Source organism: Kribbella amoyensis (genome assembly GCF_007828865.1).
GTDB classification, from domain to species: Bacteria; Actinomycetota; Actinomycetes; order Propionibacteriales; family Kribbellaceae; genus Kribbella; species Kribbella amoyensis.
Genome location: NZ_VIVK01000001.1, coordinates 5,968,011 through 6,025,391, shown reverse-complemented (window position 1 = coordinate 6,025,391; position 57,381 = coordinate 5,968,011). Strand labels below are relative to the sequence as shown.

51 protein-coding genes, 1 tRNA gene and 1 riboswitch (1 of these 53 cut by a window edge) are annotated in these 57,381 nt (G+C 70.0%); of the genes, 36 read left to right on the top strand and 16 right to left on the bottom strand.

All coding sequences use genetic code 11. From position 1 onward, the window contains the following. Positions 1 to 20 precede the first annotated feature (20 nt). Positions 21 to 995 carry a magnesium/cobalt transporter CorA gene (gene corA, locus FB561_RS28140; RefSeq protein ID WP_145811842.1) on the bottom strand — a complete coding sequence of 325 codons (975 nt, stop codon included), beginning with the start codon at positions 993 to 995 and terminating at the stop codon, positions 21 to 23. 48 nt (positions 996 to 1,043) lie between these two features. Here corA and FB561_RS28135 point away from each other — a divergent pair, with 48 nt between their 5' ends. The 3 genes from FB561_RS28135 to FB561_RS28125 all read left to right on the top strand — a co-directional run bounded on the left by FB561_RS28135 (position 1,044) and on the right by FB561_RS28125 (position 3,186). Next, positions 1,044 to 1,754 (top strand): histidine phosphatase family protein, encoded by a 711-nt coding sequence (locus tag FB561_RS28135; protein ID WP_145811840.1) that lies wholly within the window; start codon positions 1,044 to 1,046, stop codon positions 1,752 to 1,754. A 68-nt stretch (positions 1,755 to 1,822) separates the two neighbouring features. Next, positions 1,823 to 2,398, top strand: a complete 576-nt coding sequence (locus tag FB561_RS28130) for a DUF3090 family protein (RefSeq protein ID WP_145811838.1) — start codon at positions 1,823 to 1,825, stop codon at positions 2,396 to 2,398. After that, positions 2,395 to 3,186 (top strand): SCO1664 family protein, encoded by a 792-nt coding sequence (locus tag FB561_RS28125; protein WP_145811836.1) that lies wholly within the window; start codon positions 2,395 to 2,397, stop codon positions 3,184 to 3,186. The genes FB561_RS28130 and FB561_RS28125 overlap by 4 nt, the downstream gene beginning before the upstream one ends. A 9-nt stretch (positions 3,187 to 3,195) precedes the next feature. On the opposite strand, the gene FB561_RS28120 is transcribed toward FB561_RS28125, so the two are convergent. Beyond that, on the bottom strand, positions 3,196 to 4,080 hold the full coding sequence (locus FB561_RS28120; RefSeq protein WP_145811834.1) for an AraC family transcriptional regulator: 885 nt from the start codon (positions 4,078 to 4,080) through the stop codon (positions 3,196 to 3,198). An 88-nt stretch (positions 4,081 to 4,168) separates the two neighbouring features. Between FB561_RS28120 and FB561_RS28115 the strand changes: the two genes are divergently transcribed. Then, positions 4,169 to 4,993: an NmrA family NAD(P)-binding protein gene (locus tag FB561_RS28115; RefSeq protein WP_238335102.1), complete on the top strand. Its 825-nt coding sequence runs from the start codon at positions 4,169 to 4,171 to the stop codon at positions 4,991 to 4,993. Between the two features lie 68 nt (positions 4,994 to 5,061). Further along, on the top strand, positions 5,062 to 6,282 hold the full coding sequence (gene mshC / locus FB561_RS28110) for a cysteine--1-D-myo-inosityl 2-amino-2-deoxy-alpha-D-glucopyranoside ligase (RefSeq protein ID WP_145811831.1): 1,221 nt from the start codon (positions 5,062 to 5,064) through the stop codon (positions 6,280 to 6,282). A gap of 395 nt (positions 6,283 to 6,677) precedes the next feature. Here the strand turns inward: mshC and FB561_RS28105 are convergent, their stop codons facing one another. Further along, on the bottom strand, positions 6,678 to 7,526 hold the full coding sequence (locus FB561_RS28105) for a PAC2 family protein (RefSeq protein ID WP_145811829.1): 849 nt from the start codon (positions 7,524 to 7,526) through the stop codon (positions 6,678 to 6,680). Between the two features lie 291 nt (positions 7,527 to 7,817). On the opposite strand from FB561_RS28105, the gene FB561_RS28100 reads away from it, so the two are divergent. From FB561_RS28100 to FB561_RS28070, 7 genes are all read left to right on the top strand, one after another. Then, positions 7,818 to 8,468, top strand: coding sequence for an HAD family hydrolase (locus FB561_RS28100; RefSeq protein WP_145811827.1), 651 nt, complete (start codon positions 7,818 to 7,820; stop codon positions 8,466 to 8,468). Between the two features lie 118 nt (positions 8,469 to 8,586). Then, entirely contained in the window at positions 8,587 to 10,092 is a 1,506-nt protein-coding gene (locus FB561_RS28095) for an ABC transporter substrate-binding protein (protein ID WP_238335101.1), read from the top strand. 202 nt (positions 10,093 to 10,294) lie between these two features. Then, positions 10,295 to 11,287, top strand: coding sequence for an ABC transporter permease (locus FB561_RS28090; RefSeq protein WP_145811823.1), 993 nt, complete (start codon positions 10,295 to 10,297; stop codon positions 11,285 to 11,287). 53 nt (positions 11,288 to 11,340) lie between these two features. Beyond that, a complete protein-coding gene (locus tag FB561_RS28085; RefSeq protein WP_145811821.1) occupies positions 11,341 to 13,119 on the top strand; it encodes an ABC transporter substrate-binding protein in 1,779 nt (592 codons plus the stop codon). Between the two features lie 108 nt (positions 13,120 to 13,227). Then, positions 13,228 to 14,241 carry an ABC transporter permease gene (locus FB561_RS28080; protein WP_145811819.1) on the top strand — a complete coding sequence of 338 codons (1,014 nt, stop codon included), beginning with the start codon at positions 13,228 to 13,230 and terminating at the stop codon, positions 14,239 to 14,241. Next, on the top strand, positions 14,238 to 15,311 hold the full coding sequence (locus FB561_RS28075; protein WP_145811816.1) for an ABC transporter ATP-binding protein: 1,074 nt from the start codon (positions 14,238 to 14,240) through the stop codon (positions 15,309 to 15,311). The genes FB561_RS28080 and FB561_RS28075 overlap by 4 nt, the downstream gene beginning before the upstream one ends. Positions 15,312 to 15,388: 77 nt before the next feature. Further along, positions 15,389 to 16,420: an ABC transporter ATP-binding protein gene (locus tag FB561_RS28070; protein ID WP_145813440.1), complete on the top strand. Its 1,032-nt coding sequence runs from the start codon at positions 15,389 to 15,391 to the stop codon at positions 16,418 to 16,420. A 67-nt stretch (positions 16,421 to 16,487) separates the two neighbouring features. Here FB561_RS28070 and FB561_RS28065 read toward each other — a convergent pair whose 3' ends face one another. Further along, on the bottom strand, positions 16,488 to 18,908 hold the full coding sequence (locus FB561_RS28065) for a helix-turn-helix domain-containing protein (RefSeq protein WP_145811814.1): 2,421 nt from the start codon (positions 18,906 to 18,908) through the stop codon (positions 16,488 to 16,490). A gap of 24 nt (positions 18,909 to 18,932) precedes the next feature. Then, positions 18,933 to 19,448, bottom strand: coding sequence for a sigma factor-like helix-turn-helix DNA-binding protein (locus FB561_RS28060; RefSeq protein WP_145811812.1), 516 nt, complete (start codon positions 19,446 to 19,448; stop codon positions 18,933 to 18,935). Positions 19,449 to 19,698: 250 nt separating this feature from the next. Between FB561_RS28060 and FB561_RS28055 the strand changes: the two genes are divergently transcribed. Genes FB561_RS28055 through FB561_RS28045 form a run of 3 tightly spaced genes read left to right on the top strand, consistent with a single transcriptional unit; the run spans position 19,699 to position 23,860 of the window. Continuing rightward, positions 19,699 to 20,538, top strand: coding sequence for an MIP/aquaporin family protein (locus FB561_RS28055; RefSeq protein ID WP_145811810.1), 840 nt, complete (start codon positions 19,699 to 19,701; stop codon positions 20,536 to 20,538). A gap of 39 nt (positions 20,539 to 20,577) precedes the next feature. Then, positions 20,578 to 22,095, top strand: coding sequence for a glycerol kinase GlpK (glpK, locus tag FB561_RS28050; RefSeq protein WP_145811808.1), 1,518 nt, complete (start codon positions 20,578 to 20,580; stop codon positions 22,093 to 22,095). A gap of 52 nt (positions 22,096 to 22,147) precedes the next feature. Then, a complete protein-coding gene (locus tag FB561_RS28045; RefSeq protein ID WP_238335099.1) occupies positions 22,148 to 23,860 on the top strand; it encodes a glycerol-3-phosphate dehydrogenase/oxidase in 1,713 nt (570 codons plus the stop codon). A 52-nt stretch (positions 23,861 to 23,912) separates the two neighbouring features. Here FB561_RS28045 and glpK (FB561_RS28040) read toward each other — a convergent pair whose 3' ends face one another. The 6 genes from glpK (FB561_RS28040) to FB561_RS28015 form a co-directional block, all read right to left on the bottom strand. Next, on the bottom strand, positions 23,913 to 25,421 hold the full coding sequence (gene glpK / locus FB561_RS28040) for a glycerol kinase GlpK (RefSeq protein ID WP_145811806.1): 1,509 nt from the start codon (positions 25,419 to 25,421) through the stop codon (positions 23,913 to 23,915). A 73-nt stretch (positions 25,422 to 25,494) separates the two neighbouring features. Then, positions 25,495 to 26,253 (bottom strand): IclR family transcriptional regulator, encoded by a 759-nt coding sequence (locus tag FB561_RS28035; RefSeq protein ID WP_145811804.1) that lies wholly within the window; start codon positions 26,251 to 26,253, stop codon positions 25,495 to 25,497. 117 nt (positions 26,254 to 26,370) lie between these two features. Continuing rightward, positions 26,371 to 28,902 (bottom strand): ABC transporter permease, encoded by a 2,532-nt coding sequence (locus FB561_RS28030; protein WP_145811802.1) that lies wholly within the window; start codon positions 28,900 to 28,902, stop codon positions 26,371 to 26,373. Then, complete coding sequence (locus FB561_RS28025) at positions 28,902 to 29,684, bottom strand: ABC transporter ATP-binding protein (protein WP_145811800.1); 783 nt, start codon at positions 29,682 to 29,684, stop codon at positions 28,902 to 28,904. The genes FB561_RS28030 and FB561_RS28025 overlap by 1 nt, the downstream gene beginning before the upstream one ends. Before the next feature lie 100 nt (positions 29,685 to 29,784). After that, on the bottom strand, positions 29,785 to 31,470 hold the full coding sequence (locus tag FB561_RS28020; protein ID WP_145811798.1) for a ribonuclease J: 1,686 nt from the start codon (positions 31,468 to 31,470) through the stop codon (positions 29,785 to 29,787). Positions 31,471 to 31,578: 108 nt separating this feature from the next. Next, a complete protein-coding gene (locus FB561_RS28015) occupies positions 31,579 to 32,466 on the bottom strand; it encodes a RecB family exonuclease (protein WP_145811796.1) in 888 nt (295 codons plus the stop codon). Between the two features lie 161 nt (positions 32,467 to 32,627). Here FB561_RS28015 and FB561_RS28010 point away from each other — a divergent pair, with 161 nt between their 5' ends. The 5 genes from FB561_RS28010 (at position 32,628) to FB561_RS27990 (ending at position 38,018) form a co-directional block, all read left to right on the top strand. Beyond that, positions 32,628 to 33,467, top strand: coding sequence for an intradiol ring-cleavage dioxygenase (locus tag FB561_RS28010; protein WP_145811794.1), 840 nt, complete (start codon positions 32,628 to 32,630; stop codon positions 33,465 to 33,467). Positions 33,468 to 33,599: 132 nt separating this feature from the next. After that, the gene (locus tag FB561_RS28005; RefSeq protein ID WP_145811791.1) at positions 33,600 to 34,658 is read left to right on the top strand and encodes a site-2 protease family protein; all 1,059 of its coding nucleotides are present in this window, start codon (positions 33,600 to 33,602) and stop codon (positions 34,656 to 34,658) included. A 78-nt stretch (positions 34,659 to 34,736) separates the two neighbouring features. Next, positions 34,737 to 35,693 (top strand): tRNA (adenine-N1)-methyltransferase, encoded by a 957-nt coding sequence (locus FB561_RS28000; protein ID WP_145811788.1) that lies wholly within the window; start codon positions 34,737 to 34,739, stop codon positions 35,691 to 35,693. Between the two features lie 69 nt (positions 35,694 to 35,762). Then, positions 35,763 to 37,508, top strand: coding sequence for a proteasome ATPase (gene arc / locus FB561_RS27995; protein ID WP_145811786.1), 1,746 nt, complete (start codon positions 35,763 to 35,765; stop codon positions 37,506 to 37,508). A 150-nt stretch (positions 37,509 to 37,658) separates the two neighbouring features. Continuing rightward, entirely contained in the window at positions 37,659 to 38,018 is a 360-nt protein-coding gene (locus FB561_RS27990) for a hypothetical protein (protein ID WP_145811784.1), read from the top strand. A gap of 87 nt (positions 38,019 to 38,105) precedes the next feature. On the opposite strand, the gene FB561_RS27985 is transcribed toward FB561_RS27990, so the two are convergent. Genes FB561_RS27985 through FB561_RS27970 form a run of 4 tightly spaced genes read right to left on the bottom strand, consistent with a single transcriptional unit; the run spans position 38,106 to position 40,827 of the window. Beyond that, on the bottom strand, positions 38,106 to 38,942 hold the full coding sequence (locus tag FB561_RS27985; protein ID WP_145811783.1) for a hypothetical protein: 837 nt from the start codon (positions 38,940 to 38,942) through the stop codon (positions 38,106 to 38,108). Beyond that, positions 38,939 to 39,538, bottom strand: a complete 600-nt coding sequence (locus FB561_RS27980; RefSeq protein ID WP_145811781.1) for an RNA polymerase sigma factor — start codon at positions 39,536 to 39,538, stop codon at positions 38,939 to 38,941. Before FB561_RS27980 ends, FB561_RS27985 begins: the two co-directional genes overlap by 4 nt. 48 nt (positions 39,539 to 39,586) lie before the next feature. Further along, positions 39,587 to 40,330, bottom strand: a complete 744-nt coding sequence (locus FB561_RS27975) for a phosphotransferase (protein WP_145811779.1) — start codon at positions 40,328 to 40,330, stop codon at positions 39,587 to 39,589. Beyond that, entirely contained in the window at positions 40,327 to 40,827 is a 501-nt protein-coding gene (locus FB561_RS27970) for an NUDIX hydrolase (protein WP_145811777.1), read from the bottom strand. The genes FB561_RS27975 and FB561_RS27970 overlap by 4 nt, the downstream gene beginning before the upstream one ends. 73 nt (positions 40,828 to 40,900) lie before the next feature. Here FB561_RS27970 and dop point away from each other — a divergent pair, with 73 nt between their 5' ends. The 15 genes from dop to FB561_RS27895 all read left to right on the top strand — a co-directional run bounded on the left by dop (position 40,901) and on the right by FB561_RS27895 (position 55,436). Then, entirely contained in the window at positions 40,901 to 42,421 is a 1,521-nt protein-coding gene (gene dop / locus FB561_RS27965) for a depupylase/deamidase Dop (RefSeq protein WP_145811774.1), read from the top strand. 58 nt (positions 42,422 to 42,479) lie between these two features. Further along, a complete protein-coding gene (locus tag FB561_RS27960; protein ID WP_145811772.1) occupies positions 42,480 to 42,689 on the top strand; it encodes a ubiquitin-like protein Pup in 210 nt (69 codons plus the stop codon). A gap of 8 nt (positions 42,690 to 42,697) precedes the next feature. Then, entirely contained in the window at positions 42,698 to 43,537 is an 840-nt protein-coding gene (gene prcB / locus FB561_RS27955) for a proteasome subunit beta (RefSeq protein WP_145811769.1), read from the top strand. 30 nt (positions 43,538 to 43,567) lie between these two features. Continuing rightward, a complete protein-coding gene (gene prcA / locus FB561_RS27950) occupies positions 43,568 to 44,431 on the top strand; it encodes a proteasome subunit alpha (protein WP_145811767.1) in 864 nt (287 codons plus the stop codon). Next, positions 44,428 to 45,087: an NUDIX hydrolase gene (locus FB561_RS27945; RefSeq protein ID WP_145811765.1), complete on the top strand. Its 660-nt coding sequence runs from the start codon at positions 44,428 to 44,430 to the stop codon at positions 45,085 to 45,087. The genes prcA and FB561_RS27945 overlap by 4 nt, the downstream gene beginning before the upstream one ends. A gap of 250 nt (positions 45,088 to 45,337) precedes the next feature. Continuing rightward, positions 45,338 to 45,429, top strand: a riboswitch (ZMP/ZTP riboswitch). Between the two features lie 31 nt (positions 45,430 to 45,460). Continuing rightward, on the top strand, positions 45,461 to 46,369 hold the full coding sequence (locus FB561_RS27940; protein WP_145811763.1) for a bifunctional 5,10-methylenetetrahydrofolate dehydrogenase/5,10-methenyltetrahydrofolate cyclohydrolase: 909 nt from the start codon (positions 45,461 to 45,463) through the stop codon (positions 46,367 to 46,369). Between the two features lie 104 nt (positions 46,370 to 46,473). Beyond that, positions 46,474 to 46,842, top strand: a complete 369-nt coding sequence (gene aroH / locus FB561_RS27935) for a chorismate mutase (RefSeq protein ID WP_145811761.1) — start codon at positions 46,474 to 46,476, stop codon at positions 46,840 to 46,842. Continuing rightward, entirely contained in the window at positions 46,839 to 47,915 is a 1,077-nt protein-coding gene (locus FB561_RS27930; protein ID WP_145811759.1) for a prephenate dehydrogenase, read from the top strand. Before aroH ends, FB561_RS27930 begins: the two co-directional genes overlap by 4 nt. 10 nt (positions 47,916 to 47,925) lie before the next feature. Continuing rightward, a complete protein-coding gene (gene cmk / locus FB561_RS27925) occupies positions 47,926 to 48,609 on the top strand; it encodes a (d)CMP kinase (protein ID WP_145811757.1) in 684 nt (227 codons plus the stop codon). Then, positions 48,606 to 49,334 (top strand): lysophospholipid acyltransferase family protein, encoded by a 729-nt coding sequence (locus FB561_RS27920; RefSeq protein ID WP_145811754.1) that lies wholly within the window; start codon positions 48,606 to 48,608, stop codon positions 49,332 to 49,334. Before cmk ends, FB561_RS27920 begins: the two co-directional genes overlap by 4 nt. Then, positions 49,327 to 50,709, top strand: a complete 1,383-nt coding sequence (gene der / locus FB561_RS27915) for a ribosome biogenesis GTPase Der (protein ID WP_238335098.1) — start codon at positions 49,327 to 49,329, stop codon at positions 50,707 to 50,709. The genes FB561_RS27920 and der overlap by 8 nt, the downstream gene beginning before the upstream one ends. 73 nt (positions 50,710 to 50,782) lie before the next feature. After that, positions 50,783 to 50,855 (top strand) — tRNA-Pro (locus tag FB561_RS27910). A gap of 111 nt (positions 50,856 to 50,966) precedes the next feature. Then, positions 50,967 to 51,899, top strand: coding sequence for a S1C family serine protease (locus tag FB561_RS27905; protein WP_145811751.1), 933 nt, complete (start codon positions 50,967 to 50,969; stop codon positions 51,897 to 51,899). Positions 51,900 to 52,001: 102 nt separating this feature from the next. Further along, entirely contained in the window at positions 52,002 to 52,670 is a 669-nt protein-coding gene (locus tag FB561_RS27900) for a tetratricopeptide repeat protein (RefSeq protein WP_202880755.1), read from the top strand. A 135-nt stretch (positions 52,671 to 52,805) separates the two neighbouring features. Then, positions 52,806 to 55,436: a PKD domain-containing protein gene (locus tag FB561_RS27895; protein WP_145811749.1), complete on the top strand. Its 2,631-nt coding sequence runs from the start codon at positions 52,806 to 52,808 to the stop codon at positions 55,434 to 55,436. Here FB561_RS27895 and FB561_RS27890 read toward each other — a convergent pair whose 3' ends face one another. Then, positions 55,437 to 56,096, bottom strand: a complete 660-nt coding sequence (locus FB561_RS27890; protein ID WP_145811747.1) for an MBL fold metallo-hydrolase — start codon at positions 56,094 to 56,096, stop codon at positions 55,437 to 55,439. 344 nt (positions 56,097 to 56,440) lie between these two features. Between FB561_RS27890 and uvrA the strand changes: the two genes are divergently transcribed. Then, on the top strand, positions 56,441 to 57,381 hold the 5' end (the start) of the coding sequence (uvrA, locus tag FB561_RS27885; protein ID WP_145811745.1) for an excinuclease ABC subunit UvrA. 2,062 nt of this gene lie beyond the right edge of the window; only the first 941 of its 3,003 coding nucleotides appear in the window; the start codon lies at positions 56,441 to 56,443; the stop codon falls past the right edge of the window.

Genomic DNA, 57,381 nt, shown 5'->3' with positions numbered 1-57,381 from the left:
GCCGCGCCGGACCGGGGTGGTCAGAGCCAGCCGACCCGGCGGAAGAAGACGTACAGGGTCGCGCAGATCGCGGCCATGCCGCCGACGCAGACGAAGTAGCCGTAGTACCAGCGCAGCTCGGGCATGTTGTCGAAGTTCATCCCGTAGATCGCGGCCACGGTGGTCGGGACCGCAGCGATGCAGACCCACGCGGAGATCTTCCGCATGTCGTCGTTCTGCTGGACCGAGACGCGGGCCAGGTGGGCGTTCAGCGCCGAGCTGAGCAACGTGTCGATGCCCTCGGTCTGCTCGGCGACGCGGGCGACGTGGTCCGCGACGTCGCGGAAGAACGGGGCCGCCTCCGGGCTGACCAGCGGGACCGAGCCGTGCGCGAACCCCTCCATCGGCTCCCGGAGCGGGACGATCGCGCGGCGCATCTCGAGCACCTCGCGCTTGAGCAGGTAGATCCGCTCGGCGTCGCTGGTCCGGTCGGGGGAGAAGACCGAGGCCTCCACCTCGTCGACGTCGATCTCGACCTGCTCGGCGACCGTCTCGTACCCGTCGACCACCGAGTCGCAGATCGCCCACAGCACCGCGGGCGGGCCGTGGCCGAGGACGGACGCGCGCTCCTCCAGCTCTTTGCGGGCCGTCGTCAGCGGAGCTCCCTCGCCGTGCCGCACGGTCACGACGTACCGGCGTCCGACGAAGACGCTGACCTGGCCGGTCTCGACCGCGTCGCCCTCGTCGACGTACCAGAGGGTGCGCAGGACGACCACGATCGAGTCGCCGTACCGCTCGACCTTGGGCCGCTGGTGAGCTTTCAGCGCGTCCTCGACAGCGAGCTCGTGCAGCCCGAAGAGGTCCTGGACCCGGCGCAGTTCGGCCGGCGACGGCTCGTACAGGCCGACCCAGCCGAAGCACTCCCCGTCGTCGTCGAGGGCCTGGGCCACGGTCTCCGGGTCCTTGGGCAGGTCCTGCCGCTCTCCGCCGGCGTAGACCCCGCAGTCGACGATCACCCCACCATGATGGCACCGGGACTTGCCTGGACCGGATAACGTGCGGGCATGCCCACGGTGATTCTGGTCCGGCACGGTCGCAGCAGTGCCAACTCCTCCGGTGTCCTGGCCGGGCGGACGCCGGGGGTGAAGCTCGACGAGACCGGGGTCCAGCAGGCCGCCGCGGTCGCCGAGCGGCTCGCCGGTCTGCCGCTGGCCGCGATCGTCACCTCCCCGCTCGACCGGTGCAAGCAGACCGCGGCCGCGATCGCCCGGTTGCACGACGGACTGCGGCCGGCCACCGACCGGCGGCTGACCGAGTGCGGGTACGGCGACTGGACCGGGCAGAAGCTGAGCACGCTGATGAAGGACCCGCTCTGGCCGGTGGTCCAGCAGCACCCGTCGGCCGCGGTGTTCCCGAACGGCGAGTCGATGCGCGGCATGCAGCAACGCGGAGTGGACGCGGTCCGCGACCACGACGCCGCCCTCGCCGCGAGCCACGGCCCCGACGCGCTCTGGGTGGCGGTGTCGCACGGCGACGTGATCAAGGCGATCGTGGCCGACGCGCTCGGTCAGCACCTGGACACGTTCCAGCGGATCGTGGTGGACACCGCCTCGACGACGATCATCAGCTACACCCCGACCCGCCCGTTCCTGGTCCGGCTGAACGACACCGGCAGCGAGCTGGCGTCGCTGATTCCCAAGCCTGCCGCGAAGTCGAAGAGCACCCGCAAGAAGCCGGCCGCGCCGTCCTCGGACGCGGTCGTCGGCGGGCGGTAGCAGGGCGTACCGGTGCGGTCCTGCTCGCGGCTGCGGATGATTACCGGACATGCCCTAGGGTGCTTTTTATGGCGCGCGTAGTGCATTCGTATGACGATCCGGACCGGTTCGTCGCCGGCACCGTCGGAGAACCCGGTGCCCGGACCTTCTTCCTGCAGGCCCGGGACGGCTCCCGGCTGACCTCGGTGGCCTGTGAGAAGGAACAGGTGATGGCGCTCGCCGAGCGGCTCGACGTGATGCTGGACGAGGTGGCCCGGCGGTTCGACCGGGAGCCGGCCACCCCGGCCGGAGCGGACGACACCGATCCGCTGGAGCAGCCGATCGAGGAGGAGTTCCGGGCCGGCACCATGACGCTGGCCTGGGAGGCCGACGCCGAACGGGTGGTGATCGAGGTGTTCGCGGTCGTCACCGGCGAGCAGGTCGAGCTGGAGGAGACCGACCCGGTCGCCGCGGCGCTGGAGTCGGAGGAGTCCGAGGTCTTCATCGTCCGGATCAGCGAGGAGCAGGCCCGCGCGTTCGCCCGCCGGGCCGTCGCCCTGGTCGCGTCCGGCCGGCCGAGCTGCCCGTTCTGCGGCCGCCCGATCGACGCCGACGGGCACATCTGCCCACGCGCCAACGGCTACCGCCGGCACGTCCGCGAATGACCGATCCCGACCTGCTGCGGCGGGGTGAACTGTCCCTGCACGGCCGTCTGGTCGCCGCGTCGAACGGCACCTTCCAGGGTTCCGTCAGCCTCGACGGCGAGAGCGCGACCGTGGTGTACAAGCCGGTCCAGGGCGAGCGTCCGTTGTGGGACTTCCCGGACGGCACGCTGGCCGAGCGCGAGTACGCGGCGTACGTCGTGTCCGAGGCGCTCGGCTGGTCCGTCGTCCCGCCGACGTTGTTGCGCGACGGGCCACTCGGCGAGGGGATGGTCCAGCTGTGGATCGACGAGGCCGAATTGCCCGCGGGCGAGACCGAGCTGGTCGACATCGTTCCGCAGGGCCGGGTACCGAAGGGCTGGGTCGGCGTGCTGGACGCGCTCGACGGCCGGCACAATCCGGTGACCCTGGTGCACGCCGAGATCGACGCGTTGCGGCGGATGGCCGTGTTCGATGCCGTCGTCAACAATGCGGACCGCAAGGGCGGCCACGTGCTGAACCCGGGGGACGGGCGCGTCTTCGGTGTGGACCACGGGGTCACCTTCAACGCCGACGACAAGCTGCGCACGGTGTTGTGGGGCTGGGCCGGAGAGCCGATCCCGGGCGAGCTGCTCGACGACGTCCGGAAGCTGGCCGACCAGTTGGCGGGTCAGCTCGGGGCCGACCTGTGCGAGCTGATCACGACGGTCGAACTGACCGCGACCCGGGAGCGGTGCGCCGCGTTGCTCAAGACGGGGATCTTCCCGTACCCGAGCGACGACTGGCCGGCGATCCCGTGGCCCGCGTTCTGACCGGCCAGGTCAGGCCGGTCTCGCGTACGCCGCGGGGCTGACGCCACGTTCGCGCTTGAAGGCCGAGCTGAAGCCGAACGCGTCGGCGTACCCGACCTGACGCGCGACCGCCGCGACCGTGGCTCCCGGTTCGGCGAGCAGATCGGCGGCCAGGGTCATCCGCACGTCGGTCAGGTACGCGAGCGGCGGTTCGCCGACGAGCTCGGTGAACCGGCGGGCGAACGTGGTCCGCGAGACACCCGCAATTCCGGCGAGGGTCTGCAGCGTCCAGGGCGCGGCCGGGGACGTGTGCAGTGCTTGCAGGACGGGACCGATCGCGTCGTCGCCGAGTGCCTGGTACCAGGGTGGCGAGTTGACCTCGAACCAGTCGCGCAACGTGCACACCATCAACCAGTCGATCAGCCGATCGAGGCCCACGTGCCGACCGAGGGCGCCGGCCGCGATCCGCTCCTCGAGGTAGTCCCGAAGCGGTGAGCAGTCGTGGTCCGAGACCACCACGGCGACCGTGGGCAACTCCTCCCGAAGTCGCTGGGGGAGTTGCTGCCGGCCGTGGTACGCCCCGGCCAGCAGGACCGTCCCCTTTGTTGCCCCGGGCATCGGGTGCGCGCCGATCGAGCCGTCGCAGGTCGTGTCGATCGGCGCCCGCGGCGGACCGTCCGGGGAGTCGGTGACGACGAACGGCTTCGGACCGCTCACCACCGCCACATCGCCTGGCCGGATCCGCTGCGGCTCGGCGTCGTCCGCGACGATCCACGCCTCGCCACGGAGTGGGGCGAGCAGGGTCAGGGCCGCCTCGTCCGTGAAGCGCAGGGCGTACGGCGAGGGCAGGGCCGGGGTACCGAGGACGGCGCCGTTGGCACGGAGGCCGCGGAGGAGGTCGTCGAGCGGGTCCATGGAATCAGGGTAAGGAGCCGGACCAACGGACATGCGGCCCGGACGATCGGCCATGGGGAATCGCGGCCGGATCGGGCTGGATGGTGGCATGACGATTCTGGTGCTGGCGGCAACGGGGAAGACCGGGCGACGGGTGGTCCGGGGACTGCGGGAGCGGGGCGTGGAGGTCCGCGCGGGATCGCGGAAGGCGGACCCGCCGTTCGACTGGTCCGATCCGGGCAGTTGGGCCGACGTGGTCCGTGGGGTCTCCGCGGTGTACCTGGTCGCGCCCGAGGAGGTGGAGCCGGTCGCGCCGTTCGTGGCGCAGGCGGTCGCCGCTGGGGTCTCGCGGTTCGTGGTGTTGTCGGGGCGTGGTGCGGACACCTACGCCGGGCGATTCGGGCAGAGCATGGTCGAGGCCGAGCGCGTGGTCCAGGCTTCGGGTGCCGAGTGGTCGGTGATCCGCGCGAACAACTTCAGCCAGAACTTCGACGAGGACCTCTGGTACGCCCCGGTGCTCGCGGGCCGGCTCGCCCTGCCCGCGGGGACGGTGCCCGAGCCGTTCGTGGACGTCGAGGACGTGGCCGCGGTCGCGGTCGCGCTGCTCACCGAGGACGGTCACTCCGGCCGGGTGTACGACGTGACCGGGCCGGAGGGGCTGACGTTCGCGGACGCGGTCGCGCGGATCTCCGCCGCGACCGGGCGGCCGATCTCGTACAGCGAGATCACGGGAGCCGACTACGCCGCGGACCTGCGGGCGGAGGGTCTGCCCGAGGAGGTGGTGGCGTCGCTCGTCGGGATGTTCGAGGTGATCGCCGACGGGACCCTGGCGCGCCCGGCGACCGGCGTACGCGAGGTGCTTGGGCGGGAGCCGGTGCCGTTCGCGGAGTACGTTGCGCGGGTGTGGGGGCCACATACACCGGAAGAGGGCTGAGCGTGGCGGTGCTCGGGAAGTGGAACCTGTTCGTGTCGCGAACTTGCTGACTGGATAGGCTCCGTTCCATGCAGGCGTGGACGAACCCAGAAATCCCGGTCGTACCGGGGCCGGCCCGGCGTCTTCGCCTCTACGACACCGCGTCGGGCGACCTGGTCGAGGTACCGCCGACGGACGCCGGGACCGCCCGGATGTACGTCTGCGGGATCACGCCGTACGACGCGACCCACATGGGCCACGCGGCGACGTACGTCACGTTCGACCTGATCAACCGGCTCTGGCGCGACGCCGGGTACCAGGTGCACTACACGCAGAACATCACCGACGTGGACGACCCGCTGCTCGAGCGCGCGACCGCGACCGGCGTGGAGTGGACCGACCTGGCCGAGCGCGAGATCCAGCTCTTCCGCGACGACATGACCGCGCTCCGGGTGATCCCGCCGCAGGAGTACGTGGGCGTCGTCGAGTCGCTCCCGCTGGTGATCGAGCGCATCGCCGACCTGCAGCGCGCGGGTGCGGTGTACGACGTGGACGGCGACCTGTACTTCGCGGTGAAGGCGGACCCGGCGTTCGGCAGCATCTCGTCGTACGACGCGGAGACGATGCGCACGCTCTTCGCCGAGCGCGGCGGCGACCCGGACCGGGAGGGCAAGCGCGACCCGCTCGACTGCCTGGTCTGGCAGCGCGAGAGGCCGGGCGAGCCGGCGTGGGACTCGCAGTTCGGTCGTGGGCGACCCGGGTGGCACATCGAGTGCTCGGCGATCGCACTGCACTACCTGGGCATGACGATCGACGTCCAGGGCGGCGGCTCCGACCTGATCTTCCCGCACCACGAGATGTCGGCGAGCGAGGCGCAGTGCGCGACGGGGGAGCACCCGTTCGCCCGGGCGTACGTGCACCAGGCGATGGTCGGCCTGGACGGCGAGAAGATGTCGAAGTCCAAGGGGAACCTGGTCCTGGTGTCGAAGGAACGCCAGGGCGGTGCGGACCCGATGGCGATCCGGCTGGCGCTGCTGGCGCATCACTACCGGACCGACTGGTTCTGGATGGACTCCGATTTGCTGGACGCCCAGGAGCGCTTGGATCTGTGGCGCGGCGCGGTGGGCCGGGGAAGCGGTCCCGACGGCGCTGCCGCGGTGGAGGCGATCCGCGCGGCGCTGACGAACGACCTCGACACCGCGGCGGCGTTGGCAGCGGTGGACCAGTGGGCGGAATCGAACGGCGAAGACACCGAAGCCCCGGCGGTCGTGGCGACGGCAATCGACGCCCTGCTTGGCGTGAAGCTGTAGTCCGCACGAAGGTCCGGCCCCTGACGGTCAGCACTTGGCTGTCGGGGTGCTGGGGAGTTCTGATTGAGGGGGTCGGATTGGCAGCGAGCATTCGAACAGGAGGTAGCAGCCAAGTCCACAGTTCGTGAGCCGACGCCAGCCACTCGAACAGCCCACAACACCAACGACCTCCTGTCGAAGCGCACGCACCTCCACCACACCCTGCTGACGTTCGACCGCCAGCAGTTGCCGGGCCGGGGACGCGAGCAAGCTCACAGTTCTGGTTGGGCGGTCATGTCTCGGCCGGGTGGCGCCCGCTCGCGTGAGGTTGGTCGCCCGCATCAACTACACCTGCGAGCCTGCTCGCGTGCTCAGCCAGCTTCGGAGTGACACCACCGACTCACCGCAGGACTTGATCAGCTTTCTGGGTGGTTGTTGTTTCTGCGTCTCAGGTAGCGCTCGAATTCGGCTGCTATCGCGTCGCCTGTTGCTTCGGGGAGGTCGGCCGTGTCGCGCTGCTCCTCCAGGGTCGCCACGTACTCCGCGACCTCCGGGTCCTCTTCGCTCAGCTCGTCCGCGCCTCGCTGCCAGGCTCGCGCCAGCTCCGGCAGATCGCCCTCGGGGATCGGTAGATCCAGCAGTTCCTCGATCTTCCCGAGCAGCGCCAGCGACGCCTTCGGGCAGGGAGTACCGGCGATGTAGTGGGGGATCGCGGACCAGATCGACACAGCTGGTACGCCGAGGGTGCCGCACTGGTCGGCGAAGACTCCGGTGATCCCCGTCGGCCCTTCGTACGTCGACGGTTCGAGGCTCCAGGCCGCCGTCAGCTCCGGGTCGGACGACGAGGCGCTCACCGGGATCGGGCGGGTGTGCGGGGAGTCCGCGAGCAGGGCGCCGAGGACGACCACGAGCTGGGCGTTGGACTCGTCGACCAGGGCGAGCAGTTCCTGGCTGAAGCTGCGCCAGCGCATGTTCGGTTCGATGCCGCGGATCAGCAGGATGTCGCGGTCGGTGTCGGTGGGACGGGCGACGAAGATCCGGGTGGTCGGCCAGGTCAGCCGGCGGACGCCGTCGGCGTCGAAGCCGACCGTCGGCCGGGTCACCTGGAAGTCGTAGTACTCCTCGGGATCGATGGCGGTGACGAGCTCGGCGTCCCACTCCTCGATCAGGTGGTCCACTGCGCCGGTGGCCGCCTCGGCGGCGTCGTTCCAGCCCGCGAACGCGGCGATCACGACCGGGTCCCTCAGGCTCGCGAGATCTACCACTCGCCACCCCCTGTCCTAGTCGTCTCTTCGGTCACTCCGGCACTGGCAGCACCGGGACTGCCAGCCTACGTCTCAGGGGCTGCCGACGCGCCGGGTTTCACGCCCAGCGGAATGTCCCGGAAGGGCAACAACCGGGCGGAGTACCGGGACCCGGCGTCGGGCGATCGGGAGGCTCAGGCGAGACTGGTGGGGCTGTCCGAGCCCGTTCCGCCGAACCGAGGAGCCGCAGTTGCACCCCGAACAGTCCACCGAGGCGCTGCTGGCGCACCCCGGCGAGACGAAGGATCCCCGATGACCTTGCAAGCGGTGCTGTGGGACATGGACGGCACGTTGGTCGACTCCGAGACGGTCTGGGCACGGGTGCAGATCGACCTGATGGCGTCACTCGGCGCCGAGTGGACCCTCGAGGACTGCATGACCCTGGTCGGCAGCGATCTGCGGGACGCGCTGAAGGTCTGGATGGCGCGGATCCCGGCCGGCACGATCACGCCGGACGAGCTGGCCGAGCGGATGTTCTCGCAGGTCATCGAGTCGCTCCGGCAGGAGGTCGAGTTCCGGCCGGGCGCGCTGGAGTTGCTGCAGGCGCTGAACAAGGAAGAGATCCCGTGCGCGCTGGTGTCGGCGTCGTTCCGGTTGATGATCGAGGCCGTTCTGACGCACGTGCCGGCCGGTCTGTTCGACGTGGTCGTCGCCGGTGACGAGGTGGTCAACGGCAAGCCGCACCCGGAGCCGTACCTGACCGCGGCGAAGGCGCTCGGCGTCGACCCGGCGAACTGCGTGGTGATCGAGGACTCGCTGACCGGGACCGAGGCCGGCACAGCGGCCGGGGCGTACGTGGTGTCGGTGCCGCAGTGGGTCGCCATTCCAGAGGCACCGCGCCGGCTGATCGTCAAGTCACTGGAACCGATCACCCCGGAGGCGCTGCGTCACCTGCTCCGCTGAGGCGCTACCTTTCTTGAGTGCCCGCGGGGGCGTGTCTGGGGACGAGAGGGTGGAAGTGGTGATGGTGGTGGGGCGTCGTCTGGTGGCGCTTGCCACGGCCGGCGTAGTGGCCGGTTCGATGGCGGCATGCGGAAAGTCCGGTAATCAGCCGGGGCAGGGGAACGAGACACCGAAGCAGTTGGTGATCCGGGCGGCGAGCACCGACAAGGTGACGTCGCTGGACCCGGCGGGCCCGTACGACGTGGGCTCGCGCACTCTGCTGTCGAACCTCTACCAGACCCTGCTGACGATGGCGCCGGGCAAACCGACCCCGGTCCCGGACGCCGCCGACTGCCAGTACGACGCACCGACGACGTACACCTGCAGCCTGAAGAGCGGGCTCACGTTCCCGAACGGCGACAAGCTGACCTCGTCGGACGTGAAGTTCAGCTTCGAGCGGATGCTGCGGCTGAAGGTGCCGGGCGGTGGGGCCGCGTTGTTCACGTCGGTCGCCTCGATCACCACGCCGGACGAGCTGACGGCCGTGTTCACGTTGAAGAAGCCGGACGCGCGGCTGCCGTACCTGCTCACCACCACGGCCGGTTCGATCGTGGACGAGCAGTTCTACCCGGCGGCGGAACTCCTGCCGGACAAGGCGATGGGCAGCGGGCCGTACCAGCTCGCCGCGTACCAGCCGGGCGCGTCCGCGAGCCTGACCAAGTTCAAGGGGTACCGCGGTCCGCGGGCGGCGCAGAACGACCGGGTCGAGCTGAGCATGCTCGCGGACCCGGCCGCGCTGAACCAGGCGATCAGTACCGGCAAGGTGGATCTCGCCTTCCACGGTCTCGGCGCGAGCGACCTGGAGAAGCTGCGCGAGGGCGACAAGTACCAGGTGGTCCAGGCGGCGTCGGCGGAGACCCGGTTCTTCTCGTTCCACTTCAAGTCCGCGAACGCGCGCAAACCCGCGGTCCGCCGGGCCGTCGCGCAGTTGCTGGACCGGCAGGCGATCGCCAAGAAGGTGTACGGCGACCAGGTGACCCCGCTGTACTCGCCGGTGCCGCCCGGGTTCGGCGGGCAGGCGGACGCGTTCCGGACGGAGTACAAGGATCCCAGCAAGGCCGCGGCGACCACGATCCTGCGCGGCGCGGGGATCACGACGCCGGTGCCGTTGACGCTCGGCTGGACCCCCACGCACTACGGCGCCGGCGCCAAGGCCGAGGTGGCCGAGGTGAAGCGGCAGCTGGACGCGTCCGGGCTGTTCCGGGTGACGTTGCGCAGCGTCGAGTGGCCCCGGTACCAGCAGCTGGCCAGGGCCGGCGCCTTTGACATTTATCACTCCGGCTGGATGCCGGACTACCCCGACTCCGACGCGTATCTGGTGCCGATCGTCCGCGAGGGCGGCGCCCTGCAGAACGGGTACCGCTCGCAGACGGCGAACAAGCTCGTCGACCAGGAGATCGCGGCGCAGAACCAGCTGGACCGCGAGCGGATCGTCGAGAACCTGCAGGCCGTGATCGCGCGGGACGCACCCCTGGTCCCGAGCTGGCAGAACCGGTTCACCGTGGTCGCCGGCCAGGACGTGGAGAACCTCGAGACGGCGCTCAGCCCGCTGTCGTTCGTGACCTTCTCGACCCTGAAGAAGTGACACTCGGCGAGGCGCCCACGACGGGTTGTGCGAGGACATGGTTTACTGCCGACTGTCCACGATACGGGACGATTTCCACAGCATCACGATCGGGCAACGCAGTACTTTCCGCGTTTGACTCCGGCCGGTTTCGGCGGCAGTTTTAGGCGGCAGCCATGCCGGTTTCGGCCGGTGACCACAACAAGTCAGGGGAACGCAGCGCGTGAGCACGCCACTCGAGGTCGAGCCCGGATCGTCGTCGGCGCAGCCGGAGGCTCTGCTCGAGGGCGCCGGCAAGATCGAGGGCCGGTCACTCTGGCAGATCTCGTGGACCCGGCTGAAGCGCGACAAGGTCGCCCTGGCCGGTGGCTTCGTCGTCGTCTTCCTGATCCTGGTCGCGGTCTTCGCCCCGCTGATCTGCAAGATCTTCGGGGTCACGCCGAACGAGTTCCACCAGGACCTCGTCGATCCGTCGCTGCAGACCTCGATCGCCAAGTGGAACGGGATCAGCTGGGACCACCCGTTCGGGATCGAGCCGGTGAACGGCCGCGACATCTTCGCCCGGATCGTCTACGGGGCCCGGATCTCGCTGCTGATCGCCTTCCTCGCCACCATCGTCTCGGTCGTGATCGGCACCGTGATGGGGATCGTCGCCGGCTACTTCGGCGGCTGGATCGACACCATCATCAGCCGGCTGATGGACATCTTCCTCGCCTTCCCGCTGGTGCTGTTCGCGCTGGCCCTGGTCGGTGCCATCCCGGACAAGCTGCTCGGCCTGCAGGGCGACTCACTGCGGGTCGCGCTGATCGTCTTCATCATCGGGTTCTTCAGCTGGCCCTACATCGGCCGGATCATCCGCGGCCAGACGCTGTCGCTGCGGGAGCGGGAGTTCGTCGACGCGGCCCGGAGTCTCGGCGCGCGACGTCCGTACATCCTCTTCACCGAGCTGCTGCCGAACCTGATCGCGCCGATCCTGGTGTACTCCACCCTGCTGATCCCCACGAACGTGTTGTTCGAGGCGGCGCTGTCCTACCTCGGTGTCGGTGTCCGGCCGCCGACGGCCAGCTGGGGCGACATGCTGTCGACCGCCGCGAACTGGTACCAGGTCGTTCCGCTGTACATGATCCCGCCCGGGTTGGCCATCTTCGTCACGGTGCTGGCCTTCAACCTGTTCGGTGACGGGCTGCGGGACGCCCTCGACCCCCGCTCGCGATAGGACTTCTCTCCAACCAGGGAGCCTGGCTCTCACGAATAAAGGGGTGCAACAAGATGAGATGGAATCGCATTACGACGGCTACCGCCGTCAGTGCGGCCGTCGCACTGAGCCTCGTGGCTTGCGGGGGCAACAGTGGCTCCGGCGGGTCCGGTGGCTCCGGCGGTGGCGGGAACACGGCCAAGGCGGAGTACGACGCGGCCGTCAAGGGGACGTACAACCCGAGCGACAAAAAGGGTGGCACGCTCCGGATGGCCATCACCGAGAACTGGGACTCCACCGACCCCGGTGACACCTACTACGGCCTGTCCTGGAACCTGGTCCGCAACTACGTGCGGCCGCTGATGGTCTTCAAGTCGGCCCCCGGCAAGGAGGGTGCGGAGGTCGTTCCGGACCTCGCCGAGGCCGCCGGTGTGCCGAGCGACGGCGCCAAGACGTGGACCTACAAGATCCGCAAGGGCGTCAAGTTCGAGGACGGCACCGAGGTCAAGGCCAAGGACGTCAAGTACGCGGTCGCCCGGTCGCTGGACAAGGCCACGCTGCCGAACGGCCCGACGTACTTCAACGACTTCCTGCTGGACGTGCCGAAGGGCTACAGCGTCTACAAGGACCCGACGATGGCCGGGATCGCCAAGGCCATCGAGACCCCGGACGATTACACCATCGTCTTCCACCTGAACAAGCCGTTCTCCGGTTTCGACTACTTCGCCCAGCTGCCGGCCACCGCACCGGTGCCGCAGGCGAAGGACAACGGGGCCAAGTACAAGCTGCACCCGATCTCGACCGGCCCGTACAAGTTCGAGAGCAACGACCCGAACAAGGGTCTGGCGCTGGTCCGCAATGACCAGTACGACCCGGCGTCCGACCCGAACTCGGGCCGCAAGGCGCTGCCGGACAAGATCACCGTCGCCTTCAACGTGAACGGCGCCGACATCGACAACCGGCTGCAGGCCGGTGACCTCGACGTCGACATCGCCGGTACCGGTGTGCTCGCGGAGACCCAGGCGAAGATCCTGGCGAACCCGCAGCTGAAGGCGAACGCGGACAACGTGCCCGCGCCGCGGCTGAACTTCACCGTCTTCAACGGCGAGGTCAAGCCGCTGGACAACATCGACTGCCGCAAGGCGATCCTGTACGCCGCCGACCACGAGGGCTACCAGCGTGCGTACGGTGGCCCGATCGGTGGTGACATCGCCACGAACATGATGCCGCCGCTGGTGACCGGGTCGCAGAAGTTCGACGACTACGGCTTCGAGCAGGACAAGAACGGCAACGTCGACAAGGCCAAGGCGGCGCTGGCCAAGTGCGGGATGCCGCAGGGCTTCAGCACCAATATCGCCTACCGGGCCGACCGGCCGAAGGAGAAGGCGGTCGCGGAGTCGCTGCAGCAGTCGCTGAAGCGGGTCGGCATCAACCTCACCCCGAAGGGCTTCCCGACGGGTGACTACACCAAGCTGTACGCCGGCAAGCCGGACTACGCCAAGGCGAACAGCCTCGGCCTGATCGTCTACAGCTGGGGTGCGGACTGGCCGGACGGCTTCGGCTTCATGAGCCAGATCGTCGACAGCCGGGTCATCCGCGCCACCGGTGGTAACACCAACCTCGGTGTCCGGATCCCCGAGGTCGACAAGATGATCGACCAGGCGCTGTCGGAGACCGACAAGGCCAAGCGTGAGCAGATCTGGGTCGACATCGACAAGAAGGTCATGGAGCAGGCCGCGGTGCTGCCGGGGATCTGGGCCAAGGGCCTGCTGTACCGCCCGGACACGCTGGCCAACGTGTACGTCAGCGACAGCCAGAACATGTACGACTACGCCGGCATCGGCCTGAAGTAGGCGGCAACTTCCTGAGTTGCCCTGACCACTCATGATTCGCCAGCAGAGGTAGGTGAAGGCTGAGGTGGCCGGGGGTCCCGAGGGACCGCCGGCCACCGTGCCGCGCAGGTGTTCGCATACATAGTCCGGCGGGTGATCGGAGCAGTGATCCTGCTCTTCATCGTCACCGCCGTCACGTTCTCGATCTTCTTCCTGGTACCGAAGCTCGGTGGTGCTTCGGCCGACGACCTCGCGTCGCGGTACGTGGGCAAGAGCGCCGGCCAGGAGCAGATTCACGAGACAGCGGTACGGCTCGGCTTCACCGATCCCATCTACGTGCAGTACGGGCGCTTCGTGAAGGGCCTGTTCGTCGGGCAGGAGTACAACTACGGCCCGGCGACGGAGCACTGCCCGGCGCCGTGCTTCGGCTACTCCTTCCTCACCCAGCAACCGGTCTGGCCCGACCTGGTCAGCCGAATACCGGTGACCGCCTCGCTGGCCTTCGGCGCCGCCTGTATCTGGCTGCTGGCCGGGGTCGGGACGGGCGTCATCTCCGCACTCAAACGGGGGTCGGTGCTGGACCGATCGATGATGTCGGTGGCGCTGGCGGGTGTCTCGCTGCCGATCTTCTTCACCGGTCTGCTCTCGCTGTCGATCTTCAGCTACGGCCTGGGCTGGACCGCCCAAGGTGGGACGAACCCGATGGACGCGTCGAACCCGGCGTGGTGGGCGTACGACCTGATCCTGCCGTGGGTGACGCTCGCCTTCCTGTACGCCGCGGCGTACGCGCGGCTCACCCGGGCGGGCATGCTCGAAACCATGAACGAGGACTTCGTCCGGACGGCCCGCGCGAAGGGCCTGACCGAACGGACCGTGGTGACGCGGCACGGCCTGCGAGCCGCGCTGACCCCGATCCTCACCATCTTCGGTCTGGACCTCGGGCTCCTGCTCGGTGGCGCGATCCTGACCGAGACGACCTTCTCGCTGCCCGGCATCGGGCAGTACGCCGTGATCGCGCTGCGGGCGAACGACCTGCCCAAGGTGCTCGGCGTGACGCTGGTCGCCGCGTTCTTCATCGTGATGGCGAACCTGATCGTCGATCTCCTGTACGCCGTCGTCGACCCGAGGGTGCGGATCCAGTGACCGAAGCAGCGAACGAGACCGTGCAGGACCAGCCACTGCGGATCGACCGCGGCGACGCGTTCCTCGACGTCCGCGACCTCCGCGTGCACTTCCCGACCGACGACGGCATCGTCAAGTCGGTGGACGGGCTGTCCTTCCAGCTCGAGCGCGGCAAGACGCTCGGCATCGTGGGGGAGTCCGGCTCCGGCAAGAGCGTGACCAGCCTGTCGATCATGGGGCTGCACCAGCGCGGCGCGGCCACCATCAGCGGCGAGATCCTGCTCGACGGCCAGGACCTGGTCTCGGCGACGCCGGAGGAGGTCCGCAAACTCCGCGGCAAGCGGATGGCGATGATCTTCCAGGACCCGCTGTCGGCGATGCACCCCTTCTACACGGTCGGCCGGCAGATCGTCGAGGCGTACCAGGTCCACAACGACGTCTCCAAGTCGGTCGCCCGCAAGCACGCGATCGAGATGCTCGACCGGGTCGGGATCCCGCAGCCGGACAAGCGCGTCGACGCGTACCCGCACGAGTTCTCCGGCGGGATGCGGCAGCGCGCGATGATCGCGATGGCGCTGTCCTGCGACCCGGACCTGCTGATCGCCGACGAGCCGACCACGGCGCTCGACGTGACCGTGCAGGCGCAGATCCTGGACCTGATCCGGGACCTGCAGAAGGAGTTCAACTCCGCGGTCATCATCATCACCCACGACCTCGGCGTGGTGGCCGAGCTGGCCGACGACATCCAGGTGATGTACGCCGGCCGCGCGATCGAGTACGGCACCGCCGAGGATATCTTCGACCGGCCGCAGCACCCGTACACCTGGGGGCTGCTCGGGTCGATGCCGCGGATCGACCGGGAACGCAGCGAGCGGCTGATCCCGATCAAGGGCACGCCGCCGAGCCTGATCAACGTGCCGAAGGGCTGCCCGTTCAACCCGCGCTGCAACTACGCCCACCTCAACAACGGCGCCAGCGAGACCGATCGGCCGGAACTGCTGGACATCGGCGGCGGCCACCGGGTCGCCTGCCACCTCTCCCCGCAGGAGCGTAAGAAAGCCTGGGAGACCGACATCTTGCCGAAGCTGTGAACGGGATCGACGGAGCGACGACTGTGACGACTGCCAATACCGAGGCCGGCCCGACCCGGGGCGCCACCGTGCCCGCGATGGGCGAGGAGCTGCTGTCGGTCCAGGGCCTGGTGAAGCACTTCCCGATCCGCAAGGGCCTGTTGCAGCGTCAGACCGGCGCGGTCCAGGCCGTCGACGGTCTCGACTTCAGCGTCAACCGCGGCGAGACCCTGTCGCTGGTCGGTGAGTCCGGCTGTGGCAAGACGACCACGGGCCGGCTGCTGACCCGGTTGCTGGAGCCGACCGCGGGCAAGATCGTCTTCGAGGGCCGGGACATCACCCACCTGTCCGAGGGCCGGATGCGGCCGATGCGGCGCGACGTCCAGATGATCTTCCAGGACCCGTACGGCTCGCTGAACCCGCGGCACACGGTCGGCAAGATCGTCGGCGCGCCGTTCAAGCTGCAGAACGTGAAGACCGAGCACGGCGTGAAGAAGGCCGTCCAGGGCCTGCTCGAGCTGGTCGGCCTGAGCCCTGAGCACTACAACCGGTACCCGCACGAGTTCTCCGGCGGTCAGCGGCAGCGGATCGGGATCGCCCGCACCCTGGCGCTGCGGCCGAAGCTGATCGTGGCCGACGAGCCGGTCTCCGCGCTGGACGTGTCGATCCAGGCCCAGGTGGTGAACCTGCTGGAGGATCTGCAGGAGGAGTTCGACCTCACCTACGTGATGATCGCGCACGACCTGTCCGTGGTCCGGCACGTCTCGGACCGGGTCGCGGTGATGTACCTCGGCAAGATCGTCGAGCTGGCCGACCGGGTCAGTCTGTACGAGAAGCCGATGCACCCGTACACGCTGGCGCTGCTCTCGGCCGTCCCGATCCCGGACACGGCCCGCAAGACCAAGCGCGAGCGGATCCGGCTCCAGGGCGACGTCCCGAGCCCGATCAACCCGCCGCCGGCCTGCCGCTTCCACACCCGCTGCTGGAAGGCGCAGGACCTCTGCAAGAAGGTCGAGCCGCCGCTGATCCAGCTCGCCCCGGGCCACCAGACCGCCTGCCACTTCCCGGAGAACGCCACCGAGGAGCAGGCCGCCGACGCCCTCAAGGCGGCGGAGACCGCCGGCAAGTAGGGCACCTGAGACGGCTCCGAGCACCGCCCGGACGAGTTTCTCCCGGGCGGTGCTGTGGTTCCCGGCGTCAGATGATGGTGGAGCGTGCCGCGAAGGCTGCGGCCGCCGGCGGTCCACCGGTCAGGATCGCCTCGATGTCGTCGGCGACCTCGGGCCGGTGCTCCCGGTAGAAGCCGAGCGCGAAGTCGAGGTTGAGGTCCGCCTCCGGCCGGTCGCCGAGCGCGAGCTGACTCACCCCGAGCCGGAAGCGGGCGTTGGCCTCCCGGCGGCGATCCGCGAGCTCCACCGCGATACTCAGGCCTTCCTCGTAGCTGCCGACCGCCTCCCGGTGCCGTCCGGCCAGGGCGAGGATCCAGCCGATCCAGACCTGCCCGTCCGAACAGTTGCCCACCTGTCCCAGCGCCTCCAGTTGCCGCAGGCCCTGCCGGGCTTCGTCGACGCCGAGTTCGGTCCGGCCGAGGCGGGCATGGGCCACGCCGAGATCGATCAACGTGTTGGCGACGTGGCGCGTGCTGCCGGACCGCTCGAGGTACTCGAGGGATTCTTTGGTGTACTCGACCTCTTCGTGATGGCGGCCCAGTTCGCCGTAGATCTCGGCGAGGCCGGCCAGCGAGAAGCTGATGCCACGGTCGTTGTCGAGCTTGCGGTTGATCGCGAGACCACGCTCGACGTAGGGGAGGGCTTCGTCGTACAGACGACGCCGCGTGAAGAGGCGGGCATGGTTGTTCGCGACCATGGACTGGCCGCGCAGGTCGCCGACCGCCTCGAAGCCGGCGGCCGCGGCCTCGAAGCGTTCGGACGCCTCGTCGTAGCGCGCCAACTCGGTCGCGGCGATGGCAGCGTCGGCCTGCAACTGCGCGCGGCTCCACGGCGCGATCGGCCGGTGGACCATCTGGTCGATCGCGTCGAGCCACTCGCCGAGGTGGCCGCGGGCGGTGAAATAGCCGAACAGGCCGATCAGCAGACCGGCGGTCGTCTCGGCGGTGTCCTCCCGCTGACCTGTCCGGTCGATCACCGCCAGGATGTTCGCCAGTTCGCGGTCGATCCAGTCCAGGCCGGCACCCGCTTCGGTGAAGGCGGGTCCGGTACTGCGCCAGTCCGGACCGGACCAGGCGAACCGGGCGCTCCCGGCGTCGGACAGTTCGCAGGCGCGCCAGCCGGCGGCCAGGTAGTAGGTCAGATAGCGGGCGAACGCGCTGTCCCGGCGCGCCGGATCGAGGTCGTCGGCGAGCTCGCGGGCGTACGTGCGGACGAGGTCGTGAAAGCGGTACCGGCCCGGATGCGGCGACTGCAGCAGGTGCAGGTCGACCAGGTACTCGAGGACGCGGTCGGCCGCTGCGTCGGAGGAGCCCAGCAGGGGAGCGGCTGTCTGGGCAGTGAGGTCGGGGCCGTCAGGGAGCGAGAGCAACGCGAAGGCATCGGCGGCAGCGAGGTCCTCCGGCCTCTCGCCGGCGGTGAGCTGGTCGATGGAGAAGGTGACGCTGGCGCGGACGTCGAGGTCGTCGGTGCCGAGAAGATCCAGGCGGCGGGACTCGTCGGCGAGGCGTAGGGCGAGGTCGTCGGCGGACCAGGCCGGGCGGCGCACCAGCCAGGCCGCGGCGATCGTGATGGCCAGCGGGAGGTGGCCGCACAGCTCCGCGATGCGCCGTACGGCGGGATCGTGGTCGTCCCGGCCGGTGATCGACGTGAACAACTCGACCGAGTCGTCGGGGGTCAGCGGATCGAGGTGGACATGCCGGCCGGCCTGCAGGGCGGTCAGCGTCCTGCGGCTGGTGACCAGGACGCCGCAGCCGGCACTGGCCGGAATCAGCGGCGTGACCTGACCGAGCTCGGCCGCGTTGTCGAGGACCAACAGCACCCGCCGGTCGGCGAAGCGGGTACGGAAGGTGGTCACCAGGTCTTCGAACCGAGCGGGTAGCTCGTCGGCGGGGAGCCCGGTCGACTCCAGGACGCGGGCCAGTGCGGTCGACGGCGCCAGCGGTTCGCCCGGTCCGAACCCGCGGAGGTCGAGGTGGACGACTCCGTCGGGATACCGGGCCGCCACCGCGTGGGCCACGACCAGCGCGAGCGAGGTCTTGCCGACACCGGGCATGCCCTGGATCGTGGCGATCGCCGGACTGCCCGGGGGACCTGACCGGTTCGTCAGCAACCCGGTCAGCTGGTCGAGGTGCTCGTCCCGGCCGACGAAGTTCGGCGTCGCCCCAGGCAACTGCAGCGGCGCGGTCCACAGCGGTCCGGGTGTCTCGGTGCTGTCGGTCGGGACCCTGCCCCGGGAGGCGATCTGCTCGAACGCCGTCCGTTCCGCCGGAGTCAGTTCGAAGGCGTCACCGAGTTTGTCGAGGGTCGTCCGCTGCGGGAAGCGCCGAACTCCTCGCTCGAGCATGCCGATCGCCTGGGGACTCACGCCCGCCAGCTCGGCCAGTCGTTCCTGGGTCAGGCCAAGAGCCAGTCGCCGGCTCCGCAGCAGCGCCGCGAATGTCTCGTCCACCGGCCAAGCATCTCGTGTCTCGGATCAGCCGGCGCCGCGGGTGGTCAGGAGCTGGTCGACCAGGTGCGCCGTCTCGGGGTCCAGCCGGGATCTGAGGGTGTCGAGGGCCTGGCTGGTCCTGGCCCGCGCGGTGGGCACCGAGCAGCCGAGGATCTGGGCCACTTCGGCGTCGGTGAGGCGCTCGTAGTAGCGCAGCACCAGGGCGGCCCGCTGGCGGGGTGGGAGGGACTGGACCTCGTCGCGGATCCAGCTGTCGGCGGCGACGTTGTCGTGGGCGGGGACGGCCGGGTGGCCGGCCCGGGTGCGGTCGGCGAACCAGGTCCGCGGGCGCCAGCGGCCGGCGGTGGCGGTGGTGATGGCCCGACGGGCGTACAACTCCGCACCGGCCGTGTCCGAATGACGACGCCAGGTCGCCTGGGTCCGCCCCAACGCGTCCCTGGTCAGCTCCTCGGCCTCGGTGTGGTCACCGGTGAGCAGATGTGCGTAGCGGTACAACGCCCGCTCCCGTCGGACCGCGAACTTCCTGAAATCGCCGTTCATCTCGTCCCTTCCCCCAGGCTCGTCCCGTAGACAGGACGCGCCGGGACCACCTTCCGGTTGCCGTTGCGGGCAACTTTTTTCCAGCGTCGGACCAGTGCCCCGAGAGGTCTTATGAGCGGGCGCGGAGTGTCGCGGCCCGGGACCGTCCGGCACCGTTCGACAATGTCGAACGACAAGCGTTGTGCCGCCTCGCAGACGCTCCTACATTCCAGTTCTCCGTGGTCGTCACGGGGTGGAAGGGAGGTCAAGCATGGCTACGACCGAGGCGGTCAAGGCGCGGACCCTTCTGGGGGAGTGTTCGGCCGAGTTCGCCGGAACGTTCATCCTGATCCTGTTCGGCGTCGGCGTGGTGGCCCAAGTGGTGGCCGGCGGCATCGGGGATCACGACTCGATCGCATGGGCCTGGGGTATCGGCGTGACCATGGGTGTGTACGTGTCAGCCCGGATCAGCGGTGCCCACATCAATCCCGCGGTGACGATCGCCCTGGCGGCGTTCCGCGGGTTCGCCTGGCGGAAGGTGCTGCCGTACATCGGTGCGCAGTTCCTCGGCGCGTTCGCGGCGGCACTGGTGGTCCGCTGGAACTACAACGAGGTGCTGACCAAGTTCGACCCCGATCTCGGAATCAAGAGTCAGGGCGTGTTCTCCACCCTGCCGGGCAACGGCAACGTGGAACTCGGGGTCGGGATGTGGGGCGGTCTGCTCGACCAGGTGATCGGTACCGCGATCCTCATGTTGGTCATCCTGGCCATCGTCGACCTGCGCAACACGGCTCCGGCCGCGAACCTCGGCCCGTTCCTGATCGGGCTGCTGGTGGTCGGGATCGGGATGGCCTGGGGCACCCTGGCCGGATACGCGATCAACCCGGCGCGTGACTTCGGGCCACGGTTGGCCTCCGCCATCACCGGCTACGGAGGGCAAGCCTTCAAGGACCAGTTCGGGGATCCCTATTTCTGGGTCCCGATCGTGGGACCGATCGTCGGGGCGCTCATCGGCGCGTTCCTCTACGACCTGCTGGTCGGCCGGCACCTGCCGGTCGGTGACGCGGACGAGGAGCCGGGCCGGGTCCCCGAGCCGGAGACCACAGCATGACCCGCCGCAGGACAGCGCAGTGTGAGGAGAGGAAGTTCCATGGCTGACTTCGTCGGTGCCGTCGACCAGGGCACCACGAGCACCCGATTCATGATCTTCGACCACTCCGGCAACGAGGTGGCGATCCACCAGCTGGAGCACGAGCAGATCCTGCCGCAGGCGGGCTGGGTCGAGCACAACCCGGTGGAGATCTGGGAGCGGACCAGCTCGGTGATCCGCACCGCGATGAACGCGAAAGGTCTGCAGTCGAGCGACCTGGCGGCGCTCGGGATCACCAACCAGCGTGAGACGGCCGTGGTCTGGAACAAGCGGACCGGCCGCCCCTACTACAACGCGATCGTCTGGCAGGACACCCGGACCGACCGGATCGCCTCCGCCCTGGAACGCGAGGGCAAGGGCGACGTGATCCGGCAGAAGGCCGGGCTGCCACCGGCGACGTACTTCTCGGCCGGCAAGGTCCAGTGGATCCTGGAGAACGTCGACGGGGTCCGCGAGGCCGCCGAGGCCGGTGACGCCGTGTTCGGCAACACCGACACCTGGCTGCTCTGGAACCTCACCGGCGGGACCGACGGCGGCGTCCACATCACCGATGTGACCAACGCCAGCCGGACGATGCTGATGAACCTGGAGACGCTCGACTGGGACGACGAGCTGATCTCGTTCTTCAACATCCCGCGGCAGATGCTGCCGGAGATCCGGCCGTCGTCGGATCCGAGCAAGTACGGCGAGACGCTGGCGAACGGCCCGATCGGCGGCGTGGTGCCGCTGACCGGTGACCTGGGCGACCAGCAGGCGGCCACCGTCGGGCAGGTCTGCTTCAACCCCGGCGAGGCCAAGAACACCTACGGCACCGGCAACTTCATGCTGCTGAACACCGGCACCGAGCTGGTCCGCTCGAAGGCGGGCCTGCTCACGACGATGTGCTACAAGTTCGGCGACGAGGCACCGGTGTACGCGCTGGAGGGCTCGATCGCGGTGACCGGGTCGGCCGTCCAGTGGCTGCGGGACCAGCTCGGCATCATCTCCGGCGCGGCGGAGACCGAGACGCTGGCCCGGCAGGTCGAGGACAACGGCGGCGTGTACTTCGTGCCGGCGTTCTCCGGGCTGTTCGCACCGTACTGGCGGTCCGACGCGCGCGGTGCGATCGTCGGGCTGTCCCGGTTCAACACCAACGCCCACCTGGCCCGAGCAACACTGGAAGCGATCTGCTACCAGAGCAAGGACGTCTCGGACGCGATGGAGAAGGACTCCGGCGTGAAGCTGGACGTGCTGAAGGTGGACGGTGGCATCACCGCCAACGAGCTCTGCATGCAGATGCAGGCCGACATCCTCGGCGTCCCGGTCAGCAAGCCGGTCGTCGCGGAGACCACGGCCCTCGGGGCGGCCTACGCGGCCGGCCTGGCGGTCGGGTTCTGGAACACCAAGGAAGAGCTGGTGCAGAACTGGAACGAGGCGAAGCGCTGGGAGCCACAGTGGAACGAGGACCAGCGCGCGAAGGGGTACGCGGGCTGGCAGAAGGCGGTCCAGCGCACCCTGGACTGGGTCGACGTCGACTGACGGCGACGGCCCGGCAACACGCAGTACGAGAACAACCGGAAGGAACAGCACAGTGGGTGTAGTGGCTCTGTCACCGCAGGCGAGGACCGAGGCCATCGACGCGATGGCGGACGGCCGGGAACTGGACGTCCTGGTGATCGGTGGCGGGGTGGTCGGCACCGGATCGGCGCTCGACGCCGCGACCCGGGGTCTGACCACGGGACTGCTGGAGGCCCGCGACTTCGCGAGTGGGACCTCCAGCCGGTCCAGCAAGCTGGTCCATGGCGGACTGCGGTATCTCGAGATGCTGGACTTCCGGCTGGTGCACGAGGCGTTGCAGGAGCGCGGTCTGCTCCTGCAGCGCCTGGCGCCGCACCTGGTCAAGCCGGTGCCCTTCCTGTACCCGCTGCAGCACCGCGGGTGGGAGCGGTTCTACGCGGGCGCCGGCGTGGCCCTGTACGACGGGATGGCGTTCAGCTCCGGCCACGGGGCCGGGCTGCCGATCCATCGGCACCTGACCCGGCGCGGGGCGATGCGGCTGGTCCCGAGCCTGAAGAAGTCCGCCCTGGTCGGCGCGATCCAGTACTACGACGCCCAGGTGGACGACGCCCGGCACACGATGGAGCTGGCCCGGACGGCCGCCTCCTACGGTGCCCACGTCGCGAACCGGGTGAAGGTGACCGGGTTCGTCCGGCAGGGCGAGCGGGTCACCGGGGTCCAGGCCAAGGACCTGGAGAGCGGCCGTGAGTTCGAGATCCGGGCCAAGCAGGTCGTGAACGCGACCGGGGTCTGGACCGACGAGACGCAGGCGATGGTGGGCGAACGCGGGCAGTACCACGTCCGCGCGTCGAAGGGCATCCACCTGGTGGTGCCGAAGGACCGGATCCAGTCCAGCAGCGGGATGATCCTGCGGACCGAGAAGTCCGTGCTGTTCATCATCCCGTGGGGCCGGCACTGGCTGATCGGGACCACCGACACCGACTGGCACCTGGACAAGGCCCACCCGGCCGCGACCAGCAAGGACATCGAGTACCTGCTCGACCACGTGAACGCGGTGCTGACCACGCCGCTGACCCGCGAGGACGTGGAGGGCGTGTACGCCGGACTGCGGCCGCTGCTGGCAGGGGAGTCGGAGAGCACCTCCAAGCTGTCCCGCGAGCACGTCGTCGCGCACGCGGCCCCCGGGCTTGTGGTGGTGGCCGGCGGCAAGTACACGACGTACCGGGTGATGGCCAAGGACGCGATCGACGCGGCCGCGAACGCGCTGGACGGGCGGGTGCCGAAGTCGGTCACCAAGAACCTCCCGCTGGTCGGCGCCGACGGGTACCACGCGCTGTGGAACCAGCGGCACCTGATCGCGCAGCGGTCGGGCCTGCACGTGGCCCGGATCGAGCATCTGCTGAACCGGTACGGCGCCCTGGTCGAGGAGGTGCTCGACCTGGTCGAGGAGGACCCGTCGCTCGGCGAGCAGCTGCCCGGCGCGCAGGACTACCTGAAGGCCGAGATCGTCTACGCGGCCCGGGCCGAGGGCGCCCGGCACCTGGACGACGCGCTGGCAAGGCGGACCCGGATCTCGATCGAGGCCTGGGACCGCGGGGTCGGGACGGCCGAGGCGGCCGCAAGGCTGATGGCCCCGGTGCTCGGCTGGGACGAGCAGACGATCGAGCGCGAGGTGTCGTACTACCTGCGCCGGGTCCAGTCCGAGCGCGACTCCCAGGACCAGCCCGACGACGAGTCGGCCGACAAGGTCCGGCTGGAAGCGCCGGACATCGTCTCACCGATCTGAGCAGCTCCTGGTCGCGGCGCCGTGAGGTCCCGCGACCAGGAGCTGCGGGCAACTACTGGTCCGGGCGGATCCAGCCGAAGGTGCGTTCGACGGCGGACTGCCAGTTCGCGTACTCGCTGGTCCGCCGGTCGTCCTCCATGTGCGGCACCCACTGGCCGGCCCGGTGCCAGTTGCTCCGCAGACCCTGCAGGTCGGGCCAGTAGCCGACGGCCAGGCCGGCCGCGTACGCCGCGCCGAGGGAGACCGTCTCGGTCACCATCGGCCGGACCACGGGGACGTCGAGCAGGTCGGCGAGGAACTGCATCAGCAGGTTGTTCGCGGTCATCCCGCCGTCCACCTTGAGCGCGGTCAGCGCGATCCCCGAGTCCGCGTTCATCGCGTTCACCACCTCGAGCGTCTGGAACCCGGTCGCCTCCAGCACCGCCCGGGCCAGGTGCCCCTTGGTGATGTACGACGTGAGCCCCGCGATCACGCCGCGCGCCTCGCTCCGCCAGTGCGGCGCGAACAACCCGGAGAACGCGGGCACGATGTACGCCCCGCCGTTGTCCTCCACGGTCCGCGCCAGCGTCTCGATCTCGGCCGCGGTGTGGATCAGGCCGAGCCCGTCGCGGAACCACTGCACCAGCGAGCCGGTCACCGCCATCGACCCCTCCAGCGCGTACGCCGCGGGTTGCGGGCCGATCTGGTACGCGACAGTGGTGAGCATGCCGTGCGTCGACCGGACGATCTCCTTGCCCGTGTTGAGCAGCAGGAACGACCCGGTGCCGTACGTGCACTTCGCCTCGCCGGGACTGAAACAGGTCTGGCCGAACAGCGCCGCCTGCTGGTCGCCGAGCGCGGCCCCGATCCGTACTCCCGGCAGTACCTCGGTCGCCGTCGCGAACACGCCGGACGACGGCCGGATCTCCGGCAGCACGGTCTTCGGGACGCCGAACGCGTCCAGCAGGGTGTCGTCCCACTCCAGCGTCTCGATGTTCATCAGCATCGTCCGGCTGGCGTTCGTCACGTCGGTCACGTGCAGTCCGCCGGCCGGGCCGCCGGTGAAGTTCCAGATCAGCCAGCTCTCCATCGTGCCGAACAGGACCTCGCCGCGTTCCGCCCGGGCGTGCAGCCCGGGGGTGTGGTCGAGCATCCAGCGCAACCGCGGTGCCGAGAAGTACGTAGTCAACGGCAAGCCGCACAGATCGGCGTACCGGTCGACCCCCTCGTCGCCGGCCAGTTCGGTGATCAGCCGGTCGGTCCGGGTGTCCTGCCAGACCACCGCGTGCCCGATCGGCTGCCCGGTCCGGCGGTCCCAGAGCAGACTGGTCTCCCGCTGGTTGGTGATGCCGATGGCAACGATCTGGCCCGGATCGGCGCCGATCTGGCGCACCGCGGCCGGGACCACCCGGGTGACGTTGCGCCAGATCTCCTCCGCGTCGTGCTCGACCCAGCCGGGTTTCGGAAAATGCTGCTTGTGCTCGCGCTGGGCCACCGAGACGAGCCGGCCGCGCCGGTCGAACAGGATGCACCTGGTCGAATTCGTCCCCTGGTCCACCGCCGCTACGAACTGTTCTGCCATCAGGCGTCCTCCCCGCCACCTTGGCTGATCCTGCTGACCCGTGGTTTCCCACGCCCCCTGAGTGGTCCGGCCGTCAACGGTCCTCCCGCAGGTCCCGGCCGATCGCCTCGGCAGCGGCGCGCACCATGGTGACCAGGTCGGCACGGTGCCGCAGCCGGCTGTCGCAGATCCGTTCGATCCGGCCGGTCAGCCCGACCGCCCCGACCACCAGTCCACCCAGCCCGCGGATCGGCGCCGCGATCCCCGCCAGTTCCACGGTGTGCTCCTCGAACTCCCCGGCCCACCCCTTCGTCCGGACCGCGGCCAGCTCTTCGGCCAGCCGGGCCGGATCCACGATCGTCCTGGTCGTGAACGCTTCCAGTCTGCGCGGTTTCGCGGCTCCGCTGGTATCGAAAGCCAGCACGGCTTTGCCGAGCGCGCACGCGTGCGGCGGCAACGTGGTCCCGACGTCCAGGTTCTGGTCGCTGTCGTCGGGGCGGAACACGTGGTGCACGACCACGACCTTGCCCTCGACCAGCCGGCCCACCCGGACCACCTCGCCGCTGCGGGACGCGAGCGAGTCGGCCCAGTTGATCGCCCGGCTGCGCAGCTCGTTCGGATCCAGGTACGTCTCACCGAGCCGGCCGAAGGCGTCGCTCAGGTGGTAATGCGCCCCGCTGTGGTCCTGCTCGACGAACCCGACCTGGTGCAACGTGCGCAGGATCCCGTGCACGGTCGGCTTCGGCAGGCCGAGAGCGTTGCCCAGATCGGCGACCCCGAGGCCGTTCTGGGCAGCGGCGAGCAGACGCAGCACTGCGGCAGCTCGCTCGATCGACTGGACGCTGCCCGGCACACCGGCAGGCTACCGGTCAATGCCGGTTTGGGGACCCTCTCACCAGGTTGCGGTTGGGCCAAGCGGACGCTGCGCAGCCACGGCATCACTCCCTGACGCTTCCCGCGCCGGGCCGGTTCATTCGGTGGAGATCGCCCGGAGGACGTCGAGGCGGGCCGCGCGGCGGGACGGCCAGATGGCGGCGAGTACGCCGACGGCCGCGGCGACCAGGACCGCGAGCAGCAGCTGGAGCACCGGGATGTCGAGGACAGCGAGACCGTCGTCGGACATCACCTTCTGCACCATCGAGCCGAACAGCACCCCGATCACCAGGCCGAGCAGCGCCCCGAGCACCGCGATCGCGATCGACTCCACCTGGAGCATCCGGCGCAGCTGCGGCCCGTCCATCCCGATCGCGCGGAGCAGCCCGATCTCCCGGGTCCGCTCGACCACGCCCAGCGCCAGCGTGTTGACGATGCCGAGCAGCGCGATCAGGATCGCCAGTCCGAGCAACGCGCCGACGACGCCGAGGATCGCGTTGATCGGCGCGCGTTCGCCCGCGGCGTACGCCTGCTGGTCGCGGACGAGCAACGACGGGTAGTCCGTCAGCCGGTCGAGCACGGCCTGCCGGACCTGGCCGAGATCGGTGCCTTCGGCAACGTCGACGTACAGGGTCCGGTCGGTGCCGGGGCCACCGATCTCGGCGAAGGTGCCGAGGGAGACCAGGACGGCGTCCACCTGCCGGTTCGTCGCGATCACGGCGCCGACCGGCAGCGACCGGGTGCCGCTGGTGGTGGTCAGCTCGAGCTTGCCGCCGACGGACAGCTTGAGCTCGTTGGCCAGGTTGCGGGGGACGACCACCTCGCCCTGGCCGAGGCGGTCGACGCTGCCCTCGTCGACGGCGACCGTGATCGGGCCCTTCAGCGTGTCGTCCGAGACCCCGGACACGGCGACCGGGGTCTTGCCGGCCCTGGCCGGGAGCTGGCGGATCCGGTGCACGCCCGCGATGCCCGGGACGGCGGCGATCCGGTCGCCGACCTGGGGGCTGAAGCCGCCGCCGCCCTCGTTCACGACGACGAACTCGGCGGTCCCGATCGCGTCCGAGATGCCCTTGTCCACCGAGGCTTTCGCCGACGCCGCGATCACCACGAGCCCGCTGACCAGCGCGAGCGAGATCATCAGCGCCGAGGCGGTGGCCGAGGTCCGGCGGGGATTGCGCTCGGCGTTGCGCCGGCCCAGCGTCACCGGGGCCCTCCGGCCGAACGGGGCCATCAGCCAGCGGACGGCGTACCGGCTGATCAAGGGGCTGATCAGGACGATCCCGAGCAGGGTGAGCGCCGCTCCGAACGCGAGCAGGACGGTCCCGGGAAGTCCGCGGGCCGCCAAGGCGATGGCGATCAGCATGAGCGCCATCAGCAGCAGGAAGCCGCCGAGGACGAGCCGGACCACGAGGGACCGTTCGGGGACGGTGTGGTCCTCGCGCATCGCGGCGACCGGTGGGAGCTTGCCCGCCCGCCGAGCCGCCGGGTACGCCGCGGCCAGGGTGATGCCGATGCCGAGGACGTAGCTCGCGATGACGGTGGCCGCGCCGATCTGCAGGTTCGCGGACGGGATGGCGAGGTCGAGGGTCTGGTAGAAGAGCTGGATACCGCCGGCGACCGCGATCCCGAGGACGAGGCCGGCCGTCGAGCCGACGGCGCCGATCACCACGGCCTCGGCGAGCACGGTCCCGGTGACCTGGGACCGGGAGGCGCCGATCGCGCGGAGCATGGCCAGCTCGCGGGACCTTTGCGCGACCACCATCGCGAACGTGTTGACGATCAGGAACGCGCCGACGAACAAGGCCAGCGCGGCGAAGAGGATCAGGACGGTGCTGAAGCCGCCGAAGACGTCGTCGAGCGCGTTCTTCCCGTCGGCGGAGACCTGGGCCGCGGTCCGCACGGTGTACGGGCCGGAGCCCAGCTCGTTCGCGACCGCCTGACGGACCGCCTCGTGGTCCTGGCCGGGCTGCACCGAGACGGCGATCGACGTCCAGCCGGCCTTGCCGAGGAGCAGGAGCTGGGCGCTCGCCGGATCGAAGGCGACCAGCGGTGCCCCCGCGGCCTCGCCGGCCAGGGCCGGTGTGGTGATCGCGGTCAGGGTCGCCGTCACCGACTTGGCCGGGGTGACGATCTTGACCTCCTGGCCGAGCTCGTACCCCTCCCGGCGCGCGGTGGTCTGGTCGAGCGAGACCTGACCCTGACCCCACGGCGGCTTGCCCTGGACGACCGTGAACGGTGCGCCGGCCTGGTCGTGCGGCCAGCTCGCCGCGTACGCCTGCAGGCCGTAGTTCTCGATCGGCTTGCCGTCCTTGCCGAGGATCTCGATGCCCGGCAGCAGCAGCTGGGCGTCCGCGCTCGCCACCCCGGGCACCGTGGCGATCCGGTGCGCGATGTCACTGGTCAGGGTTGCTGTGCGGCCGTCCTCGGTACCCGGGTCGTTCGGGCCGGGCGCGGTGGTCACAGTGAGGTCGGCGGTACTGCCGGCGAAGTTCTTCTTCAGGGCCGCGGAGAGCGTGTCGGTGAAGATCATCGCGCCGCTGACGAACCCGATCCCGAGCAGGACGGCGACCGTGCACAGCACGAACCGCAGCCGGTGGGCCAGCACCGAGCGGAGGCCCAGCTTGAGCATCAGGCAGTCCCGTCCAGCTGCTTCATCAGCTCCAGCACGGACTCGGCGGTCGGGTCGACCAGCTCGGACCGGACCCGCCCATCGGCGAGGAACAGCACCCGGTCCGCGTAGGCCGCGGCGGTCGGGTCGTGGGTCACCATCACCACGGTCTGGCCGAACTCGCGGACCGAGCGATGCAGGAAGCCGAGCACGTCCGCGGACGCCTTGGAGTCGAGGTTGCCGGTCGGCTCGTCGGCGAACACCACGTCCGGCCGGGAGACCAGGGCCCGTGCACACGCGACCCGCTGCTGCTGCCCGCCGGACAGCTCGGCCGGCTTGTGCCGGAGCCGGTCCGCCAGGCCGACGGTCGCGATCACGGTGTCGAGCCAGGCCTGGTCCGGCTTGCGGCCGGCCAGGTCGAGGGGGAGGGTGATGTTCTCCAGCGCGGTCAGGGTCGGGACCAGGTTGAACGCCTGGAAGACGAAGCCGATCCGGTCCCGGCGCAGATGCGTCAGCGACCGCTCGTCCAGCCGGGTGAGATCGGTGTCGCCGAGCAGTACCTGGCCGCCGGTCGGCCGGTCCAGGCCGGCCAGGCAGTGCAGCAGCGTCGACTTCCCGGACCCGGAGGGGCCCATCACCGCGGTGAACCGGCCGCGGCCGAGCTCGACGTCGACGCCGGCGAGCGCGTCGATCCGGGTCTCGCCGCTGCCGTAACTGCGGACCAGTCCGAGGGTCCTGATCGCCACCGCCTGGTCGACGAGTATCGGGCCGGCCTGGTCGCCGGGCACTGGTTCCGCGGTCATGGGCTGAACGCTATCCGCCCCAAGGTGCGCCGACCCCGCCGAGGTCCAGTCCACGTCCCGGCCGGTTCAGGACCGGCCGGGTCCCTGCAGGCGCTGATGCTCAGGCGTCGATGACGACCGGGATGACGACCGGGCGGCGGTGCCAGTGCCGGTGGGTCCAGTGGCCGACCGCGCGACCGACCAGCTGCTCCAGCTGGACCGCGTCGCCGATCGCCTCGGACGCCGCCTTGCGCAGCGCGTCCTCGATGACCGGAACGAGCGGCTTGAAGGTGGTGTCGTCGTGGACGAACCCGCGGGCCAGAAAGTCCGGCGGCTCGGCCAGCTTGCCGGTGTGCGCGTCGACGATCAGGACGACGGTGACGACGCCCTCCTGGCCGAGCGTGCGCCGGTCCTTGAGGTTCGCCTCGGTGACGCCGCCGACCGTCATCGCGTCGACGTACACGTACCCCGCGTCGACCTTGCCGGTGATCTTCGCCCGGCCCTTGTGCAGGTCGACCACGACGCCGTCCTCGGCGATGATCGCCCGGTCCGCCGGCAGGCCGGTGTTGATCGCGAGGGCCGCGTTCGCCTTGAGGTGCCGGAACTCGCCGTGCACCGGCATCACGTTGCGCGGCTTGACCAGGTTGTAGCAGTACACCAGCTCGCCGGCGCTGGCGTGGCCGGAGACGTGCACCTTGGCGTTGCCCTTGTGGACGACGTTCGCGCCCCAGCGGATCAGGCCGTTGATCACCGCGTAGATCGCGTTCTCGTTGCCCGGGATCAGCGAGCTGGCCATCAGGACCGTGTCGCCCTCGCCGATCCGGATCATGTGGTCGCGGTTCGCCATCCGGGACAGCGCGGCCATCGGCTCGCCCTGGGACCCGGTGCAGACCAGCGTGACCTTGTGGTCCGGCAGCTGCTCGAGCTCCTTGAGGTCGACGATCAGCCCCTTCGGCACGCTCAGGTACCCCAGGTCGCGGGCGATGCCCATGTTGCGCACCATCGAGCGGCCGACGAAGGCCACCTTCCGGCCGCCCGCCTTGGCCGCGTCCAGCACCTGCTGGATCCGGTGCACGTGGCTGGCGAAGCTGGACACGATGATGCGGCCGGGCGCGGTCCGGAAGACGGCCTCGATGGCCGGGCCGAGGTCCTTCTCCGCGGTGGTGAACCCGGGCACGTCGGCGTTCGTCGAGTCGGTCAGGAACAGGTCCACGCCCTCCTCGCCGAGCCGGGCGAACCCGCGCAGGTCGGTGAGCCGGCGGTCCAGCGGGAACTGGTCCATCTTGAAGTCGCCGGTGTGCAGGGCCAGGCCCGCCCGGGTCCGGATCGCGACCGCGAGGCCGTCCGGGATCGAGTGGTTGACGGCGAGGAACTCCAGGTCGAACGGGCCGGCCTTGCGCCGGTCGCCCTCCTTGACCTCGACGGTCTGCGGCTTGAGCCGGTGTTCCTTGAGCTTGGAGGTGATGAACGCGAGCGTCAGCTTGGAGCCGATCAGCGGGATGTCGCCGCGCTCCTTCAGCAGGTACGGCACGCCGCCGATGTGGTCCTCGTGGCCGTGCGTCAGCACGATCGCCTCGACCTGGTCGAGCCGGTCCCGGATCCAGCTGAAGTCGGGCAGGATCACGTCGACGCCGGGCTGGTGCTCCTCGGGGAACAGCACGCCACAGTCCACCACCAGCAGCTTGCCGCGGTGCTCGAACACGGTCATGTTGCGGCCGATCTCGCCGAGACCGCCGAGCGCCACCACCCGCAGGGCGTCGTCGGGAAGGCGGGGCGGCTGACCGAGCTCAGGATGCGGATGACTCATAGGGCGGACGTTATCCGAGACAACCGGTTGGGTTCCGCATCGACCTGGCTCCACGCGGTGTGACCGATCCCTCAACGCCGCGTCGCCACATCTCGCCCACCCCTGTGATCAGCCGTCGACGCCGACCAGATCGACCCCGGCGGACTCGTGCGCGACCTCTTCGACGGAGCGGGTCGGCAGCGGCGGGGGAGTACCGCCCCAGGCCGGGCAGATCGCCTTGTGGTCGCACCAGTCGCAGAGCGGACCGGGGCTGGGCCGCCAGTCGCCGGACTCCAGCGCGCGGGTGATCGCCGTCCAGAGCGCCGAGATCTTCCGCTCGCAGGCGCGCAGGTCGGCCTCGTCCGGCACGTACCGGACGATCTCGCCGTTGCCGAGGTAGACCAGCTGCAGCATCGCCGGGACGACGCCCCGCAGCCGCCACAGCACCAGCGCGTAGAACTTCATCTGGAACAGCGCCTTCGCCTCGAAGAACTCCGACGGCGAGCGCCCGGTCTTGTAGTCGACCACCCGGATCTCGCCGGTCGGCGCCACGTCCAGCCGGTCGACGTACCCGCGCAGGACCAGGCCGGAGTCGAGTGCGGTCTCGACGTACAGCTCGCGCTCGGCCGGCTCCAGCGCGTTCGGGTCCTCGAGGGTGAAGTACTTGCCGAGCAACTGGTGGGCCTCGGCGAGCCACTTGGCCAGCTCCGCGCCGTCGGCGTCCTCGGCGAACAACTCGGCGACCTCGGGCTCGTCGGCGAGCAGCTGCTGCCACTGCGGCTCCAACATCCGGGCGGCCTCGTCGAGCGTGCGCTGCCCGCGCGGCAGGTCGTACAGCCGCTCCAGCACGGCGTGCACGACGGTGCCGCGGACGGCGGCCGACGACGGCTTCTCGGGCAGCCGGTCGATCACGCGGAACCTGTACTTGAGCGGGCAGCTCATGAAATCGGCCGCACGGGACGGCGACAGCGCCCCCTGCGGGTGACGGTGCACGTCGGGCTCGGCTGCAACGCTCATGTCCGAAACCCTAGGGGAGACCGCCGACACTTCGCTCGACCGCCACCCGGACCTGTGGACAACGCCGGTTCCCAGCTCACAGCGAACTCCCAGCGGACTTTCGGGGAACCATCGGCCGGGCTCGACACGCTGGACACACCAGCAATGACAAGGAGAGCGCCATGGCAGTCCCGCACGAGCACGACCTCGGCCTGGAGTACGACCTCGCCACCCTCCGCCGGCGGAACGTCCTGCGTCTCTTCGCGGGCGCGGGCCTGGTCGCCCTGGCCGGCTGCGCGGCGGACGACGCGACCTCGGGGAGTACGGCCGGCACCTCGCCGACCACCTCCGGTACGCCGACCACGTCCGGTACCCCGAGTACCGGGGCCGTCTCGTGTGTCGAGGAGATCCCCGAGGAGACGGCCGGGCCGTACCCGGGCGACGGGTCGAACGGTCCCAACGTCCTGACCGAGTCCGGCATCGTCCGGAGCGACCTGACCAAGTCGTTCGGATCCGCGAGCGGCGTCGCCGAGGGTGTCCCGCTCACGGTCGAGCTCGTCGTCCAGGACGCCGCCAGGTGCACCCCGTTGGAAGGCGCCGCGGTCTATCTGTGGCACTGCGACGCCAAGGGCCGGTACTCGCTGTACGACGACGAGATCGCGTCCGAGAACTACCTGCGCGGCGTCCAGGCGGCGGACGCGGACGGCAAGGTCACGTTCACCTCGATCTACCCGGCGGCGTACAGCGGGCGGTGGCCGCACATCCACTTCGAGGTGTACTCGTCGCTGTCCGAGGCGACCGCGGCCGGCAAGATCAGCGCGACCTCCCAGCTCGCGTTCCCGGCCGAGCCGTGCCAGGCCGTCTACGCGACCAGCGGGTACGACGGGAGTACCGAGAACCTCGCCCGGACCTCGCTGACCAGCGACATGGTGTTCGGCGACGACGGCGGTACCCGTCAGCTCGCGACCGTCACGGGGAGTGTCGAGCAGGGCTACTCGGCCCGGCTCACCGTGGCCGTGTAGCGCGGAGTTACCACGGGACCGATAGCGTTGGCCTCGATGTCAGAGTCGCGCGATCCGCACAGCCCAGCCCAGCCCGCCGGCCCACCGCCCGGCACCTGGGTACTCGGTCGTGTCCGGGGAATCCAGTTGACCATGCGGTTCACGTGGCTACCGGTGGCGGTGCTGCTGGCGATCGGGTTCTCCACGATCATCGCCCAGCAGTTCCCGTACCTGGCCGGTGGCTGGCGGTACTTCGCGTCGTTCGCGTTCGTCGTCGCGTTCACCGTGTCGGTGCTGCTGCACGAGCTCGCGCACGCGTTGATGGCGCTGAAGTTCAAGATCTCGGTCACGGAGATCAACCTCGGCTTCTTCGCGGCCGGCACCCACATCGAGGGGGAGCGCAAGTCGCCGCTGGAGGAGTTCGCGGTCTCGGTCGTCGGGCCGATCGCGTCGCTCCTGGTCGGCGGCCTGGCGTACGCCGGCTCGCGGGCGCTGGACGAGGGCGTCACCTACGCCGTGGTCCTGCAGCTCGCGATCGCGAACCTGATCGTCGGCGTGACCAACCTGCTGCCCGGCCTGCCGCTGGACGGTGGCTGGGTGCTGCGGGCCGTGGTCTGGAAGTTCAGCGGCAACATGCACACCGGCACCATCGCGGCCGCCTGGGCCGGCCGGCTGATCGCGATCGCCGTGCTCGCCGCGCCGGTGCTGCTGGAGGAGTTCTTCGACCGGCAACCGACGGTCATCGACTTCGTCATCGCGCTCGCCGTCGGCTTCTTCCTCTGGATGGGCTCCACCGCCTCGCTGATGCAGGCCCGGCTGAAGCGCAAGCTGCCGGCCCTGCAGGTCCGGACGCTGGCCCGCCGGGCGATCGCCGTGCACGCCACCACCCCGGTCTCCGAGGCCGTCCGGCTGGCCGCCGAGGCACACGCCGGCGCCGTCGTGGTGATCGACGGCGAAGGCAAGCCGCACGCCCTGGTCAAGGAGTCCGCCGTCACCTCGATCGCGCCGAACCAGCGGCCGTGGACCAACGTCGGCGAGGTGGCCACCCGGATCGGCGCCGGCCACATCATCGGGGTCAACGACACCGGCGAGGAGATCCTCTCCACACTCCGCGAGAACCCGTCCTCGGAGTACCTCGTCCTCGACCAGCAGGGCAAGGTGTACGGCGTCCTCGCGACCGCCGACATCGAGCGCGCCTTCCGGGCCCGCTGACGCCGGACCGGCCGCCCGCTCGGCCCGTACTCCGCGCGCACGGAACTGTCGGTGCGAACAAGTAGGGTGAGCGGTCTTATGGGCGATGTACGTGAGTTTCCTGATCAGGCGTTCTCCGGGGTCCACCACGGGCCGTTGCAGCCGGGCGAGTGGATCACGCTGTCCGACTCCAAGGGGCGCCGGCACTCGGTGCTGCTGGAGCGCGGCAAGATCTTCCACACCACCAAGGGCGGGATCGCCCACGACGACCTGATCGACGGTCCCGACGCCGTCACCATCAAGTCCAAGGGCGGCGTCGAGTACCTCGCGCTGCGGCCGCTGATGGCCGACTACTCGGTCTCGATGCCGCGCGGTGCCGCGGTGATCTACCCGAAGGACACCGCCCAGATCGTCACCATGGCCGACGTCTTCCCGGGCGCCAAGGTGGTCGAGGCGGGGGCCGGGTCGGGTGCGTTGACGACGGCGCTGCTGCGGGCGGTCGGGATCCACGGCGAGGTGGTCTCGTTCGAGCGGCGGGAGGACTTCGCCGAGGTCGCCCGGAAGAACGTCACCGGCTTCTTCGGCGGCGAGCACCCGGCCTGGCGGCTCGAGGTCGGCGACCTGGTCGAGAAGCTGGCCGAGACCGACGTGGACCGCATCATCCTCGACATGCTGGCGCCGTGGGAGTGCGTGGACGCGGCCGCCGAGGCGTTGTCGCCGGGCGGTGTGTTCTGCGCGTACGTGGCGACCACGACCCAGCTGAGCCGGGTGGTGGAGACGTTGCGGGCGCACGGCGAGTTCACCGAGCCGCGGGCCTGGGAGTCGCTGATCCGGGACTGGCACGTCGAAGGTCTGGCGGTCCGGCCGGGCCACCGGATGCAGGGCCACACCGCGTTCCTGGTGACGGCGCGCCGGATGGCTCCGGGCTTCCGGGCACCGCTGAAGAAACGCCGTCCGGCGCCCGGGGCGTACGGCGACGACTATTCCGGCCCGCGCCGGTCCGAAACAGCCGGAGACACGCCTTCGGCAAGCACCCCATCCGCAACCGACACGTGATGGGATTCAGCTTGCCCGGCGAGGTTTTCTGGGTAAGGTCCATAGGGTCGAGCCCCACATGGTGAGGTGATGATCGTGGCTGGAGACGAGAGTCCTACCGCGGCAGAGCTGCGCAACCAGGTCCGGTACCTGGAAGCCGAGGTCGCAGCGCTGCGGCGTCGATTGCTGGAGCATCCGGCGGACAGCCGGTCGCTCGAGAGCAGGCTGTCCGAAACCCAAGCGTCCTTGGCGAGCGTGACCGCGCAGAACGAACGACTGGCGGAGACGTTGCGCGAGGCCCGAGAGAAGATCATCGCCCTCAAGGAAGAGGTCGACCGGCTGGCCCAACCGCCGTCCGGATTCGGGACCTTCCTGGGCCGCAACGAGGACGACACGCTGGACGTGTTCACCGGGGGCCGCAAGCTCCGGGTCGCTGCGAGCCCCTCGGTCGACCTGGACGGGCTGCGGCTCGGCCAGGAACTGATGCTGAACGAGGCGCTGAACGTCGTCGAGGCCTGCGAGTTCGAGGTCGTCGGTGACGTGGTGATGCTGAAGGAGCTGCTGGCCGACGGCGAGCGGGCACTGGTCATCGCGCAGGCCGACGAGGAACGGGTCGTCCGGCTCGCCTCGCCGCTGCTCGACGTGCCGCTGCGCGCCGGCGACTCGCTGCTGCTGGAGCCCCGCTCCGGCTATGTCTACGAGAAGATCCCGAAGTCCGAGGTCGAGGAGCTGATCCTCGAAGAGGTGCCGGACATCGACTACACCCATATCGGTGGTCTGGGCGGCCAGATCGACCAGATCCGGGACGCGGTCGAGCTGCCGTACCTGCACAAGGACCTGTTCCTGGAGCACGAGCTCAAGCCGCCGAAGGGTGTGCTGCTCTACGGCCCGCCCGGCTGCGGCAAGACGCTGATCGCGAAAGCGGTGGCGAACTCGCTGGCCAAGAAGGTCGCGGAGAAGACCGGGGTGGAGGGGCAGAAATCCTTCTTCCTCAACATCAAGGGCCCGGAGCTGCTGAACAAGTACGTCGGCGAGACCGAGCGGCACATCCGGCTGGTCTTCCAGCGGGCCCGTGAGAAGGCCTCCGAGGGCATGCCGGTGATCGTGTTCTTCGACGAGATGGACTCGCTGTTCCGGACCCGTGGCTCGGGCGTGTCCTCCGATGTGGAGAACACGATCGTGCCGCAGCTGCTGAGCGAGATCGACGGCGTCGAGGGCCTGGAGAACGTCATCGTGATCGGCGCCTCCAACCGCGAGGACATGATCGACCCGGCGATCCTGCGGCCGGGCCGGCTGGACGTGAAGATCAAGATCGAGCGGCCGGACGCCGAGGCGGCCCGGGACATCTTCTCGAAGTACCTGACCACCACGCTGCCGTTGCACACCGACGACCTGCACGAGTTCGGTGGCGACACCCGCGAGTGCGTCAACGCGATGATCCAGCGCGTGGTCGAGCGGATGTACACCGAGGCCGACGAGAACCGCTTCCTCGAGGTCACCTACGCCAACGGTGACAAGGAGGTCCTGTACTTCAAGGACTTCAACTCGGGCGCGATGATCCAGAACATCGTCGACCGGGCGAAGAAGATGGCGATCAAGGCGTTCCTGGACGACAACCAGAAGGGCCTGCGGGTGCAGCACCTGCTGCAGGCCTGCGTGGACGAGTTCAAGGAGAACGAGGACCTGCCGAACACCACCAACCCGGACGACTGGGCCCGGATCTCCGGCAAGAAGGGCGAGCGGATCGTCTACATCCGGACGCTCATCTCCGGCAAGCAGGGCACCGAGCCGGGCCGGTCGATCGACACGGCCACGAACACCGGTCAGTACCTGTAACCAGCCCGTCGACTGCCCCGGATCCCCTGTGGATCCGGGGCAGTTCGCTGTCCGCGGTGGGACGGCGGGCCGGCTGTCGGGGGCCGGAGCGGGAGGGGCCGGGGTTTCCCCTGATAGTCCCGGAGCCGCGGAGGTCGTAGCGTCTCGGTTATGGCGACGGACGAGATGCGCAAGGACCTCGGGGCGGCGATCGCGGCCCGGCAGGAGCTGGGGGCGGACTACGAACCCGAGATCATCGACGGGTTCCTGGAGAAGCTGGACGCCCGCGCCGCCGCCCGGTACGGGCAGCCGGTGAACGCGCCGCTCCCGGCCGCGCAGCCGCAGCAGCCGCCGGGCAAGCCGGACGGCGACCCCGGTGGTCTCGCGCTCGCGATCGTCTCCGTCGTGGCCGGCATCCCGATCACCGCGATCGCCGCGAACATGGAGGGCACGATCGCCGTCATCATCTGCTGGGGCGGCCTGGTCGGGGTCAACCTGGCCCGCTCGATCAGCCGGTTCATGGGCCGCTGACGCCCGGCTGACGCCTCCTGGTGGGCGTCGCCACCGTGGACAGCTGACCGGGCGCTCAGTACCCCTGGCGCCCGGTCAGCCTTCGACTCAGGACGTCACCGGTACCGGCCGGCCGGCCCGGTCGAACGCCCGGAGCTCCTGCCGGACATCGCTCTGCCCGTCCGTCCTCGGCTGGTACTGGCCGGCCGGGATCGTCGCCGCGGCGACCGTGAAGGCGAAGCCGCCTTGGACCACCCCGGCGAACCACGCGCTGTGACCCTTCGGCCAGACGTAGCGTGACTCGATCCTGGCGATCTCGGGCCGGACCCGGTGGATCGCGCGGTACTCGGCCAGGGCGGCCTTGCCCGCGCCCGGCGAGTCGATCGAACCGGCACCGGCGAGCGTGACGAGACCGTCGGTGCGGGTCGGTTGCCGGTTCCAGTCCGCGTCGCGGATCGCGCCGCAGACACCGCCGGGGAAACCGGCGACCAGACCGAGGTTGTAGAAGCCGCCTGGCTGGCCCGGGGTCTGCTTCGCCAGCACGACCAGGCCGGCCTTCAGCGGCGCCGGCCCGGCGACCTTGCGGCTCCAGAGCACCTCGGTCCGCTCGCCCCCTGGCAACTGGCAGGCCCTGGCCGCTTCCGTTGTTTCAGTCGGCGTCGCAGCACCGAGATCGATCACGCCGGGGTCCTTCTGCGTCTTCACGATCTTGCTCTTGTCGATGACGCCGACGGGGGCGGCCGGGGTGGGCTCGCTGGGGCGGTTCGTGACGACCAGGGTGCCGGCCACGACGGCACCGACGGCGGCCACCGAAGCGACCGGTGCGACCCACCGACGCTGTGTACGCCGCACCGGGTCGGCTGCGGTGAGGACGCGGGAGCGGAGCCGGCTGTGCTGGTCCTCGGTGAGCCGGGGGACCGGCGGTGGTTCGAGATCGGTGTTCATGACAGCTCCTCGGAGAGCGCGACCCGCGACAGCAGATCGGGGAAACGGCGGCGGGCGCGGTGCAGACGGGCTTTGACGGTTCCTTCGGCGACACCGAGGGCCGCGGCCGCCTCGGCGAGGGTGAGGCCGGACCAGACGACGAGTTCGAGCGTCTCGCGTTCGTGCCGGGGGAGTTTGCCGACCGCGCGACGCACGGCCGACATCCGTCGTTCGTCGTCGAGCCGGCGGGCCACCTCGCCCGCGTGATCGGGGCTGTGCGGCGGATCCGGTAGCCGGTCCACCAGCGCGCGCAACCGCCGGCCGGTGCGGTACAGGGTGCGGCATTCGTTGCCCGCGACCACCAGGAGCCAGCCGCGCGCGCTCGGTACCGTGAGCGGGCCCGGTGGGTCGCGGTGGAACCGGCGCCAGGTACTCAGGAACGTCGCCTGCACGACGTCCTCGGCCGCGGCCCAGGACGCGGTCCGCCGGAACGCGAAGGCGTACACGTCGTCTGCGTACCGGTCGAACAACTCGCCGAGGGCGCTCTGATCGCCCTCCCGGAGCCGCTCCCACACCTCGTCGTCGGGAGCGGCCCGGGCGGCGTCCGACGCGGTCATGATGATCTCCACATCAGGGAATGACCACGACCCCGCCGAATGGTTGCCTCACAGCCGGACGAGTACTCCGGCCAGCCCACCCTCGATCTCGTCGGGCAGGTCGTTCTCCAGCCCGTAGAGCACCGCGTACCACGGGCCGAGCCGGTGCCAGTCGCGTGCCCGCTCACGCAGTTCGTGGCTCACCTCGTACGTCTCGGCCACGCCTGCCGCGATACCGGCCGGGGAGTTGTGGAGCAGCCAGGACAGGTCCAACGCGGGATCGCCGATGTGCGCGTCGGTCCAGTCGATGATTCCGGCGACCCGGCCGTCCCGGATCCGCAGGTGCTCCGGACCGAGGTCCGCGTGGACGAGCTGGGTGAACACGTGCCCGAGCCGCCCGAGGAGAGCGGTTCCCGCAGCGCGTACGTCCGTCGGCAGCAACGGCAGTACCTCGTCTCGCATCTGCTGCATGACCTCAGCGCGTTCGGCCGCCGCCGTCTCACGGTCCTGGGCGCCGTAGGCGACGGCCTCGTCCGGGTCGACCCCGTGCAGCGCCTTGAGGAACGACCCGAGCTGCCGGCCCAGCGCGGTACTGCCGTCCGTCAGTGGCTCACCGACGAGCAGTTGGTGACGTACGCCGTACTCGGTGGGCTCGGGGATCGGTACGGGGACAGGGAGCTGTGGAGCGAGCCAAGGGAGCAGCTGGGTCTCGGCGAGCAGCTTCGGCCGTACCTCGGGGCGCCGGGGCTCACGGTGGACCCAGGAGCCCTCCAGCCAGGCGCGGGAGTCCCAGCCGTTGTCCGTGATCGTCATACGAGGGCCCGGACGTACGAGCCGAGCAGGGCGGTCGTGTCCGGGACGAAGGACCAGTCCGGATCGTCGAGGCGCTGCACGAGCTCGGCCGGGGTCATCCACGCTCCCCAGTCCACCTCCTCCGGCTGGTGCTGGATCGGACCGTCCCACCGGCAGGCGTAGAGGTACGCGTGGTAGTTCGTGTCGTCGTCGGCGTAGTCACCTTCGGGCAGCTTCTCCAGCTCGACCCCGGAGATGCCGAGCTCCTCGGCCAGCTCCCGCACCACCGCGTCGAACGGGTCCTCGCCGGCCGCGACGACACCACCGGCCATGAAGTCGTAGCGAGCCGGGTACACGTCCTTGGTGGGGGTGCGCCGATGCACGTAGATGTCGCCGGCCGCGTTGCGGACCAGGACGCCGGTCGCCGAGTGCCGCAGGTTGTCCCGGCGCATCACCGAGCGCGGTGCGGAGCCGCAGACCCGGCCGTCGGCGTCGAGCAGGGCCACAAGTTCGTCCATCCGGGCAGTCTCACACGTGAGCCTGTGGACAGTTCAACGCTTTTCCCGGGCCCGACCGCGTAGGCTCGATCGCATGAGTGTGCGGCGGATCATGGGGACCGAGACCGAGTTCGGCATCTCGGTGCCCGGCCAGCCCGGGGCGAACCCGATGCTGACCTCGAGCCAGGTGGTGAACGGCTATGCCCAGACGCAGCCGCTGGCGCGCAAGACCCGATGGGACTTCGACGAGGAGCACCCGTTACGGGACGCGCGCGGCTTCGACCTGAGCCGGGAGGTGGCCGACTCCAGCCAGCTCACCGACGAGGAGACCGGGCTGGCCAACGTCATCCTCACCAACGGCGCCCGGTTGTACGTCGACCACGCCCACCCGGAGTACTCCGCGCCGGAGTGCACGAACCCGCGCGACGTCGTGGTCTGGGACAAGGCCGGCGAGCTGGTGATCATGGAAGGCGCCCGGCAGGCCCGGCAGATCCCCGGCGCCCCACCGCTCAACCTGTACAAGAACAACACCGACAACAAGGGCGCGTCGTACGGCTCGCACGAGAACTACCTGATGCGCCGGTCCACGCCGTTCGCGTCGATCGTGCGGCACCTGACTCCCTTCTTCGTCAGCCGTCAGGTGGTCACCGGCGCGGGCCGGGTCGGGCTCGGCCAGGACGGCACCGCGCACGGTTTCCAGATCAGCCAGCGGGCCGACTACTTCGAGGTCGAGGTCGGGCTGGAGACCACGCTGAAGCGGCCGATCATCAACACCCGCGACGAGCCGCACGCGAACCCGGACCGGTACCGCCGGCTGCACGTGATCATCGGCGACGCGAACCTGTCCGAGATCTCCAGCTATCTCAAGGTCGGCACCACCGCGCTCGTGCTGTCGATGATCGAGGACGGCTGGCTGACCGACGACCTGTCCGTCGACCGGCCGGTGACCGCGCTGCACGAGATCAGCCACGACCCGTCCTGCACGCACCTGATCACGCTGAAGGACGGCCGCAAGCTGACCGCGGTCCAGTTGCAGACCGAGTACCTGGAGCAGTCGCGCAAGTACGTCGAGGACAAGTACGGCGACGACGCCGACCGGCAGACCAAGGACGTGCTGCACCGCTGGGAGGAAGTGCTCGACCAGCTCGCCACGGACCCGATGCAGTTGGCCGACCGGCTCGACTGGGTCGCCAAGCTCAAACTGCTCCAGTCCTACCGCGATCGCGACGGGCTGGACTGGGACGACTCCAAGCTGCACCTGGTCGACCTGCAGTACGCCGATCTCCGGCCGGACAAGGGGCTGTACTTCAAGCTGGTGAAGGCCGGCCGGATGCAGCGCCTGGTCAGCGACGAGGAGATCCGGATGGCGGTCTCGCACCCGCCGACGGACACCCGCGCGTACTTCCGCGGCCGCTGCATGCAGCAGTACGCGGCGCAGGTCGCGGCGGCCTCCTGGGACTCGGTGATCTTCGATCTGCCGGGCCGCGAATCGCTCCAGCGGATCCCGACCCTGGACCCGTTGCGGGGCACGAAAGCCCATGTCGGAGCACTTCTTGATAACTGCGACACCGCGAGTGACCTGGTTCGCACCATCACTGGGGGTGCCGACGGGTAGGGTCGCTGTAGAGGGGTCGGTTGGGCGGCCTCTCCAGCGGTTCTAGGAGGTGTGTGCCATGGCGAAGGACGGCGGTCAGCAGCACAAGCAGCCGAAGCGTTCGTCGACCGAGGAAGAGGTCGAGCAGGTCGAGGTCTCCGAGGACGTCGCCGAGCGCAAGGAACGGCTCGACGAGGACGTCGACTCGATCCTGGACGAGATCGACGAGGTGCTCGAGGAGAACGCGGAAGAGTTCGTCCGCGGGTTCGTGCAAAAGGGTGGGGAGTGAACCGCTCGATGACATTCGATGCCTCCGGCCGGCTGCCGGAAGCCTTCCTGACCCCAGGCGGCTCGTCGTTCATGGACTTCCTGGCCGGGCACGCGCCCGACCTGTTGCCCGGACGGCGGTCGCTGGGGACGGGTGACCTGTCCAAAGACGTCCCGCACGGCACCACGATCGTCGCCGCCACCTTCTCGGGCGGCGTCGTGATGGCCGGCGACCGGCGCGCGACGATGGGCAACATCATCGCCCAGCGCGACATCGAGAAGGTGTTCCCCGCGGACGAGTACTCGTGCGTCGGGATCGCCGGATCGGCCGGGCTCGCGGTCGAGATGGTGCGGCTGTTCCAGGTGGAGCTGGAGCACTACGAGAAGCTGGAAGGGACCACGCTCAGCCTGGACGGCAAGGCCAACCGGCTGAGCGCGCTGATCCGGGGCAACCTGGCGATGGCGATGCAGGGGCTGGCCGTGGTGCCGCTGTTCGCGGGCTACGACGAGCACCTGAAGGGCGGCCGGATCTTCTCCTACGACCCGACCGGCGGGCGGTACGAGGAGCAGGCCTTCCACAGTGTCGGTTCGGGCTCGCTGTTCGCCCGGGGTGCGCTGAAGAAGCTGTACCGGGAGGACCTGTCGGCGACCGAGTGCGTGACGGCGGCGATCCAGTCGCTGTACGACGCGGCCGACGACGACTCCGCGACCGGTGGGCCGGACATGGCCCGGCGGATCTTCCCGGTGGTCGGTGTCGTCACCTCGGACGGCTACCAGCGGATGCCCGAGGACGAGGTCGGCGCGATCGTCGACAGCGTCGTCGCGGCCCGGCTGCAGCGTCCCGACGGCCCGGCCGCGCCGCTGTCCTGAGCCTGGTCCCCGAGTTCACGAAGGATATCGATGAGCGTTCCGTTCTACGTCTCACCCGAGCAGCTGATGCGGGACCGGGCCGACTTCGCCCGCAAAGGCATCGCCAAGGGTCGCAGCGCGATCGCGTTGCAGTACGCCGACGGCATCCTGTTCGTCGCGGAGAACCGGTCGCCCGCGCTGCACAAGGTCGCCGAGATCTACGACCGGATGGCGTTCGCCGCGGTCGGCCGGTACAACGAGTTCGAGAACCTGCGGATCGCCGGCGTGCGGCTGGCCGACATGCGCGGGTACTCCTACGACCGTCGCGACGTCACCGGCCGGGCGCTGGCCAACGCCTACGCCCAGACCCTCGGCGCGATCTTCTCGTCCGGCGGTGAGAAGCCGCTCGAGGTGGAGATCCTGGTCGCCGAGATCGGGGCCACCGGTGCCGACGACCAGATCTACCGGCTCACCTACGACGGCTCCATCGCCGACGTCCGGGGGTACGCGGTGATGGGCGGTCCGGCCGAGCAGGTCGCCGACTACGTGGGCGAGCACTACCAGGAGGGCATCTCGCTCGCGGGTGCGCTCCGGCTGGCGGTGGACGCCCTCGGTCACGACAGCTCCGAGGTGCGGCAGCTGACGCCCGACCAGATCGAGGTCGCGGTGCTGGACCGGACCAGGTCCCAGACCCGCAAGTTCAAGCGCATCTCCGAGGAGACGCTGGAACGCATCCTCGCGGAGTCCCGGCCCGACACGGCCCCCGCCGAGCCGGCCGCGCACACCGAGCAGCAGGAGTCCGTCAACGGCGGCTCGTACGAGAGCGACAGCGACGACGACGCCCCGGTCGCCCCGCCGGAGGACGACGCCCCCGTCGCGCCCCCGGAAGACCCGGACGACGACCGCCCCCTGTGACCGACCGAGAAGCGAACCCGTCCGCCGCCGGATCCACTCCGACGGCGGACGGTCTCGTTCGGGGCGTCGACGGGGTGCCGGGTGCGGAGTTCGTCGATCGGCGACCGGGCGATCCGGAGCCGTGGGAGGTGCTGGGGGAGCGGCCCGGGTTCGACGGGTTCCTCACCGTGCGCGTCCGGCGGTACCGGTTGCCGGACGGGCGCGAGGTCGACTGGGACGTGTTCAGCCCGGCGCTGTCCAAAGGGGTCCAGGCCGGTATCACGGTTCTGCCCCTCACCCCGGAAGGCCGGATCGTCACGGTCCGCATGTTCCGCCCGGGCCTCGACCGCGTCGTCACGAACCTCCCCGGCGGCCTGATCGACGTCGGCGAGGATCCAGCGACGGCGGCCGTCCGTGAGCTCGAGGAGGAGACGGGGTACCGCTGCGGGTCGATCGAGCTGGTCGGCTGGCTGGCGGCCACCTCGTCGCTCTATCGCAAGCACATCGCGATAGCCCGCGACTGCCGCGCCGAAGGCCACCAGGACCTGGACGACTACGAGGACTGCGTCCCGGTCGAACTGACCGTCGAGGACTTCCGCCGCGACCTCCGGACCCCAGGAACCATGACAGGCACAGACGCCGCCTACTACGCCCTCGACCGAGCCGGCCTCCTCTGAATGATCTGGGGACCGGCGGCCTCGGGTACAGGTGCTGGCGCACCGCCGCCGGATGTCCCCGCCGGCTTATGGCTGACGGGTTGTTCGGCCGGTAGCGGGTTCTTGGGCCGATGGCAGGTTGCAACCCGTCAGCCGTCAAACAACACGTCAGTCGGCTGGGTGCCGAGGGCGTAAGGGTCTAGTGGAGGTTGGCGTGAGTGCGGGGGTGAGGGTGAGGGTGAGGCCCTGGATCGGGGATCGCCTACTCTGGTGAGTGGACCGCTACTGGCGTTGAGGTGGTGAACCACCGGGGAACGGTCTGCCGGGATCCTCCGGCTCGAGCCGCGCGCCTGGGCAACCGACCTGTTCGTCGACGCCCGAAGGAGCGCGCCCCATGACCCAGAGCACCCCCACCCAGTCCGCCGACAACGCGACCACGCAGCCCCAGGCCCGGTTGATGATCGGGACCGAGCTCGCCGCGGAGATGGTGACCAAGGCCGCGGTCCGGGCCGAGGCTCTGCGGGAACGGACCGGGGTACAGCCGTGTCTCGCGACCGTGCTGGTCGGCGATGACCCGGCGTCCGCGACGTACGTGCGGATGAAGCAGAACCGGAGCAAGAAGGCCGGGATCGGTTCGCGCAGTGTCGTGCTGCCCGCGGAGACCACCACCGAGGAGCTTGTCGCCGAGCTGACCAAGCTGTCCGAGGATCCGGAGGTGCACGGGATCCTGTTGCAGCACCCGGTCCCGGCGCAGATCGACGAGCGGGCCGCCTTCGAGGCGATCGCGCCGGCCAAGGACGTCGACGGCGTCACCATGCACGCGTTCGCGGCGATGGCTTTCGGCGAACCGGGGTTCCGGTCCTGTACGCCGGGCGGGATCCTGCGGCTGCTGGAGGCGTACGAGGTGCCCTTGTCGGGTGCGCACGCGGTCGTGATCGGGCGGAGTCCGATTCTCGGGAAGCCGGCCGGGATGTTGCTGCTGGCATCGAACGCGACGGTCACCTACACGCACTCGCGGACCAAGGATCTCGCGGACATCGTCCGGCAGGCCGACATCGTCGTCGCGGCCGTCGGCAAGGCGAACTTCGTCCGTGGCAGCTGGCTGAAGCCGGGCGCCGTGGTCGTGGACGCGGGGTACAACGAGGGCAACGTCGGCGATGTGCACTTCGAGGAAGCCACCGAGGTGGCGAGCCTGATCACCCCGGTCCCGGGTGGCGTCGGCCCGATGACGATCGCGCTGCTGCTGGAGCAGACCGTCGACGCCGCCGAGGCGCAGACGGCCGCCGGTACCGCGTCGGTCTGAGACGGAAATCCGAGACACCTGCGCGGGTGCCGGGAGGTCTGACCTAGGGTTGAGACAGGCAACCAGCACTCGGACAGGGTGCGGCGCGAACGAGGAGGCAGGCAGTGGCGGTACGGGCGATCCGGGGTGCCACCCAGCTGGAGGCGGACGAGCGGGAGCACCTGCTCGAGCGGACCGCCGAGCTGGTCCGGGCGGTCCTGCAGGCGAACGACCTGGCGTCGGAGGACCTGATCAGCATCCTGTTCACCGTCACGCCGGACCTGCACTCGGAGTTCCCGGCGGTGGCCGGCCGGCAGATCGGCCTGACCGACGTACCGCTGATGTGCATGCAGGAGATCGACGTACCGCACGCGCTGCCGCGGGTGGTCCGGATGATGCTGCACGCCGAGTCGCCGCGGTCGCGGGAGAAGATCCAGCACGTCTACCTGCACGGGGCGGTGGCGTTGCGCCCGGATCTGACCGGTGCGCAGTGACCGAGTTACGCGGTCCGGTCCGGGTGGTGGGGACCGGGTTGATCGGGACGTCGATCGGCCTGGCCCTGACCCGGCTCGGGGTTGTGGTCGAGCTGATCGACGCCGATCCCGACAGCGCCCTGATGGCCGAGCGGATCGGGGCCGGTTCGCGGCTGGTCCAGCTGGCGCCGCAGCTCGTCGTGGTCGCGGTTCCGCCGGACCACGTCGGTGAGGTGATCGCGGAGCAGTTGCGGCAGACCGACGCGATCGTCACCGACGCGGCCAGCGTGAAAGGCAAGCCACTCGCCGACGCGAAGGCACTGACCGACAAGGCGGCCGACGACCTCGCTCGGTACGTTGGGAGTCACCCGATGGCCGGGTCCGAGCGGAACGGGCCGCTCGCCGGTCGGGCGGATCTGTTCGACGGCGCGACCTGGGCGATCACGCCGCATCCGACCAGCGATCCTGAGGCCGTCGAGCTGGTCCGCCGGCTCGCCGAGGCCTGCGGGGCGCGTACGGTCGAGCTGTCCGTGGCCGACCACGATCTCGCCGTGGCGCGGGTCTCGCACCTGCCTCAGCTGATGTCGTCGCTCGCGGCCGGCACCCTGGTCGACGCGCCGTCGGCCCACCTCGACCTGTCCGGCCAGGGCGTCCGCGACGTCACCCGGATCGCGGCCAGCGACCCCGGGCTGTGGACCCAGATCGTGTCCGCGAACTCGCCCGCGCTGAGCGGCCTGCTGGAGCAGATCCGGGACGAGCTGGACCGGCTGTTGATTGCCCTGGGCAAGGAGGAGGCGGCCGACGAGGTCACCGCCGTCCTCCGCCGGGGCGTGTCCGGCGCGGTCCGCGTTCCCGGCAAGCACGGGTCGCCGCACATCGAGCTGGTCTCGGTGCTCGTCACGATCCCCGACCGCCCGGGGCAGCTGGCCCGGCTGTTCGCCGACGCGGCCGCGTCCGGTGCGAACGTCGAGGATCTGCGGATCGACCACAGCCCCGGCCGCCCGGTCGGTGAGGTCGAGCTGGCGGTCAAGCCCGCGTCGGTGGATCAGCTGGTCCGGGTCCTGACCGAGCGGGGCTGGTCCGTCCACCGGTAATCTTCCGCCCATGATCATCGCTGTTGACGGCCCGAGCGGTTCCGGTAAGTCGAGTACGGCGCGTGGCGTCGCGACCAGGCTGGGGCTGCGGTACCTCGACACCGGCGCGACGTACCGCGCGGTGACCTGGTCGGCGCTCGAGCACGGGCTGGACCTGGACGACACCGAGGCGGTCGCGGCCCGGGCCCGGGCGCTCGACCTCGGGATCAGCACCGACCCGCAGCGTGGCCACTTCACCGCCGACGGTACCGACGTCACCGAGGCGATCCGGGACCCGCGGATCAGCGCCAGCGTCAGCAAGATCGCCACCAACCTCGAGGTGCGCGCGGAGCTGATCCGGCGGCAGCGCGCGATCATCGACGCCGCCCAGCCGACCGGCGGGATCGTGGTCGAGGGCCGTGACATCGCGACCGTGGTGGCGACCGACGCCGAGCTCAAGGTGCTGCTCACGGCCGACACCGACGCCCGGCTGGCCCGCCGCAAGGCCGAGCTGGCCGAGGGCGTCACCGCCGAGCAGCTGCACGACCAGATCGTCCGCCGCGACGCCGACGACGCCACCGTGTCGGAGTTCCAGGTGGCCTCGGACGGCGCGGTGACGATCGACTCCACCCATCTCTCGCTGGAGGAGGTCATCGACGTGATCTGCAGGCTGGCGAAGGAGGCCGAGGCCGCTCCGCGCGACCAGGAGTCATGACCGCCGAAGTCACCGGGCACCGGGAGCTGCCCCGAACGGACGACCTCCCGCCGCTGCCGTACCGGTTGGGGCTGCCGATGCGGGCCCTCGTCCGCACTTACCTGTTCCGTCACTACGACCTCACCGTGCACAACGAGGACCTGTTCCCGCGGACCGGTCCCGCACTGGTGGCCCCGAACCACCTGGGCCTGCTGGACGGGCCGCTGCTCGGTGCGGTCGCGCCGCGGATGCTGCACCAGCTCGGCAAGATCGAGGCGTTCCACGGCCTGCAGGGCAAGTTCCTGACCCGGGTCGGCCAGATCCCGGTCGACCGGTCGACGTACGACGTGCTCGCGATCCGCCGTGCGATCCAGGCGCTCCGGGACGGCCGGGTACTGAGCATCTACCCGGAGGGCACCCGCGGCGCCGGCGACTTCGCCCGGATCCGCACCGGAGTCGGGTACCTCGCCCTGGTGACCGGGGCGCCGATCGTGCCGGTCGCCCTGATCGGGACCCGCCTGCCCGGCGGCCGGGTGGAGGCCTATCCGCCGAAGGGGAGCCGGATCGACGTGGTGTACGGCGAACCGTTCACCGTGGACCGCGTACCCTTTCCGAGGCGGCACTCCGAGGTACGGAAGACGGCCGACCAGATCGGCGAGGTGCTGCGGGCGCATGTCCGGGCCGCCGTCGAAGCCACCGGCCACCCGCTCCCGGGCGCGCCAGACGAGAAGGATCCTGATGAGTGACGTATCCGGCTACGGATATCCCGAAGCCGAGACCAGCCACGACCGCGAGGACACCGGCCCGGTGCCGGTGCTCGCGATCGTCGGCCGACCCAACGTGGGCAAGTCCACGCTGGTGAACCGCATCCTCGGCCGCCGCGAGGCCGTCGTCGAGGACACCCCCGGGGTGACCCGGGACCGGGTCTCGTACGACGCCGACTGGGCCGGCCGGGCGTTCACGGTGGTCGACACCGGCGGCTGGGACCCGGACGCGGTCGGGATGGCCGCCCTCGTCGCGGCCCAGGCCGAGGTGGCGATCAACGCGGCCGACGCGGTGCTGTTCGTGGTCGACGCGACCGTCGGGATCACCGACGCGGACGAGGCTGTGGTCCGGGTACTGCGCAAGTCCGGCAAGCCGGTCGTGCTGGCCGCGAACAAGGTCGACGACCAGCGGATCGAGTCCGAGGCGATGAGCCTGTGGAGCCTCGGGATCGGCGAACCGTTCCCGATCTCGGCGATGCACGGCCGGGGGACCGGCGACATGCTCGACGCGGTCCTGGCCGCACTGCCCGAGGCGCCGCCCGAGCGCGACGGCGAGACCGGGGGACCGCGCCGGGTCGCGATCGTCGGCAAGCCGAACGTGGGCAAGTCCTCGCTGCTGAACAAGGTGGCCAAGGAGGACCGGGTCGTCGTCAGTGACGTCGCCGGCACCACGGTCGACCCGGTGGACGAGCTGATCACGCTCGGCGGCAAGCCGTGGCGGTTCATCGACACGGCCGGGATCCGGCGCAAGGTGAAGAACGCGCAGGGCCACGAGTACTACGCGTCGCTGCGGACCAACTCCGCGATCGAGCGTGCCGAGGTCGTCGTGGTGGTGATCGACGCGTCCGAGCCGATCAGCGAGCAGGACCTGCGGATCATGAACGCGGTCGAGGAAGCCGGCAAGGCACTGGTGATCGCGTACAACAAGTGGGACCTGATGGAGGACGACCGCCGGTACTACCTGGAGCGCGAGATCGAGCGCGACCTGGTCCAGTTCCGGTGGGCGCCGCGGGTGAACATCAGCGCGCTGACCGGCTGGCACATGGAGAAGCTGGTCCCGGCGATCGAGGCGGCGCTGGAGGGCTGGCAGACCCGCGTCCCGACCGGCCAGCTGAACGCGTTCCTGGGCCGGCTGGTCGCCGCGCACCCGCACCCGGTGCGGTCCGGCAAGCAGCCCAAGATCCTGTTCGGTACCCAGGCGACGACGATGCCGCCGACGTTCGCGATCTTCACCTCCGGGCAGATCGAGCCGTCGTACCAGCGGTTCATCGAACGCCGGTTGCGCGAGGACTTCGGCTTCGTCGGCAGCCCCGTGCACGTCCAGATCCGGGCCCGGTCGAAGAAGGCCAAGCGCTGAGCCGAGCCCTGGTCGGAACCGCCTCGGCGATGGGGTAAGGTTTAGCTCGCTCGCCCCGAGTGAGCGAGCGAATCGGGCTGTGGCGCAGTTGGTAGCGCACCGGTCTGGGGGACCGGGGGTCGCCAGTTCAAGTCTGGCCAGCCCGACAGTGAAGGCCCTGGTAGGAGACTCTCCCGCCAGGGCCTTCGTCGTTGTCCCACCGAGGTTCTTCCGTCGTGCTCTTGATCGCGTTGTAATGATGTAATCAGGAGGCAGTGATGGCGGAGGACGACGTACTCGACGCGTACTCCCGGGTGGTCTCGGGTGTCGCGGAACAGCTCATCCCGCGGGTGGCAAGCCTGCGGGTGCGGAGTCGGCGGGGTGACTCGTCCGGTTCCGCCGTGGTGCTCACCGGGGACGGGCACCTGCTCACCAACGCGCACGTGGTCGGCGACGGCGACACGGCGACCGCGGAGTTCGCCGACGGGACCGCCGCGCAGGCCGCGGTGATCGGAGTCGACCGGCTGTCGGATCTCGCCGTCCTGCGGGCGGACCGGGACATTCCCGACCCGCCCGAGTACGGCGACGCGGACCACCTCAAGGTCGGCAACCTGGTCGTTGCTGTCGGCAACCCTCTGGGCCTGGCCGGGAGCGTCACCGCCGGCGTGGTCAGCGGCCTCGGCCGGTCGCTGCCGGTGCGCAGCGGCTCGGCCCAGCGGATCATCGAGGACGTGATCCAGACCGACGCGGCGCTGAATCCCGGCAACTCCGGCGGAGCTCTTGCCGACGGCAACGGACGCGTGATCGGGATCAACACCGCGGTGGCCGGGATCGGGCTGGGACTGGCGGTCCCGATGAACCCGACGTCCCGGCGGATCATCCACGCCCTGCTGAACGACGGCCGCGTCCGCCGTGCGTACCTCGGCCTGGTGACCACGCCGGCGCCGCTGCGGCCGCAGTTGGCGGAGCGGTTCGGTCAGCGGAACGCGTTGCGTGTCGTCGAGGTGATCGCGGGCAGTCCGGCGGCCGAGGCGGGATTGCGGGCGGGCGACCTGGTCCTGGCCGTCGACGGCACCGCGTTGCGGGACGCGCAGTCGTTGCAGCGGCAACTCTTCGCCGACGCGATCGGCCGGCGGACCGAGATCACGGCGATCCGCAACGGCGCCCTGGTCGACGTGGTCGCACTACCCGCCGAGCTCACGGACCGGTAGTGGCCCCTGGACAGCACGCCGGGCGGGCCCGAGTCTGTACTCCGCGAAGCTGCTCACGGTTCGAGCCTAGGATCAGGGGGCAGACCGTCGGAGGGAGCAGGGGTGGACACGCGAGTTGTCAGGGCAGGGGAGCTGTACGACCAGGCGGTGTTCGTGGGAGGTGACGGGGTACTGACGGAGGCCGCGGACCAGCTGGACGCGGCCGAGGCCGACCTCGTGCTCGCGCGGGGCAAGCTGTTGCACGGGCGGTACCTGGAGACGCAGGTGGAGGATCCGGCCGAGCTGACGCACTTCGAACGAGCCGCCGACCTCTACCGGAAGCTCGGCGACGAGGTGGGCGAGGGGCGGGCGCTCTTCTGGATCGGCTGTTTCCACCAGGTGGTCAAGGGCGACGACGAGGCCGCACTCACCGCGCTCGCCCGCTCACACGACCTGGCGATCCGGACCGGCGACGAGCTGACCCTGTCGTACGTCCTGCGGCACCAAGGCGTCGCCGCCCATTCCGCGGGATCCCTCGATCAGGCCCGGAACCTCCTCGAACGCTCCACCAACCTCCGCCGCACGCTCGGCTTCGCGGCCGGCGCCGCCGCCAACCTGGTCGGCCTGATCTATCTCGCGAAAGCCCAGGACCGTCCAGAAGACGTCCCCGCGCTCGTTGCCGAAGCCACGACACTCGCAGAGCAAGCGGGCGCCACCAGGATCCTCGACCAGATCGGCCAGGCGGCGGGGGAGCTGGCTCAGCCTGGTGGATCGGGGTTATCTTCCGAATAGGCATCGGCACAGGTGGGGGACTGCCGGGCCTGGGGGTGACGACGCCGCCTTCCGACGGCGCCTGGGTGCAACGAAGCTGAGAGTCGACTCGGCTGCCGTCCCACCGGCCGCCCGAGTCAGCCGGGGGGCCTTGCCATGCGATCGATCCGTCCATTCCTGTCCGGTGCCGCGGCCGCGCTGTTGCTGGCGCCGTCGGTACTCTTCCTCTCCGCGTCGCCGGCCACGGCCGCGACCGTGTCCGCCACCTTGGTCCGGACCGTCCTGACGTCCAACTTCAATCCACCGGTTCCGGATCCGTCCGGCATCACCTACCTCAGTGGCCGGGATCGGCTGATGATCTCGGACGCGGAGGTGGACGAGGTCGCGTTGTACGCGGGCGTCAACCTGTTCGAGACCACCCGGTCCGGCGTCCTCCAGACCACCGGCGTGACGACCGCGTACACGAAGGAGCCGGCCGGCGTCGGCTACAACCCGGCCAACGGGCACCTGTTCGTGTCGGACGACGACCAGTTCCGGACGTACGAGCTGGTGGCGGGGCCCGACGGACGGTACGGGACCGGCGACGACACCCGGACGACGTTCAGCACCGCGCTCTTCCAGAGCCAGGATCCGGAAGAGGTGGAGTTCTTCCCGCCGACCGGTGAACTGTTCGTGCTGGACGGCGCGGACACCGACGTGCATCGGGTCTCGCCCGGTCCGAACGGCGTCTTCGACGGGATCGCGCCGGCCGGCGACGACCTCGACACGGAGTTCGACGTCGGCCGGTACGGCGTCCGGGATCCGGAGGGGATCGGCTATCACCCCGGCCGGAACACGCTGCTCGTCATCGACAGCGCGTCCGAGACGGCCTACGAGTTCAACCGGAACATGATGCTGATCAACCGGATCGACATCTCCGCCTCGAACCAGGTCTTCGCGGCCGGGATCACCGTGGCCCCGGCGTCGAACAACTCGGGCCAATGGAACCTGTACCTCGTCGATCGCGGCGTGGACAACGACACCAACCCCAACGAGAACGACGGCAAGCTGTACGAGATGGCGGTGAACCTGCCGCCGATCCCCAACCTCCCGCCGGTCGTCTCCGTGGGACCGGACAAGCCGGTCCATGTCGGCGAACCACTCGCCCTGCGCGCAACCGTCACCGACGACGGGCTACCGACCACCGCGACAACGGTCTCCTGGCAAGCGGTGAGCGGGCCGGGGACGGTGACGTTCGGTTCGCCACAATCGGCCCAGACGAACGCGACCTTCAGCGCGGCGGGGACGTACGTCGTCCGCGCTGTAGGCAGCGATTCGGCGCTCACCGGGTCGGACGATCTGCAGGTCACCGTCGTCGCTCCGGGCGGAGCACTGCCGGTGGAGATGACGGTCGCGCGGGCGTTCGACGACGTCGAGCAGCGGCCGACCGGGTACGCGGAGTGGGCGTCGAGCACGCTCAACATCCCGAACGCGGGCAACACGACACAAACGGTCGGCCTCCGCTTCGACAACGTGGACGTGCCGCCGGGCGCGACGCTCACCGCGGCCTGGATCCAGTTCCTGTCGAGCGGGGCGAACTCTGGCTCGACCACGGTCCAGATCGCCGGCATCGCCGAGAACGACACTGCCTCCTTCACCGCGCAGCCCACCACGGTGACGTCGCGACCGCGGACCCAGGCGCGCGCCACCTGGAGTCCGCCTGCGTGGACGGGCTCGGGCCAGTCCGGGTCGGCCCAGCGCACGTCCGACTTCCGCGCCGTGGCCCAGGAGGTACTGAACCGGCCAGGCTGGCGTCAGGGCAACGCGATGGGGTTCGTCCTCACCGGGACGGGGGAGCGCCGCGCGTCCTCGAACGACGGCGCCGCCAGCCCGATCCTGCATCTCGCCTACACCGTGTCGACCTCGAACCAGCCGCCGGTCGCGGCGTTCACGTCGAGTTGTACCAACCTGACCTGCACGTTCGACGGCTCGGCCTCGTCCGATGCCGAGGGCCCCATCGCGACGTATTCGTGGACCTTCGGTGACGGCGGGACCGGGTCGGGCGTTCGGCCGAGTCACACCTACTCGACGGCTGGTACCCGCAACGTCACGCTCACGGTGACGGACGGCGCCGGGGCGACCGGGCAGGTCACTCACCAGGTCACGGCGGGAGCAACGAGCGGGGTCGGCTTCCGAGGATCCGCTGGGACCGTCGCGAACACGACAGCTCCCGCAGTCACTCTGCCGACCACCGTCCAGGCGGGAGACGCGCTGCTGCTGTTCGCGACGCTCAACGTGACCAGTACGACGGTGACCGGGCCGTCCGGAGTGACCGGCTGGACCAACTTGGAGAACGTCGTCGCCGGTTCGCAGCGGACCATGGCGTGGTGGAAGATCGCCTCGGCCGCCGACGCTGGTCAGACGGTGCGGCTGACACTCGACGCCTTCACCAAGGTGAGCCTGCAGGTGGGGGCTTATCGAGGCACAGCGTCGAGTCAACCCACCGTGAGCCAGCGGTCCGACGCCACCAGCATGACGGCCCACGCGACCCCGACGGTGAACGTGGCGTCGGCCGGTTCGTGGCTGGTGTCCTACTGGGCGGACAAGTCGTCGACGACCACGGCGTGGACACCCCCTGCGGCGGCCACGTCCAGGGACGTCCAGATCGGATCCGGGAGCGGGCGGATCAGTTCGCTGCTGGCGGACAGCGGCGGACCGGTACCCACTGGCACGGCAGGCGGCCTGACCGCGCTCACGGACGCGGCGAGCCGGGCCGTCATGATCAGCCTGGTGCTGCCGGCCGGCTGATCACCAGCCGCGGGACCGCCAGCCGGGGAGACTCGGGCGTTCGGCGCCGAGCGTGGTGTCGGCGCCGTGGCCCGGGTACACCCAGGTCTCGTCGGGGAGCCGGTCGAAGAGTTTGGCCTCGACATCGTTGAGAAGTGAGGTGAAGTTGTCGGCGTCGCCGCGGGTGTTGCCGACACCGCCCGGGAAGAGGGAGTCACCGGTGAACAGGTGCGGTGGCCCCTTCGGGTCGTCGTAGAGCAGCGCGATCGACCCGGGGGTGTGGCCGACCAGGTGGACCACCCGCAGCCCCGCCCGGCCGAACTCGATCAGGTCCCCGTCGTCGACCAGGACGTCGGTCGGGACACCGATGCCCTCCGCGTCGTGGCGGCCGGCGATCGTGGTCGCACCGGTCTTGGCGACCACCTCGGCGAGCGCCTGCCAGTGGTCCTGGTGCCGGTGGGTCGTGATCACCCGGCTGATCCCACCACTGCCGATCACGGTCAGCAGCGTGTGCGCGTCGTTCGCCGCGTCGATCAGGACCTGCTCGTCGGTCAGCCGGCAGCGCAGCAGGTACGCGTTGTTGTCCATCGGCCCGACGGCGACCTTGGTGATCATCAGCTGGGCCAGCTCGTGGGTCTGCACCGGCCCGCCGACGCGGACGTTGCCGTGGTACTCGCTCATGCCATCTCCCCGGGTCGGTGACCTGCTGCTGACCCCGATCCTCGCACTCTGCGGCGGCTCGGGCGAACGCGAGTCCGGGCCGCTGTGGACAACTGTGCGGGGCTCGCCGGGCGCCGGTGGTAACCCCGGGCGGGGCGGCTCGTTCCTCCGGGTGGAGGCGATCGAATATGCTTTCGAAAGAGGCCGCGAGATCCGGCGTGGAAGTTTTTGTCGGTGGGCCTCGTTAGCATGACCGGGCATGTCCCTGGAGCGCCTCCGGGAGCCTGTCGCCGGCGTGGTCCACGCCCGGCGGGAGGCCTTCGATCCGCCCCGTGAAACCCTCGAGAACGGCTGAGAGTGAGCTTGTGTCTGACCGTCTGATCGTGCGTGGCGCGCGTGAGCACAACCTGAAGGACGTCTCGCTCGACCTGCCCCGGGACGCCATGATCGTCTTCACCGGGCTGTCCGGGTCGGGCAAGTCGAGCCTCGCGTTCGACACGATCTTCGCCGAGGGCCAACGCCGCTACGTGGAGTCGTTGTCCGCGTACGCCCGGCAGTTCCTCGGCCAGATGGACAAGCCCGACGTGGACTTCATCGAGGGGCTGTCACCGGCCGTCTCGATCGACCAGAAGTCCACCTCGCGGAACCCGCGCTCCACCGTCGGCACCATCACCGAGGTGTACGACTACCTGCGGCTGCTGTTCGCGCGGGCCGGCCGGCCGCACTGTCCCGAGTGCGGCGAGCCGATCGCCAAGCAGACCCCGCAGCAGATCGTCGACCGGGTGCTCGAACTGGACGAGGGCACCCGGTTCCAGGTGCTCGCCCCGGTGATCCGCGGCCGCAAGGGGGAGTACCTCGACCTCTTCCGCCAGCTCACCGGCCAGGGCTTCTCCCGGGCCCGGGTGGACGGCGAGACCATCCAGCTGACCGAGCCGCCGAAGCTGGACAAGCAGAAGAAGCACACCATCGACGTGGTGATCGACCGGCTCGCCGTGAAGGGGTCGGCCAAGCAGCGGCTGACCGACTCGGTGGAGACCGCGCTCGGGCTGTCCGGCGGCATCGTCACGCTGGACTTCGTCGACCTGCCCGAGGACGACCCGCACCGCGAGCGCCGGTTCTCCGAGAAGCTCGCCTGCCCGAACGACCACCCGCTGCAGATCGACGAACTGGAGCCGCGCTCGTTCTCGTTCAACTCCCCGTACGGCGCCTGCCCGGTCTGCTCGGGTCTCGGCACCCGGATGGAGGTGGACCCGGAGCTGCTCGTCCCGGACGCGTCCAAGTCGCTCGACGAGGGCGCGATCCAGCC

Coding starts and splice junctions, on each gene's coding strand:
- FB561_RS28135 (WP_145811840.1), top strand. CDS start 1,044: ATGCCCACGGTGATTCTGGTCCGGCACGGTCGCAGCAGTGCCAACTCC.
- FB561_RS28130 (WP_145811838.1), top strand. CDS start 1,823: ATGGCGCGCGTAGTGCATTCGTATGACGATCCGGACCGGTTCGTCGCC.
- FB561_RS28125 (WP_145811836.1), top strand. CDS start 2,395: ATGACCGATCCCGACCTGCTGCGGCGGGGTGAACTGTCCCTGCACGGC.
- FB561_RS28120 (WP_145811834.1), bottom strand. CDS start 4,080: ATGGACCCGCTCGACGACCTCCTCCGCGGCCTCCGTGCCAACGGCGCC.
- FB561_RS28115 (WP_238335102.1), top strand. CDS start 4,169: ATGACGATTCTGGTGCTGGCGGCAACGGGGAAGACCGGGCGACGGGTG.
- mshC (WP_145811831.1), top strand. CDS start 5,062: ATGCAGGCGTGGACGAACCCAGAAATCCCGGTCGTACCGGGGCCGGCC.
- FB561_RS28100 (WP_145811827.1), top strand. CDS start 7,818: ATGACCTTGCAAGCGGTGCTGTGGGACATGGACGGCACGTTGGTCGAC.
- FB561_RS28095 (WP_238335101.1), top strand. CDS start 8,587: ATGGCGGCATGCGGAAAGTCCGGTAATCAGCCGGGGCAGGGGAACGAG.
- FB561_RS28085 (WP_145811821.1), top strand. CDS start 11,341: ATGAGATGGAATCGCATTACGACGGCTACCGCCGTCAGTGCGGCCGTC.
- FB561_RS28070 (WP_145813440.1), top strand. CDS start 15,389: ATGGGCGAGGAGCTGCTGTCGGTCCAGGGCCTGGTGAAGCACTTCCCG.
- FB561_RS28060 (WP_145811812.1), bottom strand. CDS start 19,448: ATGAACGGCGATTTCAGGAAGTTCGCGGTCCGACGGGAGCGGGCGTTG.
- FB561_RS28055 (WP_145811810.1), top strand. CDS start 19,699: ATGGCTACGACCGAGGCGGTCAAGGCGCGGACCCTTCTGGGGGAGTGT.
- glpK (WP_145811808.1), top strand. CDS start 20,578: ATGGCTGACTTCGTCGGTGCCGTCGACCAGGGCACCACGAGCACCCGA.
- glpK (WP_145811806.1), bottom strand. CDS start 25,421: ATGGCAGAACAGTTCGTAGCGGCGGTGGACCAGGGGACGAATTCGACC.
- FB561_RS28030 (WP_145811802.1), bottom strand. CDS start 28,902: ATGCTCAAGCTGGGCCTCCGCTCGGTGCTGGCCCACCGGCTGCGGTTC.
- FB561_RS28025 (WP_145811800.1), bottom strand. CDS start 29,684: ATGACCGCGGAACCAGTGCCCGGCGACCAGGCCGGCCCGATACTCGTC.
- FB561_RS28020 (WP_145811798.1), bottom strand. CDS start 31,470: ATGAGTCATCCGCATCCTGAGCTCGGTCAGCCGCCCCGCCTTCCCGAC.
- FB561_RS28015 (WP_145811796.1), bottom strand. CDS start 32,466: ATGAGCGTTGCAGCCGAGCCCGACGTGCACCGTCACCCGCAGGGGGCG.
- FB561_RS28010 (WP_145811794.1), top strand. CDS start 32,628: ATGGCAGTCCCGCACGAGCACGACCTCGGCCTGGAGTACGACCTCGCC.
- FB561_RS28005 (WP_145811791.1), top strand. CDS start 33,600: ATGCGGTTCACGTGGCTACCGGTGGCGGTGCTGCTGGCGATCGGGTTC.
- FB561_RS28000 (WP_145811788.1), top strand. CDS start 34,737: ATGGGCGATGTACGTGAGTTTCCTGATCAGGCGTTCTCCGGGGTCCAC.
- arc (WP_145811786.1), top strand. CDS start 35,763: ATGATCGTGGCTGGAGACGAGAGTCCTACCGCGGCAGAGCTGCGCAAC.
- FB561_RS27990 (WP_145811784.1), top strand. CDS start 37,659: ATGGCGACGGACGAGATGCGCAAGGACCTCGGGGCGGCGATCGCGGCC.
- FB561_RS27985 (WP_145811783.1), bottom strand. CDS start 38,942: ATGAACACCGATCTCGAACCACCGCCGGTCCCCCGGCTCACCGAGGAC.
- FB561_RS27980 (WP_145811781.1), bottom strand. CDS start 39,538: ATGACCGCGTCGGACGCCGCCCGGGCCGCTCCCGACGACGAGGTGTGG.
- FB561_RS27975 (WP_145811779.1), bottom strand. CDS start 40,330: ATGACGATCACGGACAACGGCTGGGACTCCCGCGCCTGGCTGGAGGGC.
- FB561_RS27970 (WP_145811777.1), bottom strand. CDS start 40,827: ATGGACGAACTTGTGGCCCTGCTCGACGCCGACGGCCGGGTCTGCGGC.
- dop (WP_145811774.1), top strand. CDS start 40,901: ATGAGTGTGCGGCGGATCATGGGGACCGAGACCGAGTTCGGCATCTCG.
- FB561_RS27960 (WP_145811772.1), top strand. CDS start 42,480: ATGGCGAAGGACGGCGGTCAGCAGCACAAGCAGCCGAAGCGTTCGTCG.
- prcB (WP_145811769.1), top strand. CDS start 42,698: ATGACATTCGATGCCTCCGGCCGGCTGCCGGAAGCCTTCCTGACCCCA.
- prcA (WP_145811767.1), top strand. CDS start 43,568: ATGAGCGTTCCGTTCTACGTCTCACCCGAGCAGCTGATGCGGGACCGG.
- FB561_RS27940 (WP_145811763.1), top strand. CDS start 45,461: ATGACCCAGAGCACCCCCACCCAGTCCGCCGACAACGCGACCACGCAG.
- cmk (WP_145811757.1), top strand. CDS start 47,926: ATGATCATCGCTGTTGACGGCCCGAGCGGTTCCGGTAAGTCGAGTACG.
- FB561_RS27920 (WP_145811754.1), top strand. CDS start 48,606: ATGACCGCCGAAGTCACCGGGCACCGGGAGCTGCCCCGAACGGACGAC.
- der (WP_238335098.1), top strand. CDS start 49,327: ATGAGTGACGTATCCGGCTACGGATATCCCGAAGCCGAGACCAGCCAC.
- FB561_RS27905 (WP_145811751.1), top strand. CDS start 50,967: ATGGCGGAGGACGACGTACTCGACGCGTACTCCCGGGTGGTCTCGGGT.
- FB561_RS27895 (WP_145811749.1), top strand. CDS start 52,806: ATGCGATCGATCCGTCCATTCCTGTCCGGTGCCGCGGCCGCGCTGTTG.
- FB561_RS27890 (WP_145811747.1), bottom strand. CDS start 56,096: ATGAGCGAGTACCACGGCAACGTCCGCGTCGGCGGGCCGGTGCAGACC.